Origin of the sequence: Sphingomonas baiyangensis (assembly GCF_005144715.1) — a bacterium.
Lineage (GTDB): Bacteria > Pseudomonadota > Alphaproteobacteria > Sphingomonadales > Sphingomonadaceae > Sphingomonas > Sphingomonas baiyangensis.
Window position 1 is genome coordinate 1106553 of sequence record NZ_SWKR01000002.1, and the last position, 56790, is coordinate 1163342.

The window sequence follows — 56790 nt, forward strand, 5'->3', positions numbered from 1 at the left end:
GCGGGCCGTCCGCCCTGATAGAGCGGAACCGTGAAGCCCAACCCCGCCTGCGCGGCGGTGCCCGTCTGCGGCACGCCGCCGATCGTCGCCGATTGCAACGTGCCAAGATAGTTGAAGTAGTTGCCGCCGGCGACGACATCGACCTGCGGCATCCGCGCGGCACGCGCGGCACGTGTATCGAGCCGCGCGGCATCGCGGTTCTGCTCGGCGGCATCGAGCGCGGGATTGTTGTTGAGCGCCGCCACGACCGCGGCCTGTGGATCGGCGGGCAGGTTGGGCAAGGGCGGCGGCGGCGCGAGCGGGCCGGGCGCGCTGCCCACCAGCTCGACATAGGCCTCGCGGCTGGCGACGAGCTGCGCTTCGGCGGCACGCAGCTGGCCGACCGCCACGGCGAGCCGCGCCTCGGACTGCGCCACGTCGGTCCGCGTCACGTCGCCCACTTCGAACCGATCGCTCGACGCGGCGAAATTGACCTCGAGCGCGCGGATATTCTGCTGGTTGAGCTGGACGATCGCTTCGTCGCGCAGCACGTCGTTATACGCTGCCACGACCTGCGTGAAAAGATTCGCCTCGGCAGTACGCAGGTTCGAGCGGCCCGCCAGCACGCGCGTCTTGGCGGCGGCGACGGCATTGCGGATGCGCCCGCCGGCATAGATGGGATAGGATGCGTTGAGGTTGGCAGTGAGCGCGCGGTCGGGCTGGAGGAACGCGTTGCGGCCCTGCACGATGTTCTCGATATAATTGCCTTGCACGCCGAGCTGCGGCAGCGCCTCGGCGCGCGCCAGCGGCACGCCCTCGTCAGTCGCGCGAAGATTGGCGCGCTCGGCGGCGAGCTGCGGGCTTTCGTTATAGGCGCGCACCAGCGCCTCGCGCAGTGTCTGCGCGTCGGCCGAAGGGGCGAGCAGGATCAGGCCGGCACTGGCGGCCAGCAACGAAAACCGTTTCATCGCCAACAATCCTAGAAGGTGAAGCGCCGTGGCACCGCAAAGCCCGGCAGCACCACACAATCGACATCGGCGAAATCGGCGAGCCCGAAGCCGCCGACCGTGCGCTCGCCGGCGGCCAGCCGCGTGACGCCGCGATCGACAAGGCCCGCCACGATGCGCCCGCCGGGCCGAACCTGTTCGGCAAGCGCCGCGGGCAGCGTCTCGACGGCGCCGTCGATCACCAGCACGTCATAGGGCGCATGATCGACGCAGCCCGCTTCGAGCGGACCTTCGACCAGCGTCACCGTCGATGCCTCCTCCAGCGCGGCGCGCGCCTGCGCCACCAGCGCCGCATCGCTCTCGACGGCGACGACGCGGCGCACCAGCCGCGCGAGCAGCGCCGCCGCATAGCCGCTCGCCGAACCGACGAGCAGCACGCTGTCGCCTGGCGAGAGCCGCGCCTCGGTAAGCAGACGCCCCGTCGCCAGCGGCGTGTTGAGCCTGCGGCCGTTGCCCAGATCGATCATCGTATCGCGATAGGCGATGCCGCGCATGCCGGCGGGCACGTAAAGCTCGCGCGGCTCTTCGGCCATCGCGGCGATCACGCGCGTGTCGCTCACCGCACTCGTACGCAGCTGGCTCGCCACCATCGCATGGCGCATCGCTTCGGCCGAGAGCGGCTGCAACGGGCGCGCATCCAAGGTCGCACCCATCATACGGGAATCGCTGGTCATCGCTTCGCTCATCATCATGCCGCCTTGTTCGCACAACTGTCTTACGCATGCAATACACTTGCTGCGAGCTGTGCTTCTATCGCGTGGCGCCATCGTCGCCAAGCGAAGCGTGCATGCCGCTGCGGTGGCAGCGCGCCATTGACATGCACGCGCCGCCGCCGCATCTGCCCGGCTCCACCACATCGAGGCCCGATGGCGGAGTGGTGACGCAGCGGACTGCAAATCCGTATACGCCGGTTCGATTCCGGCTCGGGCCTCCATCTTCGCCGCGCAGCGTTGCGCACGCGGCTATCGAGCGAAGGGCTGCCGTGCGGATCGCGCTCATCGTCTTGCGAGTGGTGGCCGCAGCACTCGTCCTTGCGACGCTTTCGAGCACGATCGAATCGAACCAGTGGTGGGTGCGCATCTGGGATTTCCCGCGCGTGCAGCTGCTGGTGGCGCTTGTGATCGTCGGGCTGCTCGCGGCGTGGCGCGATCGCGCGTTCGGGCGCTGGCTCGCGGCAGGCTGCCTGCTCGCCGCCGGCTGGCAGATGTGGCGCATCTACCCCTATACGCCGGTCGCGCGCGCCGAAGTGGCGATCGGCGCACATGCCGATATTCCCGCCGATCGCTGCTTCAGCCTGTTGTCGTTCAACGTCTATCAGGACAATCGCGACTTCAAGCGCACCGCCGCGCTCATCGATCGCGTCGATCCCGACATTTTGTTGCTGATGGAAACCGACCTGCCCTGGACGCAGGCGATGGCGCCGCAGCTTGCGCGCTATCCGCACCGGCTGCTGGCGCCGACCGACAATACCTATGGCATGATCCTGGCCACGCGGCTGCCGATGACCGGGGGACGTACCGAAATCATCGCCGAGCCCGACACCCCTTCGATGCACGGCACCTTGACCGCCGGCCTGCCCTTCCGCCTGATCGCCCTGCATCCACGGCCGCCGCATCCCGGTCAGGACACCGAGGAACGCGACGCCGAGATCGCGATCGCCGCGCGCCGCGCCGCGCGCGAGCGGCTGCCGGTGCTCGCGATCGGCGATTTCAACGACGTTGCCTGGTCGCACACCTCGCAATTGTTCAAGCGGATCGGCGGCTATCTCGATCCGCGCATCGGGCGCGGCCCCTTCGCCACCTTCCCCGCCGACTATCCGTTCCTGCGCTGGCCGCTCGACCATATCTTCATCACACCCGAGTTCGCGGTGCGATCGATGGCCGTCCTCGAGAATGTGGGATCGGACCATCTGCCGGTGCACGCCGAGCTGTGCATCACGCCCGGCAACACCGGCAATGCGGCGCCCGAGGCGGTCACGCGCGAGGATCGCCGCGACACGCAGGAGGTGCTCGACGACTATGCCGTCGACACGCGCGAGGAGGCGCAGGACTAATACTTTCGCGCTATGTTGCGCTTCAGTCACGACGAGCGGAGATTGACGAAGCGTCGGCAAGCGCTCGCGTTATTCCGGAACCGAAATCGACTCGCCCGTGTTATGATCGATGAACCTCATCGAAAGGGGGATATCGACATGGGCTTCGCACATTCGTTCCGACCCGCCGAGCATGGCTATCGCATCGCCTACCGGCTTCAGGAAACCAACCATTGCCCCGGCTGCGGGCGCTCGCACTGGCATGTCGGACGGATGACCGCCGAATGCGCCTATTGCGCGACGGCACTGCCGATCCGCACCAACCAGACGATGGGCGAAGGGCTGTTCCGCTCGATGCCTGTACGCACGCCCGCGACGCTCGCGGCCTGATTGACGGCGCCGCCGGTGCGGGGCACGCCGCACCGGCATGGCACGCTATGACGCGATCCTGATCGGCGCGGGGCATAACGGCCTCGTCTGTGCATTTTATCTCGCGCGCGCGGGCCTGCGCGTGAAGATGCTCGAACGGCGCCCCGTGGTCGGCGGCGCGGCAGTGACCGAGACCTTCCATCCCGGCTTCCGCAACTCGACCGCGAGCTATACCGTAAGCCTGCTGCAACCGCGCGTGATCGCCGACATGCAGCTCGCGCGGCATGGCTATCGCGTCGTCCCGCGACCGCTCGCCAACTTCCTGCCGCTGCCCGATGGCCGCCACCTGATATCGGGCGGCGGCATGGCCGCGACGCAGGCGCAGTTCGCCAAATTCTCCGCGCGCGATGCCGAGCGCCTGCCTGCCTATGCCGACGCGCTCGACCGCGTCGCCGGCGTTCTGCGCGACCTGGCACTGCGCACGCCCCCCGGCACCACCTCGCTGATCGAGGCGCTTTCTACCGCGCGGCGAATCGGCAAGCTCGATCGCGCTGCGCAGCGCGACGCCATCGCGCTGTTCACGCGTAGCGCGCGCGAGTTCCTGACGCCCTGGTTCGAAAGCGATGCCGTGCAGGCGCTGTTCGGGTTCGACGCGGTGGTCGGCAACCATGCCGGGCCGGACACACCCGGCAGCGCCTATGTGCTGCTGCACCATGTGTTCGGCGAGGTGAACGGCGTGCGCGGTGCGTGGGGTCATGCGATCGGTGGCATGGGCGCGATCACGCAGGCGATGGCCGCCGCCTGCCGCGAGGCCGGCGTCGAGATCGAGGTCGAAGCGCCCGTCGAGCGCGTGCTGGTCGATGGCAGGCGCGTCGCCGGCGTGCGGCTGGCCGACGGGCGCGAACTGGCAGCGAAACGCGTGATCGCCAATGTCGGGCCGAAGCTGCTGTTCGGCGCGATGATCGACGCGGCCGATCTTGATGCCGATTTCCGCCAGCGGATCGCAAGTTACGCCGCAGGCTCGGGTACGTTGCGCATGAACGTGGCGCTGAGCGCGTTGTCGCGCTTCGCCGCGCTGCCCGAGGCGGGGCCACATCTGGGCGCCGGCATCATCATGGCGCCGAGCCTCGACTATATGGAGCGCGCCTTCGCCGATTCGAAGGCGCTCGGCTGGTCGCGCGCGCCGATCGTCGAGATGCTCATCCCCTCGACGATCGACGACAGCCTTGCCCCGCCGGGCGCGCATGTCGCCAGCCTGTTCTGCCAGCAGTTCAACTCCGAGCTGCCCGATGGCCGAAGCTGGGACGAGTGCCGCGAGGCCGCCGCCGATACGGTGTTCGACACGGTCGAGGCCATGCGCCGGGCTTCAAGGCGAGCGTGATCGCGCGGCAGATCCACTCGCCGCTCGACCTTGAGCGCAAGTTCGGGCTGGCGGGCGGCGATATCTTCCACGGCCGCATGTCGCTCGACCAGCTTTGGGCGGCACGGCCGGTGTGGGGCGCGGGGCAGTATCGGATGCCGATCGGCGGCCTCTATCTGTGCGGCGCGGGCGCGCATCCGGGCGGCGGCGTGACGGGGGCGCCAGGCTACAATGCGGCACGCGCGGTGCTCAAGGATCGGGGCTTGTTGGCGCGGCTCGGCTCGCGTTGGGGTCAGGACCCATAACTGGCAATGGCCGTGATCGCCCGTGGAGCGCCGCCGACGAGGAGCGCGGCGCAGTCGCGTAGCTGACGCTACGCGCAAGCAAGCGACGACGCTCGGCGGCGCTCCACGCGCGACCGCTAAAGCGGCGGGCCGCTTTCGGAGCCGCGCGGCGTCGGGGCACCCCGCAGAGTACTACTTTGCGGGGACCCCGTCGCGTGTCGATCACGATGCGATGGCATCGCTCTCTCCTTGCTCCTACCCGGCGCCAAAATCGGCTCCGTCACGACCGTTGCCAGTTATGGGTCCTGACCCTAGGGCGGCGGCATGACCGGTGCCCCTCTCCGCCTCTACAATTCGCTCACCCGCAGCATCGAGCCGTTCGCGCCGATCGATCCGGCCGAAGTGCGCGTCTACACCTGCGGGCCGACGGTCTATAACTATCAGCATATCGGCAACATGCGCGCCTTCCTGTTCGCCGACACGCTGGGCCGCGTGCTGCGGTGGAAGGGCCATGGGCTGCGCCATATCATCAACATTACCGATGTCGGCCACCTGACCAGCGATGCCGATGCCGGCGACGACAAGATGGAGCGCGCCGCCGCCGAGCAGGCGAAATCGATCTGGGATATCGCCGCGCACTATACCGAGGCCTTCAAGCGCGACGTCGCGCGGCTCAACATCACGCCGCCCGCCGAATGGACGGTCGCCACGGATTACGTGCCGCAGATGATCGCCTTTGCCGAAGCGATCGCCGACCGCCACTGCTACCGGCTCGACAGTGGCCTGTATTTCGATGTGTCGACGGTACCCGATTATGGCCGGCTTGCGCGCGCCGCCACCGATACCGGCGAAAGCCGCATCGATCCGGTGAGCGGCAAGCGCAACCCGCAGGACTTCGCGATCTGGCGCACATCGCCGCCGGGCGAGCAGCGCCAGATGGAATGGGATTCGCCCTGGGGGCGCGGTGCGCCGGGCTGGCATCTCGAATGCTCGGTGATGAGTCATGCGCAGCTGGGCCACCCGTTCGACATCCACACCGGCGGCATCGACCATCGCGAAATCCACCACCCCAACGAGATCGCACAGAACCAGGCGTTCTGCGGCTGTGCAGATGCGCAGCCGGGCTTCACCGGCGCGTTGATGTGGATGCACAACAACTTCCTGGTAGACCGCGGCGGAAAGATGTCGAAATCGGCGGGTGGATTCCTGACGTTGCAGACGCTGGTCGATCGCGGCATCCACCCGCTTGCCTATCGGCTGATGTGCCTGAGCGCGCATTATCGCAGCGAACTCGAGTTCAGCTGGGAAGGCGTGATTTCCGCGCAGACGCGGCTGAAGCGGCTGGTGAAAAGCGTCGAGAAGCTGCGTGCGGCTCCCGACAAGCCCTCGCGCGGCGATGCGGGGCCCTATCGCGCGGCCTTCGATGCCGCGCTGGCCGACGATCTCAACACGCCGCGCGCCCTCCCGGTGCTCGACGCGCTGCTCGCCGACAAAGCGCTTTCGCCCGCCGACCGGCTTGCCAGGATGGAGGCCTTCGACGCGGTGCTGGGCCTGCAACTTGGCACCATCACTCGCGCCGATCTGCGCGTGACACCCGCCGATGCCGGTATCGCGCCCGACGCGATCGAAGCCCGCCTCGGCGATCGCCGTACCGCGCGTGCCGAAAAGGACTTCGCGCGTTCCGACGCGATCCGCGACGAACTCACGGCGGCAGGGGTTGACGTCATGGACGGCGATCCGCTGGGGTGGGACTGGCGGCTCTAGCCGGCGTTGCGCGGGCGCCATGGTCGGCTAGATTGCGCCGATGAAAGCCGTCCTCCCCGCGCTCGCCCGTCCGCTGCTCGAGCCGCATCTCCCCGCCGATCTCGCGGTGCACTGGTTCACCAGCCGCGAGGATGCCGAAGCGGCGATCGGCGATGCCGACATCGGCTGGGTCGACCTCCAAAGCGCCGTTGATTCGGCGGCGATCGCCGCCAGAGGCGAGCGGTTGCGCTGGCTGTTCACGCTGCGCGCGGGCATCGACGACTATGATCTCGCACAACTCGCTGCGCGCGGCACGGTGCTGACCAACGGCACCGGCATCAATGCCGTCGCGGTGGCCGAATATGCCGTGCTCGGCATCCTCGCCGCGGCCAAGCGCTATGACGAGGTGGTGCGCCTCGCCGACCGGCAGGCATGGCCCACCGCCGCGCCGGGCACGACCGAACTCGCGGGCAGCAGCGCGCTGATCGTGGGATACGGCACCATCGGCCGGCTGATCGGCGCGAGACTGGCGGCATTCGACGTCGCCGTCACCGGCGTCACGCGCAGCGGCCGCGATGGCAGCCTGCGTCCCGACGCGTGGAAATCGCGGCTTGGCGCGTTCGACTGGGTCATCTTGGCCGCGCCTTCGACCGCCGAGACCGAGGCGCTGGTCGGTGCGGCCGAGTTCATGGCGATGAAGCCGAGCGCATGGCTCGTGAACATCGCGCGAGGCGGCATGGTCGACCAGCCGGCGCTGATCGAGGCGCTGGCGAAACGCCGCATCGCCGGCGCGTTCCTCGATACCGTAGATCCCGAGCCGCTGCCGCCCGGCGATCCGTTGTGGACTGCGCCCAACACGCTGCATTCGATGCATCTTTCGGGCCGCAGCCAGTCGCGGATGTTCCAGCGCGCGGCAGCGCTATTCCTCGAGAACTTCGCGGCGTTCCAACGCGGCGAAGCCATGCGCAACGTCGTCGATCCACAACGCGGCTACTAACCCCAATGGGGATAATGGTTGACCCGTAACCCAAAGCGGGTAAACGCGGCGCATGAGTACGACACTGGCAGGCAACAAGATCCGACGCTTCCGCGAACAGCGCGGCATCAGCCGTGCGGCGTTCGGCGCATGGTATGGCGCACCCGGCAGCACGGTGCAGGGCTGGGAGGAAGACGGCAAGCGCGCCTCGGCGGCGATTGTCAACCAGATTGCCGCCAACGGCATCGCGCACCATGCCGACTGGTTCGTCAACCTGCGCCACGCGGAGAACGACATGGCCGACTGGTCGCCGGCAAGCTGGAAGTCGGCCGAAGCGCGCCAGCTGCCCAATTACCCCGATGCCGCTGCGCTCGATGCGGCGACCGAGCAACTGGGCGCGTTCCCGCCGCTGGTATTCGCGGGCGAGGCGCGCAACCTCACCGCCGAGCTGGCGCAGGTCGCCGAGGGCCGCGCCTTCCTGCTGCAGGGCGGCGACTGCGCCGAGAGCTTCGCCGAGTTCCACCCCAACAACATCCGCGACACCTTCCGCGTCATCCTCCAGATGGCGGTGGTGCTCACCTTCGCCTCGAAGCTGCCGACGGTGAAGCTGGGGCGTATGGCGGGGCAGTTCGCCAAGCCGCGCTCGGCCGATACCGAGACAATCGGCGGCGTCGAGCTGCCGAGCTATCGCGGCGACAACGTCAACGACATCGCGTTCACGCCCGAGGGTCGCGTTCCCGATCCGCAGCGCATGATCCGCGCCTATTCGCAGTCGGCCGCGACGCTCAACCTGCTGCGCGCCTTCGCGCAGGGCGGCTATGCCAACCTGCATCAGGTGCATCGCTGGACGCATGATTTCATGGGCCGCAGCCCCTGGGCGCAGCGTTATGCCGAGATGGCCGACCGCATCGGCGAGGCGCTCGACTTCATGGAAGCGTGCGGCATCAATCCCGAGACGGTGCCGCAGCTGAAAGGCACCGATTTCTACACCAGCCACGAAGCGCTGCTGCTCCCTTACGAACAGGCGCTCACACGGCAGGATTCGCTGACCGGCGACTGGTACGACACCTCGGCGCATTTCCTGTGGATCGGCGACCGCACGCGCTTCGAAGGATCGGCGCATGTCGAGTTCCTGCGCGGCATCGGCAATCCCATCGGCATGAAATGCGGGCCGAGCCTCGAGCCCGATGCGCTCATTCGCCTGCTCGACACGCTCAATCCCGGCCGCGTGCCCGGTCGCATGACGCTCATCACGCGCTACGGCCATGACAAGATCGAGGCGGGACTGCCGCGACTGGTACGTGCGGTGCAGCGCGAGGGGCATCCGGTGGTCTGGTCGTGCGACCCGATGCACGGCAACGTCGTCAAGGCCGCCAATGGCTACAAGACGCGGCCGTTCGAGCGCATCCTCGCTGAAGTACGCGGCTTCTTCGCGGTGCACCGTGCGGAGGGCAGCTATGCCGGCGGCATCCATTGCGAGATGACGGGCCAGAACGTCACCGAATGCACCGGCGGTGCAATCGACGTGACCGAACAGTCGCTCGCCGATCGCTACCACACGCATTGCGACCCGCGACTCAACGCCTCGCAGAGTCTCGAACTGGCGTTCCTGCTCGCCGAGATGCTCAACGAGGAACTCGCCGAGCGGCGCAAGGCGGCGTGACCGGCGTATCGGTCGGCCGTGCGAGTCAGACCGGAGCGGTAATGCCGTCGGTGCAGCGCACGCGCAAGCCCTTGGTCTCGATCAGCGCCTTCTCGCCGGGTTGCGCTTCGACCTGGCCTTCGCCCTTGCTGCTCGAAACGGTGAGGAACAACGGGCGATCGACGACACAGCGGAACTCGCCCTTGGCCATCTGACATGCATCGCGCAGCGCTGCCATGTCGGCAGGCGTCGACGAATCGGCGGGCTCGACCCTGACGGCGATCGAGCCCGATCCGCCGATCAGCGCGCTCTTGAGTCCAGACACCAATCGCCCCTGCCATATGGAGGGCGTGCCGGTCTGTTTGAGGCCGATCTGCGGCGCCAACCGCGCGCAGAAGCTGGCCTCGGCCTGCGTCGCGCTCGCCACGCCGCCGGTCAGCGACAGCAATAGCACCGATACGACAATTTTCATGTTCGCTCCTTACGCATCCCCGGGCCATGCGATGAGAAAGCCGGGGAGTTCCGGATATTACGACAATCGTATGGAAGCGCGGCGCGCAACAGAAAATGGGGGCCGGCTACGTGGCCGACCCCCTTCCTCTCCTACCCTGCCCGATTGCGCTCGTTACTCGGCGGCCTCGGCCAGCCGCGCGGGCGCGGCCTGGCGGACGCCTTCGTCGACATGCGCTTCGAACTGCGCGAAATTGTCGACGAACAGCTCGACGAGCTTGGTGGCGGTCGCGTCATATTCGGCCTTGTCGGCCCAGGTCGAACGTGGATCGAGGATCGCGTCGTCGACGCCCGGCACCGATACCGGCACGTCGAACCCGAAATTGGGATCGGTGCGGAACGTCGCATTCTTGAGGCTGCCGTCGAGCGCGGCGTTGAGCAGTGCGCGCGTCGCCTTGATCGGCATGCGGCTGCCGACGCCATACTTGCCGCCGGTCCAGCCGGTGTTGACCAGCCAGCAATCGACGCCGCCGCGTGCGATCCGCTCCTTGAGCAGATTGCCGTAGACGCTTGGGTGACGCGGCATGAAGGGGGCGCCGAAGCAGGTCGAGAAGGTCGCCTCGGGCTCGGTCACGCCGATCTCCGTACCCGCAACCTTGGCGGTGTAGCCCGACAGGAAGTGATACATCGCCTGTTCGGGCGTGAGCCGCGCGATCGGCGGCAGCACGCCGAACGCGTCGGCAGTGAGCATCACGATGTTAGCGGGTGGCGGCCCCAGATTCTCGTAGCTCGCGTTGGGAATGAAATCGATCGGATAGGCGCCGCGCGAATTCTCCGCGAGGCTGTTGTCGCCGAGGTCGAGCGTGCGCGTCGCCTCGTCCATCACCACATTCTCGAGCACGGTGCCGAAGCGCTTGGTGGTGGCGAAAATCTCCGGCTCGGCCTCGGCCGACAGGCGGATCATCTTGGCGTAGCAGCCGCCCTCGAAATTGAAGACGTTGCTGTCGGACCAGCCATGCTCGTCGTCACCGATGAGCGTGCGGCTGGCATCGGCGCTGAGCGTCGTCTTGCCCGTACCCGACAGGCCGAAGAACACCGCGGTGCGCCCGTCCGGCCCGACATTGGCCGAGCAGTGCATCGGCATCACGCCCTTTTCGGGCAGCAGGTAGTTGAGCAGCCCGAACACCGACTTCTTCATCTCGCCGGCGTAGCGCGTACCGCCGATCAGGATCATGCGATCGGTGATGCTGACGGCGATCACCGTCTCGCTGCGACAGTCGTGGCGCGCGGGGTCGGCGCGGAAATGCGGCAGGTCTATGATCGTGAAGTCGGGTACGAAGTCCGCCAGGTCGGCTGCTTCGGGGCGGACAAGCATCGTGCGGATGAACAGGCTGTGCCAGGCGAGCGTGTTGATGACGCGCACGTTGACGCGGTGCTCGGGCTGCGATCCGCCATAAAGATCCTGCACGAACAGCGAATCGGCCTTGGCCACTTCGGCGAGGAAATCGGCCTTCAGTGCGGCGAACGCCTCGGGCTCCATCGGCTTGTTCGACTTGCCCCACCAGATGGCGTCGGCAGTGGTCGCATCGCGCACGGTGAACTTGTCCTGCGCCGAGCGGCCGGTGTGCCGCCCCGTCTCGACCACCAGCGGCCCGTCGGCAGCGAGGCGGCCCTCGCCGCGGCGGATCGCGGCCTCGACCAGCGGCGCGGTGCCGAGGTTCCAGTGCAGGTCGGCGGTTGTCTGAATGCCTTGCATATCAAGGCCATGGCGCGGCTGGCGCTCGGTCACGTCGATTCTCCCCAGCGGCGTCTTGCGCGCCGCATACGTATGCTTTTGCTGTGGCTCGCGCATATGCCGGGACGCCCTGCCCGTCAAATCGCGCGCGCGACGGCCACGTTGAGCCGCCTTCGGCTTTGGGTTAGTGGCAGGCGATGACCTGTTGCTGCGTGCCCCCCGGCGCATGACCGCCACGATCGCGCTCGTCGACGACGACCGCAACATCCTCACCTCGGTGTCGATCGCGCTGCAGGCCGAAGGCTTTTCGACGCGCGTCTATTCGGATGGCGAGGCGGCGCTAAAGGCGTTGGTCGACAACCCGCCCGACCTTGCCGTGCTCGACATCAAGATGCCGCGCCTCGACGGGCTCGAGCTGCTGCGAAGGCTTCGCGAGCGATCGGCGATCCCGGTGATTTTCCTCACCAGCAAGGACGACGAGCTCGACGAGGCGCTGGGCCTTGCGATGGGCGCCGATGACTATATCGCCAAGCCGTTCAGCCAGCGGCTGCTGATCGCGCGCATCCGCGCCATCCTGCGCCGCGCCGAAGCCGCATCGCCGCGTGGCGAGGGCGAGGCGGACGACGCCGACGCCCCTGCCCCATTGATCGAGCGCGGGCGGCTGGTGATGGACCCCGCCCGCCACCGCGTCACCTGGGCAGGAGCGGCGGTAACGCTCACCGTCACCGAGTTCCTGATCCTCGAAACGCTCGCGCAGCGGCCGGGCATCGTCAAGACGCGCAACCAGCTCATGGATGCCGCCTATCAGGACGACATCTATGTCGATGATCGCACGATCGACAGTCATATCAAGCGCGTGCGCCGCAAGTTCCGCCAAGTCGATCCCGCGTTCGACGCGATCGAGACGCTGTACGGCGCGGGCTATCGCTTCTCCGACGAATGAGGGCTGATTGAGCCGGTTGCGCGACCCCGACGACCGCGAGCTTTCGCTGCGCTGGTCGGGCCGCATGTCGCTCACGCCGCGCATCCTGTTCGTCAACATATTCGCGCTGGCGCTGCTGGCGGGGGGCTTCTTCTACCTCGATTCCTATCGCGCGCGCGTCACCGATAATCGCATCGAGCAGGCGAGCCGCGAGGCGCGGCTGATCGCGCAGGCGCTGATGACGACGCGGATGAGCGACGAGGAAGCGCTGGTGACACGCCTCGCGCGGCAGACGGGCACGCGCATCCGCACTTTCGGCGTCGACGGCGCGCAGCGCAGCGACAGCCGCGCGCTGGGCGTCGCCAATTTTCGTCTCCGCGATCCCGACAAGGATCCGTGGGGACAGGAAGCCGCGCGCTTTCTCGACGCGGCGATCGACACCATCGTCGGCGCCCGCCGCGCGCCGCTCTATCGTGAGCGGCCCGCACGCAACGGCTATGCCTGGCCCGACGTGGCCGTCGCCTATCGCACGCACACCGCGCCGGCCACGCTGTGGCGCGCGCCCGATCGCACGCCCGTCATCACCGCCGCAGCGCCGCTGGGCGTGCGCGGCACGCTGCTCACCACGGTTAACGCGCGCGACATAACGCAGGTGGTGCGCGCCGAACGCTGGCGGCTGGGTGTGGTGCTGGCGATCGTGTCGCTGGTGTCGGTCCTGTTCTCGCTGTTCCTCGCGCGCACCATCGTGCGGCCGCTGCGCCGGCTGGCACGCGCCGCGGTGCGCGTGCGCCTGGGTCGCGCGCGCGAGGTGGTGGTGCCGCGCCTGCCTTCGCGCCGCGACGAGATAGGCCTCTTGGCGCGCGCGGTATCCGACATGACGCAGGCGCTGCGCGTGCGCATCGACGCTACCGAGGCCTTCGCCGCCGACGTGACGCATGAATTGAAAAACCCGCTCGCCTCGCTGCGATCGGCGGTCGACGGGCTGGGCACCGTGCGCGATCCGGCGTTGCAGGCACAGTTGCTGGCGATCGTGCGCGACGATGTGCGCAGGCTCGATCGGCTCATCACCGACATATCCGAAGCCTCTCGCCTCGACGCGCAACTGAGCCGAGCGCAGTTCGAGCCGGTCGATCTGGTCGCGATGCTGGCGGCGCTCGCCGATTCGGCGGCGCGACGCCCCGATGCGCGCGGCGTTCGCGTGACGCTCGCGGCTGATTCACAGGTTGCCCCCGCATTCGGGGAAGGCGCGCGACTCGAGCGCGTCTTCGCCAATCTCATCGACAATGCGCATTCCTTTTCGCCCGATAATTCGACGATCGCTGTCTCGATCGCGCAGCGCGGCGCCTGGGTGGTGGTGCGCGTCGCCGATCAGGGTCCGGGCGTGCCCGAGGAAGCCCGCGACGCGATCTTCCGGCGTTTCCATTCGCTGCGGCCCGAGGGCGAAGCGTTCGGCGAGCATTCGGGGCTGGGCCTTGCCATCGCGCGCACGATTGTCGAAGGCCATGGCGGTACGATCGAGGTCGAATCGCGCGGTGCCGGCGAAACCGGCGCGTGCTTCGTCGTGCGGCTCCCCGCCGCCGATCGCGATGCGGCGCAGGAGCAGCCATGAACGAGTTGTCGTCGGAGACGCTGCACGCATCGTGCGTGGCGATCGACGGGCGCGCGGTGCTGATCGAGGGCCGCTCGGGCGCGGGCAAGTCGGACCTGGCGCTGCGCCTCATCGATCGCGGCGCGATACTGGTGAGTGACGACTATACGCTGCTGACGCGGCGCGACGGCCGCCTGTGGGCGACGGCACCCGAGCGCCTGCGCGGGCGTATCGAGATACGCGGGATCGGCATCGTCGACATGCCCTGCGTGGCCGACGTCGCGGTGGCGGCGCTGGTGGTGATCGAAGACGCGCCCGAGCGAATGCCGCTTCCCGCTGCACGCCGCATCGCCGGCGTCGAGATACCGCAATTCGCGCTTGCCGCGCTCGAGCCATCGGCGCCGATAAAGGTCGAACTCGTTGCACGCCGCGTAAAGGTCGATCGCGCATGAGCACGCCGCCGCGCCCGCGCAACATCCTGCTCGTCACGGGCATGTCGGGCGCGGGCAAGTCGACGGTGCTGCGCACGCTCGAGGATCTTGGTTGGGAAGTCGTCGACAATCTGCCGCTGCTGCTGCTCGACCGGCTGCTCGCCACTGCGCTGCCCGAAGGCGAGAGCGAGGATCGGCCCCTGGCGCTCGGTATCGGCACGCGCACGCGCGCGTTCGATCCCGAGCGGATCGTGCGGCGCATCAGGCTGCTGCGCGCCGAGCATGGCCACGATATCGGCACGCTGTTTCTCGATTGCTCGGGCGGCGAGCTCGAACGGCGCTATTCGGAGACGCGCCGCCGGCATCCGCTGGCGGTCGATCGCCCGGCCAGCGACGGCATCGCGCGCGAACGCGACTTGCTGGCGCCGCTACGGCGCTGGGCGAACCGGCTGATCGACACCAGCACGCTGTCCGCCAACGCGCTGGCGCAGGAAGTGCGCGCCAGCTTCTCGGGTCCGGGGCTCGGCGAGCCGGTGCTCACCATCCAGTCGTTCGGCTATGCGCGCGGGCTGCCGCGCGGCGCCGACATGGTGTTCGACATGCGCTTCCTGCGCAATCCCCACTGGGTGGACGCGCTGCGCCCCGGCACCGGACGCGACGCTGCGGTGAGTGCCTATGTCATGGGCGACCCGGCCTATGCCGAGGCCTTTGCTGGCATCGCACATCTGCTCGAGCTGCTGATTCCGAGGTTTCGGGCCGAAGGAAAATCCTATGTCACGGTGGCGTTCGGCTGTACCGGCGGGAGACATCGATCGGTGCACGTAGCCGAGGCCATGGCGGCAAGGTTGCGCGAAGCGGGATTTTCGCCCACGGTAAAGCATCGCGACCTGGGCTCGGCACCGCAGGACTCGCTCGAAGGCAAGCCGGTCGCGCATTGATGATGATGGAAGACATATTCGCATGATCGGCTTGGTACTCGTGACCCACGGGCGGCTCGCCGAGGAGTTCGTCGTCGCGATGGAGCATGTCGTGGGCCGGCAGGATGCGATCGCCACGATCGCGATCGGCCCCGACGACGACATGGAGGAGCGCCGCGGCGACATTGCCCGCGCCGTAGCCGATGTCGATGCAGGGCGCGGCGTGATCGTGCTGACCGATCTGTTCGGCGGCACGCCGTCGAACCTCGCCATTTCGCTGATGGAGACCGGGCGGATCGAGGTGATCGCCGGCATCAACCTGCCGATGCTCATCCGGCTGGGCGGCGCACGCAAGGCCATGAAGGTGACCGAGGCGGTGGCCGCCGCGCGCGAGGCGGGGCGCAAATACATCACCGTCGCATCCGAAGTGCTGGGCGAGGCCGCGGCTTGAGCACGGTCAGCCGCACCGTTCAGGTGTCGAACAAGCGCGGCCTGCATGCCCGCGCCAGCGCGAAGTTCGTGACGCTCGCCAGCACCCAGCCGACCGAGGTGACGGTAGAAAAGGACGGCTCGCGCGTCACCGGCACGTCGATCATGGGATTGATGATGCTGGGTGCGGCAATGGGCGACCACATCACCATCAGCGCCGATGGCGATCATGCGGCCGCCGCCGTCGCCGCGCTGTGCGCGCTCGTCGAGGATCGCTTCGGCGAGGACTGACATGCCGCGCGCGATTACCGCTTTCTCGAACCCGCTGGTGAAGTCGGTGCGGCTGCTGCGCGACAAGCGCCATCGTCGCGATCAGCGCCGCTTCCTCGCCGAGGGCCTGCGCATCCTGACCGAAGCGCGCGAGGCGGGGCGGCTTCCGCAGGCGATGTTCTTCGCCGCCGACAGCGCCAGCCATCCGCTCGTCGCAGCGCTGATCGAGGCGACCGAAGCCGCAGGCGGCGACGCGATCGAGACGACGCCCGACATCCTTTCCAAGCTTTCGGGCAAGGACAATCCGGGCAGCGTGATCGGCGTCTATGCCGAGTTCGAAACCGCGCTCGACGCGGTCGACCGTACCGCCGCACCACTGTGGCTGGCAGCCGAGCGGCTGCGCGATCCGGGCAATCTGGGCACCATCCTGCGCACCGCCGACGCCGTGGGCGCGGGGGGGCTGTTCCTGATCGACGATTGCGTCGATCCCTTCTCGGTCGAGGCGGTACGCGCGAGCATGGGGGCGCTGTTCACCGTGCCGATCATCCGCGCCCGGTGGGACGACTTTCTTGCCTGGCTTCGAACGGGTTCGGGCGATCTGGTGGCGCTCAGCCTCGACGCATCGGTCGACTACCGCGCGCCCGCCTATCGCGCGCCAACCTTCCTGCTGACGGGCAACGAGGCGCAGGGCCTGCCGCCCGACTATGCCGCCGCCTGCGACGTGCGCGTGCGCATTCCGATGCTCGGCAAGGCCGACAGTCTCAATGCCGCGATCGCCACCGCGGTGATGGCCTATACCGTGCTCGACCGTCAGCAGCCGCTTTAAACCCCAAATTAACCAGCCTCGCCAACAGGATGCTTACGCCGGTTGCGCCAGCGTGTCGCGCACGGGCGAACGGGAGCGTTGCGTATGCGGTGGTGGGTGGCGCTGATCGGTGCGGCGATGATGGTGCCCGCGCATGCCGCCCCTGCCCGCGCCTCGGTGCTCGATTATGTCGGCGAATGCGTGCCCTTCGCGCGGATGGTATCGGGCATCCAGATCTGGGGCGACGCCTGGACGTGGTGGCAGCAAGCCAGCGGCAAATACGAACGCGGATCGCAGCCACGCGTCGGCGCGGTGCTCGTGTTCCAGAAGACCGGCCAGCTCCGCCTCGGCCATGTCGCGGTGGTCAGTCGCATCATCGAGGATCGCGTGGTGATGGTGACGCACGCCAACTGGTCGCGCATCGGCGGCAAGCGCGGCGCCGCCGAGCAGGACGTGACCCTGTTCGACGTATCCGAAGCGGGCGACTGGAGCCGCGTCAAGGTGTGGTATCGCGACAATCAGGGACTTGGCGGCAGCACCTATCCCGTCCATGGCTTCATCTACGGCAAGGGCGGCAAGGCGCCGCCCGCGCGCACGCTCGCCGAACTGTCGAGCCCGGCGCCCGATTATGTCGGATCGCTCATCGACGCCTATGCGCGCTGACCTAATCGCTTTTTAACCATGCGGGCGCATAGCCCGGATGTGCGCCTGCCCCGCCCTGCCCTGTTCGCGATCGCGGCGCTGACGCTGCTCGGGCTCGCGCTGCGCATCCTGGCTGCGCGCGGCGGGCTGTGGCTCGACGAAGCGTGGTCGGCCATCTTCGCGCGCGATGCGGGCGATGCGTTGCACGTCCTGCTCGCGGTTCGCCACGACAACAACCACATCCTCAACACGCTGTGGCTGCAACTCGTCGGATGGAACGCGCCGCCGCTCGCGCAGCGAGCATTGTCGGTCGCGAGCGGCACCGCGGCGATCCCGCTTGCGGCCTTCCTGCTCGCGCGGCGCGGCACGGCGCCGGCGATCATCGCCGCCACCGGCTTTGCGCTGTCGCCGCTGCTCGTCACCTATGGTTCCGAAGCGCGCGGCTATGCACCGATGCTGCTCGGACTGCTGGCGGCCATCGCCATCGTCGATCGGTGGCTCATAAGGCCTGCAACCCCGCCGCCCGCCGCGCCGCTTGCGCTGGCCATCGGCCTCGGTGCGCTGGCGCACCTGACCATTGCGTTCGGCTATGTGGCGATCGCCGGCTGGGTGATGTGGCACCGCAAACGCGAAGCGCTGCGCCTGATGGCGCCCGCGGGCATCGCGCTCATTGGAGTCGCTACGCTGCTGCTTGGCGGCGGCGACCTGGCAGTCGGCGCCTATCAGCCGTTCGCGCTGGCTCATTGGTACGATGGCATCGGCGAGCTGGTCCGTTTCCTGCTCGGCGCGCCCGAACGCTCGAAGGCAGCGCTGCCGCCGCTTGCCGCCGCGCTGGTGGCGGCATGGGCAATCTTCGTGCGCGATCGGCTGGCGGCGCATCATCTGCTCGCGATTCTCGCCTTTCCGATCGCGGTCGCGCTGATCCAGCTCGGCAACAGCGGCGCCCCGCGCTATTTCCTCGTCGCGGGCATGGCCATGCTGCTGCTGCTCGCCGATGCGATCGGGCGGCTCTGGGCGCGGGGCGGCGTCATGCGCGTGGCCGCCTGCGTGGCGCTCATGGCTTTCGCCGTCGGCAGCCTCGCCACCGATCTTGCACTCATCGAGAACCGGCGCGGCGACCCGGCCAAGGCGATCGACGCCATCGTGCAGCGATCGCCGAACGGCGCCCGCATCATGATCGATCACCCGCGCGATGCCGCCGTCGTCGAAATCGCCGCCGCGCAGGCGGGCGCGCGACTGGCAATCGATACCGGTCGCTGCGCCGACTATCTGTTCCTGAGTCGCGACGGCAGCGATCCGTTGCCCAGGGCGCCCGTGCGCTGCGGCGCGCGCTACCGGCCGATCGTCACCGGCCATACGACAGGGCTTTCGGGCAATCACTGGCGGCTCTACTTGCGCGACGGCTGAGCCTTGGCCAGATGGAGCAATGTTCCACGGCTTCATCGACGCGCTGCGCGCTGCCGGCATCCCCGCCAGCCTGAAGGAGCATCTGGTATTGCTCGAGGCGCTCGATCGCGACGTGATCGAGACGACGCCCGAGGCGTTCTATTTCCTCGCCCGCGCGACCTTCGTGAAGGACGAGGCGCTGCTCGACCGGTTCGACCAGGTGTTCGGCCAGGTGTTTCGCGGCATCGACACGCCGACGGCACAATCGGCTGCGATCCCCGAGGATTGGCTGCGCGCGATCGCCGAGAAATATCTGACGCCCGAGGAGATGGCGAAGATCGAATCGCTCGGCAGCTGGGACGAGATCATGGAGACGCTCAAGCAGCGGCTCGCCGAGCAGAAGGGTCGCCACGAAGGCGGCAGCAAGTGGATCGGCACCGGCGGCACCAGCCCCTATGGCAATGGCGACTATAATCCCGAGGGCGTGCGCATCGGCGGCGAATCGCGGCACAAGCGCGCGATCAAGGTCTGGGAACAGCGCGCCTTCCGCAATCTCGACGACAGTCGCGAGCTGGGCACGCGCAACATCAAGGTGGCGCTGCGCCGTCTGCGCCGCTTCGCGCGCGAGGGTGCGGCCGACGAGCTCGACCTCGACGCCACGATCGAGGGCACCGCACGCCAGGGTTGGCTCGACCTGCGGTTGCGCCCCGAGCGGCACAATGCCGTCAAGATGCTGCTGCTGCTCGACGTCGGCGGATCGATGGACCCGTTCGTCACGGCGTGCGAGGAGCTGTTCTCGGCGGCACGCAGCGAGTTCAAGAATCTTGAATTCTTCTATTTCCACAACTGCCCCTATGAAGGGCTGTGGAAGGACAATCGCCGGCGGCACGCCGAGCGCACGCCGACCTGGGACGTGCTGCACCGCTTCGGGCACGACTGGAAGCTGGTGTTCGTCGGCGACGCATCGATGAGCCCGTACGAGATCACGCATCCGGGCGGCTCGGTCGAGCATTTCAACGAGGAAGCCGGCGCCGTCTGGATGCAGCGGCTGGTCAACACCTATCCCAACGCCGCGTGGCTCAACCCGGTGCCGCGCGAGCATTGGGGGTATTCGCAATCGATCCGGATCATCGGCGAATTGATGAAGGACCGGATGTATCCGCTGACGCTCTCGGGGCTCGATCAGGCGATGCGCGAGCTGGCGCGCAAGGCATGAGCAGCGCGGCTAGAGCCGCTCGACCGCGCGTTTGATCTTGCGCAGCGTCGTCGGATCGCCGGCGGGCATGTCGGCCGCCTGCGTCGCCAGCGCCATCAGCCGGACCGCGCCGAAGCTCGCCGCCAGTCCCTTGAGCCGCCACGCGGCGGCGCGCCACTGGTCGCTGCCCTCGGCAAGCGTGAGCGCGGCGAGCGCGCGCTTCGACGAATCGAGGAACGCCTCGCGCAGTTCGGCGATCAGCGCGGGCTCGTCGCCCACCGCTGCTGCAAGAGTCGCATCGATTGCGCCGGGATCATAGGCCATGCGCGCAGCCTAGCGCCGCGAGGGTTAAGCGATGGTTTCGCTATCCAAGCGCCGGAATCATGGTAAGCAAACGTCATGAACGGGGGTTCGCGCATCATCGATCTGCGTCACGGTTCGGCCGATGACGTTCCCGAGGCCATCGCGCCGCAGGCATGGGCCGAGCCCGACTATGACGAGGATGATCCGCCGGCACCGCCCACGCCCGCCAACGGCTGGATCGCGCCGGCGCTCGCCGCGGCTGCCTTCCTCGGCTGGCTGGGCTTTGCGGTCTGGGTGCTGCTTCCCGTCGGTTTCGGCGCGGGATTGCTGCCGGTGGCGATGATCCAGCTGATCGCGGCGCTTTGCGTGCCGCCAGTGCTGATCGGCATCCTGTGGCTGGTGGCGCGCGGCGGTAGCCGTGCCGAGGCAGCGCGCTTCGCGCGGACATCGGCGGCGATGCGCAACGACGCTGCCGAGCTTGAGGTGCGCATCGCCGCCCTCGCCGACCGGATCGAGGCGAATCGCGCGCTGCTCAACGAACAGGCGCACGCGCTGATCGCCGCAGGCGAGGAGACGAGCGAACGCTTGTCGGGCGCGAGCAACGCGATGGTGAGCGACGTCGCGTCGGTCCACGCCGCCGCGCGGACGCTCGGCGATTCGTCCGATGCGGCGGGCAAGCGGCTGGCGGTGCTGCTGGCGCAGATGCCGCGCGCCAATGGCGAGATCCAGTCGATGGCTGCGACGCTCGACCAGCTCGGGCTGGCGAGCGGCGAGAAGGTATCGGCGCTCGACGCGCAGCTGGCGATGCTCGCCGAACGCGCGCGCGTTGCCGACGATGTGACGGGCGCCGCCGCGCAGCGCTTGGCCGCGCATATCGCGCGCATGGAAGCAACGAGCGAGAGCGCCGGCGCGCGGCTCGAGGCGGTGACCGAACAGACCTCGCAAGCCGTCGACGCCGTGCTCGATCGCGCGGCGCAGGCGATCGACGAAGCCCGTCGCGGCATCGCGGCCCAGGGCGACGCGCTGGCGGCGATGCTGCGTGGCAACCAGTCGGCGCTCGACGAGGCGGCGCGCGAGAACATGACGGCGCTTGCCGGTCGCCTGGCGACGATCGACGAGGCGATCACGCGTATCGCAGAGACGCTCGATCACGAGCGCGGCCAGGCCGATGCGCTGTTCGAAACGCTCGACGCCAATGTCGCCGCCGCCACCGCGCGGCTCGACCTGCTGCACGAAACGGGCACGCAGCGCGCGGGCGCGCTCGCCCAGTCGGTCGCGGCGGTCACCGCCAATCTCGACGGCATGGCCGAGGCGATGCGCCATGGCGATGCTACCGGACAGACGACGATCGCCACTGCCGAGACTCTAATGACGGCACTCGACGCGGCGGTGCGCGAGATCGACGAGACGCTGCCCGGCGCGCTCGAACGGCTCGATGCGCGCGTCGGCGAAAGCCGCGCGATCGTGGCGGCGGCCAAACCCGAACTGCTCTCGCTCGTTACCGCGGCCGAAAGCACGCACGACGCGATCGAGGCGATCAACCAGACCGTGCATGCCCAGCGCGACACGCTAACGGCGCTCTCGGCGGCGCTGGTCGAGGCGCTCGGCACGGGCTCGCAGCGCATCGCCACGATCGAAACCGACATCGACGGCGCTATCGCGCGCAGCCGCGACTTCGCCGATGAAAGCGCACCCGCGCTGCTCGCGGCGATCGCAGCTATCCGCACCGCGGCGACCGATGCTGCCGATCACGCGCGCACCGCGCTCGATGCAGTCGTTCCGGCGGCGGCCGATCGCCTGCACGCGGCTTCCGCCGACGCGCTTGCCCGCGCGATCGACGGTGCGGTCGCGCAGCAGATGGTGCGGCTGACCGAGGCGACCGAAGATGCCGTCGCTGCCGCACAGCGCGCGTCCGAACGTGTCGGCCAGCAGATGCACCTGATCGCCGAGGCAAGCGCGCGGATCGAGACGCGCATCGAACAGGCCGAAGCCGCGCGCGAACATGCCGAGCATGAGAGCTTCGGTCGCCGTGTCTCGCTGCTGATCGAAGCGCTCAATTCGGCCTCGATTGACATCGCCAAGGCACTCTCGAGCGATGTGTCCGACAGCGCCTGGGCCGCCTATCTCAAGGGCGATCGCGGCGTGTTCACGCGCCGCGCGGTACGCCTCATCGAGCCCGGCCAGCTGCGCGAGATCGCGCATCTCTACGACGCCGACGACGCGTTCCGCGAGCAGGTGAACCGCTACATCCACGATTTCGAGGCGATGCTTCGGCAGGTGCTGGCACAGCGCGACGGGTCGCCGCTCGGCGTGACGTTGCTGTCGTCGGACAATGGCAAGCTGTACGTCGCGCTTGCCCAGGCTATCGAGCGGCTGCGGGCCTGACGCGCGGATGTTCGCCGGTCGATCTACCCGCATCGTGGAAGGCCGCGCGCTTCGCCTGGCCGGGATCGCGGCGCAGTTCACGCCCGATCGCGCCGCTGCCACCGTGCCGGCGCTCTGGTCGCGCATGATGGCGATCTCGACGCTCCCCGACCAGATCAGCGAAGTCGGCTACGGGGTGCGCGAACGTCGCGGTCGTGGGTCCGATACGAGCATCGCCTATACCGCCGCGGTCGAGGTCGCCTCGCACCATCGCCACGCCGAGGGCGTACATCGTATCGACCTGCCGCCGGCGCGCTATCTGGTGATCGAAGGGTTCGAGCATATCGCGCAATTGCGCGAGCTATGGGGACGGCTCGAGCAGGCCGGCCCACCCGATGGCCTGCAACATGCCGCCACCCCCAGTTTCGAGCGGTTCGGCGAACGGTTCGATCCCGTGGGCGGTCGCGGGCCGATGGCGATCTGGCTCGCGGTGCTCACCGGCTGACGTGCCGCTCTACCGTCGCGGCGGGGCGGCCCAGTCGAGCGCGTCGGCGGTAATCCAGCCGAACACGTAATTAAGGTAGAACAGCCCGAACAGCACCGCCGAGACGATCGTCGTCCAGAGCGCCACATTGGCCAGCGGGAAGCGATGCGGCGCGCTTTCGGCCTGGCCGGGCACCAGTTCGGCGCCTGCTTCGCCGCTGGTCCGCGCATGGAACGGCAGGACGAAGAAGAGGCTGAGGAACCAGAACAGGAAATAGATCGCCAGCGCCGACTGGAACCGCATCGCCTTAGCCCTATCCCTCGATCAGCAGCACGTCGACCACGGGCTTCTTTCCCGTCCAGCGCGTCGCGACGCGGCGGGCCGCGAGGCGGATGGCCTCGCGCAGCTTCTCGGCATCGCGGCTGCCGCCCCTGATCGCCTCGGCAACGTTGCTCGCGACCTCGGCCAGAAACGGCTCACGATCTTCCTCTACCGGGATGCCCTGCAGGCGCACCTGCGGGCTGCCGATCATCCGACCGCCCTTGCCAAGCGCCACCGCGACCGACATCTGGCCATAGGCGGCAATCCGGCGGCGCTCGTTGATCGTGCCGCCGTCCGACGGGAGGATGACGTCGCCGTCGAGCACCAGGCGGCCCACCGTCGCGAAGCCGATGCGCTTGGGACCGTCGGGCGCCAGACGCAGCACCTCGCCATCCTTGTGGACGATCGACTGCGGCACGCCCTGCGTCAGCGCGAAGCGCGCATGTTCGGCGAGGTGCCGCACCTCGCCATGCACCGGCACGACGATCTCGGGGCGGATCCAGCGATACATCTCGGCCAGTTCGGGGCGACCCGGATGACCCGAGACATGCACATGTGCCTGCCGATCGGTGATCGTCTCGATCCCCTTTTCGGCGAGCTGGTTCATGATCTTGCCGATCGCCACTTCGTTGCCGGGAATCTGCTTCGAGGAGAAGATCACGCGGTCGCCCGCCTCGAGCTTGATCGGGTGGCTGCCATCGGCAATGCGGCCGAGTGCGGCGCGCGGCTCGCCCTGCCCGCCGGTGCCGACGATGAGCACCTCGCCGCGCGGAAGCCGCATCGCGGTTTCGAAATCGACCGTCTCGGGAAAGTCCTTGAGATACCCCGTCGCGCGCGCCACCTTGAGGATACGGTCGAGCGAACGACCCGCGACGCACAGCGTGCGCCCGGTATCGCGCGCGCAATCGCCGAGCGTTTTGAGCCGCGCGGCGTTCGACGCGAAGGTGGTGACGAGCACGCGGCGGCCGGCGGCTTCCTCGATCGCTTTGTCGAGCCCCGCGCGGACATCGGCCTCGGAACCCGAGCGCTCGTCGTTGAAGACGTTGGTCGAATCGCACACCAGCGCGAGCACGCCCTTGTCGCCGATCGCCGCGAGTTCCTCGCCGGTCGACGGCGTGCCGATCTGCGGCGCCTCGTCGAGCTTCCAGTCGCCGGTGTGGAACACGCGGCCATAGGGCGTGGCGATCGCCAAAGCATTGCCCTCGGGGATCGAGTGCGCCAGCGGCACGAAATCGACATCGAACGGGCCGAGCTTCACGTTGCCGCCGACTTCGACGATGCGCAGCGTCACCTGATCGGCGACGCCTTCCTCCTCGAGCTTGCCGCGAATGAGGCCGGCGGTGAACGGTGTGGCATAGATCGGCACGTCGAGATCGGCGGCCAGATAGGGCAGCGCGCCGATATGATCCTCATGCCCATGCGTGATGACGATGCCGAGCAGATCGTCGATCCGGTCCTCGATGAAGGTGAGATCAGGCAGGATCACGTCGATGCCCGGATAGGCGGGATCCGCGAAGGTGATGCCGCAATCGACCATCAGCCACTTGCCGTCGGCGCCGTAGAGATTGACGTTCATGCCGATCTCGCCCGAGCCGCCCAGCGCCACGAACAGCAGTTCTTTTCCTGGAGTCACTTGTTTCCTAACAGATCGAGCGCCGTCGCCCGCGGGCACCTGCCCGGCCGGCGCGACGGCGCTGGAGAATGGGTTTCGGCAAGCGCCGTGGCGCCACCGTCATGCGGCAATATGGTAACGCTCCCACAACAACGCCAGACCCTGAATGGTCAGGTCGGGCTCGATCGCGTCGAAGACGTCGGTATGCCGCTCGAACAGGATGGCGAGGCCGCCGGTCGCGATGACGCGTGCAGGACGACCGATCTCGGCGCGCATCCGTGCCACCAGCCCCTCGATCATCGCGACATAGCCCCAGAAGATGCCGATGTGCATCTGGTCGGCGGTAGTGCGGCCGATGACGCTTTGCGTGTCGTCGGGCGCCTCGATCGCGATGCGCGGCAGCTTGGCGGCGGCGCTCACCAAAGCATCGAGCGACAGGTTGATGCCCGGCGCGATGATGCCGCCTTTGTACGCACCGGTATAGTCGGCGACGTCGAAGGTCGTCGCCGTGCCGAAATCGATGATGATGAGATCGCCGGGATGATTGGCGTGCGCGGCGATGACGTTCAGGGCGCGGTCGGCGCCGACGCTCTCGGGCTCGTCGACATCGAGCACGATGCCGTAGGGGAGCGCGCCCCTGCCCGCCACTGCCGCCTCGGTCGCGAAATATTTGCTCGCCAGCACCTGAAGGTTGTGCAGCGCGCGCGGCACCACGGTGCCGATCACCACGCCGGTCACGACCGAGCGATCGAGCCCTTCGAGTTGTAATAGTTGTGCCAGCCATACGGCATATTCGTCGGCGGTGCGGCGCGGATCGGTGGCGATGCGCCAGCGCGCGCGGATGCTGCGATCGGCCTCGACCAGCGCGAACACGATGTTGGTATTGCCGGCGTCGATCGCGAGCAGCATTGGGCTATTCCCGTGGCGAGAGCAGGTGGATGTCGCCGGCGTGCATGACATGCGTCGTGCCGTCGGCCAAGCGAAGGATGAGCGCGCCGTCGTGCGCGAGGCCGGCGAACAGCCCTTCGAGCGGCGCACCATTGCCGTCATGCGCGCGCAGCGCCGTTCCCGGCGGATGCGCCCGCGCCAGCCACGCCTCGCGGATCGCGGGCAGGCCCTCACCCCGCCAGCGGCGAAGCCAGCGCGCCATGTCGTCGCGCAGCGTTTCGAGCAGGACGGCGGGATCGGCGGCGATGCCCTGCATGGCTAGGGAGGTCGTCGCCCGATCGGGCAGGTCGGGCTGCGACGCGACATTGACGCCGATGCCGATCACCACGGCATCCGCGACGCGCTCGAGCAGGATGCCTGCCAGCTTGGCACTGCCGACAAGCACGTCGTTGGGCCATTTGAGCGATGCGTCGTGCAGCCCGTGCGCGTGCAGCGTTCCGTGCAGCGCTACCGCCGCGACGAGCGCGAGCGTCGCGGCAGGCGGATCGCCGGGACGCAACCGCACCAGCGTGCTGGCATAGAGGTTGCCGCCGGGCGACGCCCACGCCCTGCCCTGCCGGCCGCGCCCGGCGGTCTGCCGCTCGGCGCGCAACCATGTTCCTTCCACAGCGCCCGCGCGCGCCAGCCCGATCAGATCGGCATTGGTCGAGCCCGTTTCAGCAACGACGTGGAGCGTATCGCTCAGAACAGCGCGCGTGCCGCGGCGAGCGTCCACGCCCCCAGTGCCGGGATGAGGAGATAGCCGAGTGGCGAGATCAGCACGGCCGACACCGCGATCAGCCCGCCCTCGACGCGATCGTCGACGGGCGCGAAGGCGGGTGCGGGCGCATCGAAATACATCGTCTTGACGATGCGCAGATAATAATAGGCACCGATCACCGACGCCGCGATGCCGATTACCGCCAGCGGAAACAGCCCGGCCGATACCGCCGCGTCGAACACCGCGAACTTCGCGTAGAAGCCGAACAGCGGCGGAATGCCCGCGAGGCTGAACATGAACATCGCCAGTGCCAGCGCCAGCAGCGGCCGCGTGCGCGACATGCCCGAGAGCGCGGCGATGCTCTCGACCGGCTGGCCATCGGCACCGCGCATCTGGAGCACGATCAGGAAGCTGCCGAGCGTCATCACGACATAGATCGTCATGTACACGAGCACCGCGGCCACGCCCTGCTCGGTCCCGGCAGCAAGGCCGATGAGCGCGAAGCCGATATTGTTGATCGACGAATAGGCGAGCAGCCGCTTGACGTTGGTCTGGCCGATCGCCGCGACGCCGCCGAGCACGATCGAGGCGAGGGCCGCGAAGATCACGATCTGGCGCCAGTCGAGCAGCGCCGGCCCCATCGCCTCGATCGCCACACGGATCGCGAGCGCAACTGCCGCAACCTTGGGAGCCGAGGCGAAGAACGCGGTGACGGGCGTCGGCGCGCCTTCGTACACATCGGGCGTCCACATGTGAAACGGCACCGCGGCGATCTTGAAGGCTAGGCCCGCGAACACGAAGACGAGGCCGAACAGCAGCCCGGTCGAGGTGCCGCCGGCATAGGCCGCGGCGATGCCGTCATACAGCGTGGTGCCGGTGAAGCCGTAGACGAGGCTGATGCCGTAAAGCAGAATGCCGCTGGCGAGGCCGCCGAGCACGAAATACTTCAGCCCCGCCTCGGCCGAGCGCACGTCGCGGCGCATGAAGCTCGCGAGCACATAGGCGGCAAGGCTCTGAAGCTCGAGCCCGACATAGAGGCTCAAGAGATCGCCCGCCGATACCATCATGCCCATGCCCACGGCCGACAGCAGGATAAGCACCGGATATTCGGGGCGCAGATCGTCACCCGAAGTGCGCTGGAAGAAGCGCGGCGCGATGAGGATCGCGACGGCGGCGGCGGTGTAGATCAGCACCTTGGCGAACGCCGCGAAGGCATCGGCACGGTAGAGGCCATCGAACGCCACGCCGCCCGACGAAGCCGGGCCGATCAGCGCGATCCCCGCCCCCGCCAGCACCGCGACCGAAGCGAGGCTGACGGCACGTGTCGAGCCTTGCCCGCCCCATGCGGCGACCAGCAACAGCACCAGCGCGCCGACGGTCAGCACCAGCTCGGGCAGGATGAAAAGGAGTTGGCTGGCGTACGACATCAATGCTCTCCGCCCGCGTGCGGGGCTGCATAGGCGGCGGCGCGCTCGATGCGCGCGCGATAGGCGGCTTCGGCCTCGGCAGTGCCGATCGTGGGGTTCGAATCCGAGCCGGGATTGGCGCGCTCGATCCGCGCGACCAGCGTCGCCGCATCGGCGCGCATCGGCGCGAGGAACGGCTCGGGATAGACGCCCATCCACAGCACGACCGCAGCGATCGGCGCGAGCAGCGCGATCTCGCGCTTCGACAGATCGGGCATGGCGCGCACATCGTCGGACTTGAGCTCGCCCCACACCACGCGGCGATACAGCACGAGCATGTAGCCCGCCCCAAGGATGATGCCCGTCGTGCACAGCAAGGCGATCCAGGTCGATACCTGATAGGTACCGGCAAGGCTCAGAAACTCGCCGACGAAGCCCGAGGTGCCGGGCAGGCCGATCGACGCCATGGTGAACAACAGGAACAGGATGGCGTAGCGCGGCATGTTGTTGGCCAGCCCGCCATAGCGCGCGATCTCGCGCGTGTGCAGCCGGTCGTAGATGACGCCGACGCACAGGAACAGCGCGCCCGACACGAGACCGTGGCTGAGCATCACCACCATCGCGCCTTCGATGCCCTGCTGGTTGAAGGCGAACAGGCCGATGGTGACGATCGCCATGTGCGCGACCGACGAATAGGCGATGAGCTTCTTCATGTCGGCCTGCACCAGCGCGACGAGGCTGGTGTAGATTACCGCGACTGCCGACAGGCCGAATACCAGCCAGGTGAGCTGGCCCGAAGCCTCGGGGAACATCGGCAGGCTGAAGCGCAGGAAGCCGTAGCCGCCGAGCTTGAGCAGCACGCCGGCAAGGATTACCGAGCCGGCGGTGGGTGCCTGGACGTGCGCGTCGGGCAGCCAGGTATGCACGGGCCACATCGGCATCTTCACCGCGAAGCTGGCGAAGAAGGCAAGCCACAGCCAGGTCTGCACGTCCGCGGGGAAATCATATTCCATCAGGTCGGGGATGTACGACGTGCCCGCATTGACGCTCATGTAGAGCATCGCGATAAACATCAGCACCGAGCCGAGCAGCGTGTAGAGGAAGAACTTGTAGCTGGCGTAGATGCGGTTCGCGCCACCCCAGATGCCGATGATGAGATACATCGGGATTAGGCCGGCCTCGAAGAACACGTAGAACAGGAACAGGTCCTGCGCCGCGAAGGTGCCGATCATCAGCACTTCGACCATCAGGAACAGCGCCATATATTCGGGCACGCGATCGGTGATCGCTTCCCAGCTGGCGCCGATGCAGATGGGCATCAGGAACACGCTGAGCATGATGAGCATCAGCGCGAACCCGTCGATGCCGAGCGCCCAGGCGAAGCGGCCGAACACCGGCGCATATTCCTGGAACTGCCATTGCGGCGCGGCGGGCGCGAGATCGAAATTGGCCCATAGCAGCGCGCCGAGCGCCAGATTGACCAGCGTCGCGATCAGCGCGGTCCAGCGCGCCGAATGCGCGCCCATGAACAGGCAGGCGACGCCCGCCACCAGCGGCACGGCGAGCATGAGCGAAAGGATGGGGAAGCCGGTCATTGGTATCAGCGCCCCGCGATCGCCCAGGTGACCGCAGCGGTCAGCCCGATCAGCATGATGAAGGCATAGCTATAGACATATCCCGACTGGAGCCGGCCCGCCCACCGGCTGCCGAGCGCCACCACCGCCGCCGATCCGTTGGGGCCGAAGCGGTCGATCGTGCCCTCGTCACCGCGCTTCCAGAACAGCCGGCCGAAGGCGAGCGACGGGCGCACAAAGATGAGGTCGTACAGCTCGTCGAAATACCATTTGTTGAGCACGAAACGGTAGGCGACGCGGAACGTCTCGGCGAACTGCGCGGGGAAGCCCGGCCGCAGAATATAGGCGTAGATCGCCGTCACCAGACCCAGCAGCATCACCACGCTGGCCGACAGCTTCACCCACAACGGCACCTCGTGCATGTCGTGCGCCAGCGTCGAATCGTGGAAGATCGCGCCCTTCCAGAAGGTCGTGCCAGACTCTGGCTCGATGAACGCGCCGTGGAAGACGAAGCCCGCCAGCACCGCACCGATGGTGAGCACCAGCAGCGGAATCAGCATCGCCCAGCCGCTTTCGTGCGGGTGATAGCCGGCGGTGCCGTCATCGACCTGATGCGCGCCGGCAGCATGTGCGGGCGGCGTGTGGCCGGCATGTTCCTCGGCCACGTCGCCGTGCCCGTGCGTCGGCTCGGCATGGTGGTGGTCGCCATGCACCGCGTGCTGGATATGCTCGCTCTCGCCCCAGCGCGGCTTGCCCCAGAAGGTTAGGAACATCAGGCGCCACGAATAGAAGCTGGTCAGCAGCGCCGCGATCACGCCTACCCAGAACGCGCCCTGCCCTTCGGCACCCGAGGCGAACGCCGCCTCGAGGATCGCGTCCTTCGAATGGAAGCCGGCGAACCCGAAGCCAAGCCAGTAGATGCCGACCCCGGTGATCGCGAGCGTACCCGCCATCATCGTCCAGAAGGTGATGGGAATATGCCGGCGCAGGCCACCGTAGAAGCGCATGTCCTGCTCGTGATGCATCGCATGGATGACCGAGCCAGCGCCCAGGAACAGCAGCGCCTTGAAGAAGGCGTGCGTGAACAGGTGGAACATCGCCGCGCCGTACGCCCCCACGCCGGCGGCGAAGAACATGTAGCCGAGCTGCGAGCAGGTCGAATAGGCGATCACGCGCTTGATGTCGGTCTGCGTCGTGCCGATCGTCGCGGCGAAGATGCAGGTGGCAGCGCCGATCGCCGTGACGACGGCCAGCGCATCGGGTGCGGCCTCGAACATCGGCGACAGGCGGCAGACCATGAACACGCCCGCGGTCACCATAGTCGCGGCGTGGATCAGCGCCGACACCGGCGTCGGGCCTTCCATCGCGTCGGGCAGCCAGGTGTGCAGGCCGAGCTGCGCAGACTTGCCCATCGCGCCGACGAACAGCAGCAGGCACAGCACCGTCATCGTATCGAGCCGGTAGCCCAGGAAGCCGATCGTCGAGCCCGCCATCTCGGGCGCCATCTCGAGGATCGCGGGGATCGAGATCGTGTCGAACACCAGATAGGTGCCGAAGATGCCGAGCATGAAGCCGAGATCGCCGACGCGGTTGACGACGAACGCCTTGATCGCCGCCGCGCTGGCCGAGGGCTTCTTGAACCAGAAGCCGATCAGCAGATAGCTCGCCAGCCCCACGCCTTCCCAGCCGAAGAACATCTGGACGAGATTGTCGGCGGTCACGAGCATCAGCATCGCGAAGGTGAACAGGCTCAGATAGGCGAAGAAGCGCGGCTGGTCCGGGTCCTCCTCCATATAGCCCCAGCTATAGAGGTGGACGAGCGCCGACACGCTGGTGATGACGACGAGCATCACTGCGGTGAGCGCATCGACGCGCAGCGCCCAGTCGACCGTCATGCTGCCCGACTGGATCCACAGCAGCACCGGCGCGACGCTCGCCTCGGCAGTGCCGCCAAGGAACGCGAGGAAGATCGGCCACGACAGCGCGCACGCGATGAACAGCGCGCCCGTCGTCACCGCTTTGGCCGCGGTGTTGCCGATGGCGCGGTTGCCGAGCCCGGCGATGATCGCCGCAGCGAGCGGCAGGAATACGATTAGCTGGATCACCGGAAGACTTATCCCTTCATCCGGCTGGGATCATCGACCGCGATCGAGCCGCGGCCGCGGAAATAGATGACGAGGATGGCAAGCCCGATCGCGGCTTCGCCCGCCGCGACGGTGAGCACGAACATCGCGAAGACCTGCCCCACCAGATCGCCCAGAAACGCCGAGAAGGCGACGAGGTTGATGTTGACCGCGAGCAGGATGAGCTCGAGCGACATCAGGATGACGATCAGGTTCTTGCGGTTGAGGAAGATGCCCATCACGCCGAGCGCGAACAGGATCGCGCCCACCGCCAGATAGTGGTTGAGCCCGATCACAGTTCCACTCCCTGCCCGATGGGCGCATCGATCTTGCGGATCGCGTCCTTCGACCGGCGATTGATCTGCGCCGATACGTTCTGGCGGAATGCACCCGCGCGTTCGCGATGCGTCAGCACGATCGCGCCGACCATGGCGACCAGCAGCACCAGCCCCGCCGCCTCGAATACGAACAGGTAGCGCGTGTAGAGCAGCCGCCCGACCGCCTCGATATTGGGCACCGCCGCGTCGATCGGCGCGATGCGCGTCGACAGCTCGATGCCGCCCGCACTCCACGCGCCGACCCCGATGATGAGCTCGGTCGCTAGCGCGATCGCTAGGATAAGCCCCAGCGGCAGATAGCGCACGAAGCCCGCGCGCAGCTCGGTGAAGTCGATGTCGAGCATCATCACCACGAACAGGAACAGGACCGCGACCGCGCCGACATAGACGATGACCAGCAGCATCGCGATGAACTCGGCGCCGGCCAGCACCATCAGCCCGGCAGCGTTGAAGAAGGCGAGGATCAGCCAAAGCACCGAATGCACGGGATTGCGCGCGCTGATCGTCATCGCGGCGGAGAGCACCACGATGCCGGCGAACAGATAGAAGGCGATGGCCTGGATCAACGCGAAGTCTCCAGCGAAGGCACCGTCGCCCCGGCAAAAGCAGAGGCCTCCCAGTTGAGGAGCGTGCCTTTGCGGCACGAGACCCCAGCTTGCGCTGGGGTGACGAATTGATGGTGACTCATGACCGACCCCTTATGTGCGCGCCGCTTACCGGTACGGCGCGTCGGCGGCAAGGTTGGCGGCGATCGCGCGCTCCCAGCGGTCGCCGTTCGCCAGCAGCTTGTCCTTGTGGTAGATCAGCTCCTCGCGCGTTTCGGTGGCGAACTCGAAGTTCGGCCCCTCGACAATGGCATCGACGGGGCACGCCTCGGCACACAGCCCGCAATAGATGCACTTGGTCATGTCGATGTCGTAGCGCGTCGTGCGGCGGCTGCCGTCGTCGCGCGGCTCGGCCTCGATGGTGATCGCCAGCGCAGGGCAGATCGCCTCGCACAGCTTGCACGCGATGCAGCGTTCCTCGCCATTGGGATAGCGGCGCAGCGCATGCTCGCCGCGAAAGCGGGGGGAGATCGGGTTCTTCTCGTAGGGATAGTTGATCGTCGCCTTGGGCTTGAAGAAATACTTCAAGGTCAGCGCGTGCGCCTTCACGAACTCGTAGAGCGTGTAGGAGCGAACGATCTGGGCGAAACTCATGCCGAAACTCCATAGCGCGTCAGCATCAGGAAGCCCGACACGAGGAAGACGAAGAACAGGCTCAAGGGCAGGAAAATCTTCCAGCCCAGCCGCATCAGCTGGTCGTAGCGGTAGCGCGGCACCGTCGCCTTGATCCACGAGAACACGAAGAAGAAGAACAGGATCTTGGCGAACAGCCAGACGATGCCGGGCACCAGGTAGAGCGGCGCCCAGTCGACCGGCGGAAGATAGCCGCCCCAGAACAGGATGGCGTTGAGCGCGCACATCAGGATGACGTTGGCATATTCGCCGAGCCAGAACAGCGCGAACGCCATCGACGAATATTCGGTCTGGTATCCCGCCACCAGCTCGCTCTCGGCCTCGGTGAGATCGAAGGGCGCGCGGGCGGTTTCGGCGAGTGCCGAGATCAGGAACACCACCGCCATCGGGAACAGGAGGGGATTGAAGCCGAAGCCGTTGACGATGCCGAACAGCGTACCGCGCTGCGCCTCGACGATCGTCGACAGGTTGAAGCTGCCGGCCCAAAGCACCACCGAGATCAGCACGAAGCCGATCGCAACCTCGTAGCTCACCATCTGCGCGGCCGCACGCAGCGCCGAATAGAAGGGATATTTCGAGTTCGACGCCCAGCCCGAGATGATGACGCCGTACACGCCCAGCGACGAGGCGGCGAGGATGTAGAGCAGCCCCACATTGATGTCGGCCAGCACCATGCCGGCATCGAAGGGCACGACCGCCCAAACAATGAGCGCGACGGTGAAGGTGATGATCGGCGCCAGCAGGAACAGGCCCTTGTTGGCGCCCGAGGGGATGATCGTTTCCTGAAGGAAGACCTTGAGGCCATCGGCAAACGACTGGAGCAGGCCGAACGGCCCCACCACGTTCGGACCCTTGCGCAACGCCATCGCCGCCCAGATCTTTCGATCGGCATAGATGATCATCGCGACGGCGAGCATCAGCGGGAAGGCGATGAGCAGAATGCCCGCGATCGTGGCGGTGAGCCACGCGCCTTCATACCCCATGCCGAGCGACTGGAAGAAACTGGTCATTCGGCCGCCTCCGCGAAATCTTCGCCATGGACCAGTTCAGCCGAGCAGCGCTGCATCGTCGGGCTGGCACGGCATATCGCGTTGGTCAGGTAGAAGTCGGCGACCGGATAGGCGATCTCGCCCGACGCTTGCGTACCGAGCGACGGCGGGTTCCAGCCATAGCCGGCCAGCCCCTCGCGCCCCAATGCCGGCACTTCGGCGATCATCGCACGGCGCACGCCGGCGAAATCGTCGAACGGCAGCGGGCGACCGAGCACGTCGGACAATGCGCGCAGGATCGACCAGTCATCGCGCGCGTCGCCGGGTGCGAACACCGCGCGCTCGCTGAACTGTACCCGGCCTTCGAGATTGACGTAGGTGCCGGGCTTTTCGGCATAGCTCGCCGCCGGCAGGATCACGTCGGCATGGTGCGCGCCCATGTCGCCGTGATGGCCGACATAGACCTTGAAGCTCCCGGCAAAGGCTTCGAAATCGACCTCGTCGGCGCCAAGGAAGAAGGCAAGCTTCGGTGCCGCCGCCACAATGTCGGCAATGCCGCCCGGCTGTGCGTAGCCGAGCATCAGCCCGCCCATGCGCGCGGCCGCCGTGTGCACGACGTTGAAGCCGTTCCATCCCTCGCGAACGAGGTTCAGCAAGGTTGCAAGCGCCAGCGCCGCACCCTGCCCGTGCTTGAGCGCGCCCGGCCCGACGACCACCGCGGGCCGCTCGGCCTTCTCGAACGCATTCGCCGCCACCGACGGCAGGTCGCCGAGCAGCGAGAGGTCGTTGCCCAGCCAAGTCGCCTTGTAGGTGAGATCGACCTCTGGGCCGATCGCGAAGACCTTGGCGCCCTTCTTCAGCGCCTTGCGCACGCGCGTGTTGATGAGCGGCGCTTCCCAACGCAGGTTGCTGCCCACCAGCAGGATGACGTCGGCATCCTCGATGCCCACGATCGTCGTGTTGAACGCGACCGCACCCAGATCGCGCACATCATAGGCCAGCCCCGTCTGCCGCCCTTCGAGCAGCGACGAGCCGAAGCCCTCGACCAGCTTCTTGGCGGCGAACATCGTCTCGCAATCGACCATGTCGCCCGCGATCGCCGCCACGCCCGACCCCGCCGTCGCCGCGACTTCGGCGATCGCGGCGAATGCCTCGTCCCAGCTTGCCGGCACCAGCCGGCCGTCGCGGCGGACATAGGGCTTGTCGAGCCGCCGGCGCACGAGTCCGTCGACATGGTGGCGCGTCTTGTCGTGCGCCCATTCCTCGTTGACGTCCTCGTTGACGCGCGGCAGCGCGCGCAGCACCTGCCGCCCGCGGCTGTCGAGGCGGATATTGGTGCCGACGGCATCCATCACGTCGATCGCCAGCGTCTTCTTCAACTCCCAAGGCCGCGCCTCGAACGCATAGGGCTTGCTGGTCAGCGCGCCCACGGGGCACAGATCGACGACGTTGCCCGAAAGCTCGCTCGTCACCGCCTTTTCGAGATAGCTCGTGATCTGCATGTTCTCGCCGCGATAGATCGCGCCGATCTCCTCGACGCCGGCGACTTCCTCGGCGAAGCGCACGCAGCGCGTGCACTGGATGCAGCGGGTCATCACCGTCTTGACGATGGGGCCCATATATTTCTCGGTCACCGCGCGCTTGTTCTCGGTGTACCGGCTCATGCCACGGCCATAGGCCATGGTCTGATCCTGCAGGTCGCACTCGCCACCCTGGTCGCAGATCGGGCAATCGAGCGGGTGATTGATGAGCAGGAACTCCATCACGCCTTCGCGCGCGGCCTTCACCATCGCGCTATCGGTGCGCACCTCCTGATTGTCGGCGGCGGGCAGCGCGCAGCTTGCCTGCGGCTTGGGCGGCCCCGGCTTCACCTCGACAAGGCACATGCGGCAATTGCCGGCGATCGACAGCCGCTCGTGATAGCAGAAGCGCGGAATTTCTTTGCCCGCCGCCTCGCACGCTTGGAGCACGGTAGCCCCCTGCGGCACTTCGACTTCGATTCCATCGACGGTCAGTTTAGGCATATCAGTGTTCCGTGTCCGTCAGGCCGAGCCGACGTTCGATGCGATCCACCCGCGTCTTCAGGTCGCTGATGTCCGCCTGCATTCCGTAAAGCGAGGTCATGATCCCGCGCTGGTGATCCTCGATCGCAGCCAGCCTGATCCCTTGCGAAATCTGCTCGCGCTTCACCGCACCCAGATCGTTCTGGATGGTCTTCAGGATTTCAAGCATCAGGTCGGCGCGATCGTCGTTCACTCCGCAGCCTCCTGCATTGGCGCCACACCGCCGCCCTGCTTCTCGCGGATGCGCCGCTCCATTTCGGGGCGGAAGTGGCGGATCAGGCCCTGGATCGGCCACGCGGCGGCGTCGCCAAGTGCGCAGATGGTGTGGCCTTCGACCTGCTTGGTTACCTGATGCAGCGTGTCGATCTCCGAGATGTCGGCGTCGCCGGTGCGCATCCGCTCCATCACGCGCCACATCCAGCCGGTGCCTTCGCGGCACGGCGTGCACTGGCCGCAGCTCTCATGCTTGTAAAAATAGCTGATGCGGCTGATCGCGCGGACGATGTCGGTCGACTTGTCCATGACGATAACGGCCGCGGTGCCGAGACCCGAGCCGACTTCCTTGAGGCCATCGAAATCCATCGGCGCGTCGATGATCTGGCTGGCCGGCACCAGCGGCACCGACGAACCGCCGGGGATGACGGCGAGCAGATTGTCCCAGCCGCCGCGAATGCCGCCGCAATGCTTCTCGATCAGCTCGCGGAACGGGATGCTCATCGCCTCCTCGACCACGCACGGCTTTTCAACATGGCCCGAAATCTGGAAGAGCTTGGTACCCTTGTTGTTCTCGCGCCCGAAGCTCGAGAACCATTCGGGCGAGCGCCGCAGGATGGTGGGCACGACGGCGATCGATTCGACGTTGTTCACCGTCGTCGGGCAGCCGTAGAGGCCCGCACCTGCCGGGAAAGGCGGCTTCAGACGCGGTTGGCCCTTCTTGCCCTCGAGGCTTTCGAGCATCGCCGTCTCTTCGCCACAGATATAGGCGCCGGCACCGCGATGCGCGAACACGTCGAAATCATAGCCCGATCCGCAGGCGTTCTTGCCGATCAGCCCCTTGGCATAGGCCTCGGCGATCGCGGCGAACAAAGTCTCGGCCTCGCGGATATATTCGCCGCGGATGTAGATATAGGCCGCGCGCGCCCGCATCGCGAAGCCGGCGATCAGCGCGCCTTCGATCAGCTTGTGCGGATCGTGGCGAATGATCTCGCGGTCCTTGCACGAGCCCGGCTCGGATTCATCGGCGTTGATGACCAGGAAATTGGGCCGCTCGGGCTTGGGTTCCTTGGGCATGAAGCCCCATTTGACGCCGGTGGGAAAGCCCGCCCCGCCACGCCCGCGCAGCCCCGATGCCTTGACGCGATCGATGATCGCATCCTGGCCGATTTCCATCAGCTTCTTCGTCGCGTCCCAATCACCCCGACGCATCGCCGCGTCGAGGTTCCACGGCTGATAGCCATAGACGTTGGTGAAGATGCGGTCCTTGTCCGCAAGCATCCTATCGACCCTTCCCGATCGCCTTTTCGGCGAAGAAATACACGGCAACCGCAATACCGACCGCGATCAGCACGCCCAGCAGCTTGATGGCGCCGATCAACAGTTCGAGCGCCAGCCAGAGCAGCAGCACGCCGACGACGACGGCGAGGATCAGCGATCCGATACCCTTCACGCCTGCCACTCGCCGCGATAGTCGTGATTGGCGTCGACCATCTCGCGCAGCGTCGTCGGGCCGCCTTCGGGCTCCGAGGTGTGCCGGCCGTTCTGCGGGCCCGCCTTGGGCGCCTCACCTCGCGCCAGCGCCTCGAGCAGCGCGACGGTGCGGTCGTAGTCGAGATCCTCGAAATTGTCGTCGTTGATCTGCACCATCGGCGCATTGGCACAGTTACCCATGCACTCGACCTCGGTGAGCGTGAACAGCCCGTCGGGCGTGGTGCGCCCCTTGGCCAGCCCCTGGTTCTTGCATGCCGCCAGCACATCGTCGCTACCGCGCAGCATGCACGGCGTCGTGCCGCAGACCTGCACATGATAACGCCCGACGGGTGCCAGATTGTACATGGTGTAGAAGGTCGCGACCTCGAACACGCGGATATACGGCATGTCGAGATAGGCGGCGACATATTCGATGACGGGCACAGGGAGCCACCCCTGCGTCTGCGTGTCGGCGCCGACCTGGCGCTGCGCGAGATCGAGCAGCGGCAGCGTCGCGGATTGCTGGCGACCCGCGGGATAGCGCGCGATGATCTCGCGCGCCTTGGCCTCGTTCGCCTCGGTCCAGGCGAACGCGCCCCACCGTGCGCGCGTCTCGGCTTCGTCGGGAATGGGTGCAGCGTCGGCCATCAGCGGTCACACTCCCCGAACACGATATCCATCGCGCCCAGAATGGCGGTGGTGTCGGCGAGCATGTGCCCGCGGCTCATGAAGTCCATCGCCTGCAAATGGCTGAACGCGGTAGGCCTGATCTTGCAGCGATAGGGCTTGTTGCTGCCGTCGCTCACCAGATAGATGCCGAACTCGCCCTTGGGGCTTTCGGTCGCGACATAGACTTCGCCGGCGGGCACGTGGAAGCCCTCGGTGTAGAGCTTGAAATGGTGGATCAGCGCTTCCATCGAGCGCTTCATCTCGCCGCGCTTGGGCGGCACCACCTTGCGATCGAGGCTGGCGATCGGCCCTTCGGGCATGTCGGCCAGGCACTGCTTCATGATGCGTGCCGACTGCCAGACTTCCTCGACGCGGACCATGAACCGGTCGTAGCAATCGCCCTTGGTGCCTACCGGCACGTCGAACTGGACGCGGTCATAGGCGTCGTAGGGCTGGCTCTTGCGCAGGTCCCACGGGATGCCCGCCGCGCGGATCATTGGGCCCGAAAAGCCCCAGCGGATCGCGTCCTCGCGGCTCACCACCGCGATATCGACGTTGCGCTGCTTGAAGATGCGGTTCTCGGCGACGAGGCTGATCGCGTCGCCGAACAGCTGCGGCAGCCGCGTATCGAGCCAGTCGGCGATGTCGGTCAGAAGCTTGAGCGGCACGTCCTGATGCACGCCGCCGGGACGCAGGTAGTTGTGGTGCATCCGCGCGCCCGACATGCGCTCGAAGAAGCCCAGGCAATCCTCGCGGATCTCGAACATCCACAGATTGGGCGTCATCGCGCCCACGTCCATCACATGGCTGCCGAGATTGAGCATGTGATTGCAGATGCGCGTCAGCTCGGCAAAGAAAACGCGCAGATATTGCGCGCGCAGCGGCACTTCGAGGTCAAGCAGCTTCTCGACCGCGAGCACGAAGCTGTGCTCCATGCAGAGCGGTGAGCAATAGTCGAGGCGGTCCATATAAGGGAGCGCCTGTGTGTAGGTCTTGTATTCGATCAACTTTTCGGTGCCGCGATGCAGCAGCCCGACATGCGGATCGATGCGTTCGATGATCTCGCCGTCGAGCTCCATCACCAGCCGCAGCACACCGTGCGCGGCGGGATGCTGCGGCCCGAAATTGATCGTGTAGTTCTGTATCTCGACATCGCCCTGCGCCGGATCGGCGGCATCGGTGCGGTCGGCCAGTTCGTCCAGATACTCGGCCATTACTGCTTCTTCCCTTCCCCTGCATCGGGCGAGGGCACATCGGGATCGACCGGCTTGTCGGCCGGGCGGTTGCCCGGATCGGCCTTGCCGGCGCCCGTCTGCGCGGGGGATTCGGTGGTCTTGGGTTCGTCGCCTTCGGGCTCGACATCCTCGCTCGGCGGCGTCGGCGCCTTGGCGGCGTCCGCGGCGGTGATCGGCGAGGGTGCGCCCTTGGCCTGCGGCTGCGGCGGCGGCGCGGGCGCCTTCTCGTCGCCCGGCAGCACATATTGCGCGCCTTCCCACGGGCTCATGAAATCGAAGCTGCGGAAATCCTGCGCGAGCTGCACGGGCTCATAGACCACGCGCTTGGCCTCTTCCGAATAGCGCAGCTCGACAAAGCCCGTGAGCGGGAAGTCCTTGCGCTGCGGATGGCCGCGAAAGCCGTAGTCGGTGAGGATGCGGCGGAGGTCGGCATTGCCGTCGAACAGCACGCCATACATGTCGTACACTTCGCGCTCGAGCCAGCCGGCCACCGGCCAGATCGCCGTGACCGACGGGACGGGCGTATCCTCGTCGGTGGTCACGCGCACGCGCAGCCGGTTGTTCCGCGTCAGGCTGAGCAGGTGATAGCACACGTCGAACCGCTCGGGCCGCGCCGGATAGTCAACGCCGGCGATCTCCATCAGCTGCTGATATTCGAGGCCGGGCGTGTCCTTGAGTGCCAGCATCGCATCGATCAGCCCGTCGCGCGTGACGGTGAGCGTAACCTCGCCAACCTTGTCCTGCGCATCGAGCAACGAAGCGCCGAGCGCCGCCGTCGCCGCGTCGATCACGCCGTCGTTCACGGCATAGCGGGGAGCGGGCGCCCTCACCTTTCGATCGTCCCGCTGCGGCGAATCTTCCGCTGCAACTGCATCACGCCATAGAGCAAAGCCTCGGCTGTGGGCGGGCAACCGGGCACATAGATGTCGACGGGCACGATGCGATCGCAGCCGCGCACTACCGAGTAGCTATAGTGATAATAGCCGCCGCCATTGGCGCAGCTGCCCATCGAGATGACGTATTTGGGCTCGCTCATCTGGTCGTAGACGCGGCGGAGCGCCGGGGCCATCTTGTTGCACAGCGTGCCAGCGACGATCATCACGTCGGACTGGCGCGGGGACGCGCGCGGCGCGGCGCCGAAACGCTCCATGTCGTAGCGCGGCATGTTGACGTGGATCATCTCGACCGCGCAGCAGGCGAGGCCGAACGTCATCCACCACAGGCTGCCGGTGCGTGCCCACTGGAACAGGTCCTCGGTCGAAGTGACGAGGAAGCCCTTGTCGTCGAGTTCGCCGTTCAGATCGTTGAAGAAGCCCTGATCGGGTGGCGTCACCGCGGTGCCGCCATCGGCAAGCGCCACGGCGTTGCGCGACAGGCCCGACGCCGGATTATATTCTACTCCCAATCGAGCGCTCCCTTCTTCCACGCATAGACAAGGCCGAGCGCCAGTTCGGCGATGAAGATCATCATCGAGATCCAGGCCACCCAGCCTAGATCGAACACGCTCACCGCCCAGGGATATAGGAACGCTGCTTCGAGATCGAAGATGATGAACAGGATCGCCACCAGATAGAAGCGCACGTCCACTTGCCTACGGCTGTCCTCGAACGCGGGGAAGCCGCATTCATATTCGGTGAGCTTCTCGGCCGAGGGCTTGTGCGCGCCGGTGAAGCGCGACGCGACCATCGGCAGGAACACGAACGCCGACGAAAGGATCAGCGCCACGCCCAGGAACAAGAGGATCGGCAGATATTGCGACAGGTCGACCAAGGGCCTTCTCGCGGTTGCGGTATGACGGATGCCGGGCTTCTAGGCCGATGGCCCTAGGCGGGCAAGGCCGCGAGGCGTGAGAATGAATCGCAACTACCGGCAGGGCGCAAGGCGGGTCACGCGTTCCTTAGCGCGCCCGCCACCAGCTTGTGCAGCTTTGTATGCAACGCGTCGTTGGTGGCCAGCACCTGCTTGCGCTCGATCGCGTTGTCGGCGCCGCGATAATCAGTCACGAAGCCGCCGGCTTCCTTGACGATCAACCACCCCGCCGCGACGTCCCACGCGTTGAGGCCGCTTTCCCAGAAGCCGTCATAGCGCCCCGCCGCGACCCAGGCGAGGTCGAGTGCGGCCGATCCCATCCGGCGGATGCCCGCTACTTCGGGCGCAACCGCGCCGAAGATGCGCGTCCATTCGGCGAAATTGCCGTGGCCGAGGAACGGGATGCCGGTGGCAATCAGCGCCTCGTTGAGATCGCGCCGCGCCGATACGCGCAGCCGTTCGCTCGTCAGCCACGCGCCGCGGCCCTTCTCGGCCCAGAAGCTCTCGTCGGTGAGCGGCTGGTAGATGAGGCCGTGAGTGATGCCGCCGCGCGGATCGTCGACCGCGATCGAGATAGCGAAATGCGGGATGCCGTGCAGGAAGTTCGAGGTGCCGTCCAGGGGATCGACGATCCAGCGCGGCTTGTCGGGATCACCTTCGATGACCCCGGCTTCCTCCATCACGAAACCCCAGTCGGGGCGCGCCTTCTTTAGCTCGTCGAACAGCGTGCGCTCGGCGCGCTGATCGGCCATCGAGACGAAATCGGCCGGCCCCTTGCGGCTGACCTGAAGGTGCTGGACCTCGTTGAAGTCACGCCGCAGCCGCGGCGCCGCCTTGCGCGCGGCGCGCTCCATGACGGTGATGAGGCCCGAATGCGAAACCATGTCATTCTCCCTCCCCCCGGCCATGCCGGGGAGAGCCGTTTCAGTCCGCGCGCTTCACGTAAGTGCGCTCGTACACATCGACGACGATGCGCGTGCCCGCGCCGATATGCGGCGGCACCATCACGCGCACGCCGTTCTCGAGGATCGCGGGCTTGTAGCTCGACGAGGCGGTCTGCCCCTTCACCACGGCGTCGGCCTCGACGATCTCGGCCTCGATCGTGTCGGGCAGCTGCACCGAGATGGGCTTCTCGTCGTGCAGTTCCATCACCACGTCCATGCCGTCCTGCAGGAAGTCGGCCGCATCGCCCAGCACACCCTTGTCGAGCGTGATCTGTTCGTAATTGTCCTTGTCCATGAAGGTCAGCGTGTCGCCCTCGGCGAACAGATACTGGAAATCCTTGGTATCGAGCCGCACGCGCTCGACCGTCTCGGCCGAGCGGAAGCGGACATTGGTCTTGCGCCCGTCGATCAGGTTCTTCATCTCGACCTGCATATAGGCGCCGCCCTTGCCGGGCTGGGTGTGCTGGATTTTCACCGCACGCCAGATGCCGCCTTCATATTCGATGATGTTGCCGGGACGAATGTCCACGCCGCTGATCTTCATGCGCCATACCTGTAAGAAAGAGCCGAGCGCGGGCCTTTAGCGTCCGGCGCCCGGCCCCGCAAGCAGCGGGGTGGGATCGACGGCACGGCCCTGCCACCAGCGCTCGCCGGCTTGCATGACGTGCATGCCGAAATGCAGGTGCGGTGCATCGGGCGAGGCATTGCCCGTCGCGCCGACGAAGCCGATCGGCTGGCCCGCGCGGACACGCACACCCTCGGCAATGCCGGGCGCGTAGTCCGAGAGGTGCGCGTAGTAATAGCTCCAGCGCATGTCGGGCGAGCGGATGTAGAGCGCGATGCCGCCGCCGCCCTCGCTGAAATAGCGCTTCTCGACCACGCCCTCGGCTGCCGCCAGCACCGACGTACCCGCCGGCGCCATGATGTCGGCACCGCGATGCACCCGCCCCTCGCCGCGCGGATCGCCCCATGACGACGCAATGTCCGCTCGCGAGACGCCCGCCACGGGCACCGCGAGCAGACCGCGACCCCAGGCGACGCGGCCGGGCGGCGGTGGCGCTATTCTATCGGGTATCGACGGCTCGGGCACGGTGTCGTGCGCAGCGCGGATTGGTGGGGTGATGGTGCTTCCTTCCCCGCCGAAGCGCAGCATCGAGGCGAACAGCAGCCCCGCCACCACGATCAGCAGCAGGATGCCCCACCCCAGCCGCGTCATGCGATCATCGCTGGAAGATCGCCCGCGTGCCGGGCTTGACCATCAGCGCGAGCCGCGCGGCATCCCAGTTGGTCAGGCGAATGCAGCCGTTGCTCTCGGTCTTGCCGATATTCTGCGGCTCGGGCGTGCCGTGGATACCGTAATGCTCCTTCGACAGATCGAGCCAGACGACGCCGACAGGATTGTTCGGCCCCGGCGGCACCACGGCCTCCTCGGCGTCGGGCGCCGAACCGGCGATAAGATCGGGATCGTACGACCAGTCGGGATTGAACGCGGTACCCTTGATCGTCCATTCGCCGATCGGCAGCGGAAACTGGCTCGACCCCATCGTCGCGCCGAACTGCGCGACCAGCCGGTCTTCGGCGTCGTAGACCTTGAGCGCACCTTCCGACTCGTCGACGACGACACGATCGGCGACGGGCTGGTTCGACCCGACGTTGAGATAAGCCACGGTGCTACGCCATGTCGCATCGTCGATCGCATAGTTGCGCTCGGTGGGCAGTGCGTTGGGGAACACGACCTCCTGCCCCACGCGCAGCGGCGTCTCGCGGCTGTTGAGCGTCACGAGCACCTGCGGGCTGGTGTGGAACATCTCGGCCAGCTTCTCGAGCGGCGAGCGATAGGGCACGCCCGGCAGCTTCGCCTGATCGGCATAGTCCTCGGGCGTGGGATTGAGGAACGGACCGCGCAACATGCCCTCGGTCAACGCGATCATCTTGATCGGCCGCCACGCGCGATAGGGATAGAGCGCGCGCAGCGTCGGCGCGTCGAGATCGCCCGTCACGCCAAGGCCGCGGCTGGTCTGGAAACCACGCAGCGCGCGAGCGAAGCTTGGGCTATCGCGGCCGTCGAGCAGGCCGGGGCCGAAGCCGAGCTTGTCGAGAATGACCTGCGCGTGCAGCACCGCGGGGTCCATGCCGCCGGGCAGCGTCAGCATCTTCGACGATGCGGGCGCCGGCGCGGGCGAGGCGGCAGGTGTCTGCGCCGTGGCAGATGGCGCTTCGGCGAACATCGCCCCCGCCGCCGCGACGGTGGCGAGCCCCGCCAGCCCCAAAATCGTTCGATAGCGCATCAAAGCTTCCCCGGTTACGCGAACTACCGAAAAACAACGCCGGACCAGCCGGTTGTTTCCGTTGCGTGACGGGAACGATGACGGCTCAGGCAAGCGCATCGGCGAAGGCGGTGACGGCGGCGGCCTCGTCGCCGCCCCAGACGGCGTGCGACACCGCGACGAAATCGGCACCCGCATCGGCAAGCGCCCGCGCATTGGCGGGCGTGATGCCGCCGATCGCCACGCAGGGAATCTCGAACATCGTCGACCACCAGGAGAGGATCACCGGCTCGGGATGATGGCTGACCTTCTTCGTCGTGGTGGGAAAGAAGCTGCCGAACGCGACATAATCGGCGCCAGCCTCCCCCGCCTCCATCGCCAGATGGCGACTGTCGTGACAGGTCACGCCGATCTGCGCCTGCGGGCCGAGCACGGCGCGTGCCTCGCGCGGGTCGCCGTCTTCCTGCCCCAGATGCACGCCGTCGGCCCCAAGCCGCTTGGCGAGGCTGATCGAATCATTGACGAGGAACGCGACGTCGTGATCGGCGCAGATACGGCGCAGCGGCTCGCCCAGCGCGGCGGCGCGATGCTGGTCGATGTCCTTCACGCGCAGCTGGAACGCCGCGACCGGCCCCGCGCCCAGCGCGCGGCGCAGGCGATCGGGAAAATCGCCGCCCACGTCGAGCGGCGATACCAGATAGAGCTGGCAGGGCGGCCGGCCCTCGTCGCGGCGGAAGCGCTCGGCGAAATCGGGATCGAGCGGGCCGAGCGGATCGTCATCGATATGCATCGCAGCGCCCTATGCGAACGACACCCCTTGTGGAAAGCCTGCTCGTCGGCAGAGTGCTGGTGTGTATTATATCAACGATACACTTGAACGCTCGCGCGTTCCCGGCCATCTTCATCGATGCCGGTTCTGGAGGGATGAATGGCGACCGATACGACGACTGCGACTGCCGAACCCGGCCTGGTGCTCACGCCGCCCGATCCGGTGCCTGTCGTCGCGCCGACCAAGGCTGCGGGGCTGGTACCGGTGGACGATGCCAAGAAATCGGAGCTGGAAGCGCGCGTCGACGGCTTCATCGACGATCTGCTGGCGCAGGACGTGAACTCGCCCGAGTTCGGCAAGCGCGTCGATGCAATTTCGGCGATGGGCAATCGCGAGATCCGCGATGCCGCCGGCCAGTCGAACCGCTTTCTCGACCGGCCGGTGCGCGCGATGGACCAGGAGGCCGGCGTCGGCACCGATCTGGCCGAGCTGCGCCGCACGATCGAGGATCTCGATCCGGGCAAGCAGGGCAATCTGCTCGAACCCAAGAAGCTGTTCGGCATCCTGCCTTTCGGCAACAAGATGCGCAATTATTTCGACGGCTACAAATCGGCGCAAAGCCACATCGCGGCGATCCTCAAGCGGCTCCAGTCGGGCAAGGACGAGCTGCTGATGGACAACGCCGCCATCGACACCGAGCGCGCCAATCTTTGGACCGCGATGGGCCGGCTCGAGCAGATGATCCACCTCTCGCGGCTGATGGACGAGAAGCTGGAAGCGCGCGCCGCCGATCTCGATCACAGCGATCCCGCCAAGGCCAAGGCACTGCGCGAGACGGCCTTGTTCTACACGCGCCAGCGCACGCAGGACCTGCTCACGCAGATGGCGGTGACGGTGCAGGGCTATCTGGCGCTCGATCTGGTCAAGAAGAACAATGTCGAGCTGGTGAAAGGCGTCGATCGCGCATCGACCACCACCGTCTCGGCACTGCGCACCGCCGTCACCGTGGCGCAGGCGCTCACCAACCAGCGCCTCGTGCTCGACCAGATCACCGCGCTCAACACGACGACTGCCAACATCATCGATTCGACGGGCAAATTGCTCAAGAGCCAGACCGCGACGATCCACGAACAGGCCGCCGCCTCGACCATTCCCGTCGAGACGCTGCAACGCGCCTTTCAGAACATCTACGATACGATGGACACGATCGACGCGTTCAAGCTGAAGGCGCTCGACAGCATGAAGCAGACCGTCGGCGTGCTGACCAATGAAGTGGAGAAATCGCGCGGCTATATCGCGCGTGCCGAGGGTGCGTCGCAGAACCAGTCGGGCGGCAGCGACGCCTACAAGCTGGAGGCGGTGTGACCGACGTCGATCGCCAGATCGAACGCGCCGCCGACGCGCTCGAGCGCGCGCGCAGCCGCACTGCCGCGCCCGCCGGGCGCAGCCGTCGCAAGCGCGAGGCCGAGGTCGCGCGGCGTGTCGGGCGTATCGCCGTCGTCGATGCCGCGATCGTCGTCGGCGCGCTGGTGGTGAGCGCGTTCGTGCCGCTCGGCGTGGGCGGCGCGTTCCTCGTCATGGCGCTGCTGATCGCCGCCACGCTGTTCCTCGCAATGGCACCCGCCTCGCGCACCGTCGTTGCCGAGCAGCTTGCCGAAACGCCGCTGCGCGCGCTGCCATCGCAGACCGAGGCGTGGCTCGAGAGCCAGCGCCGCGCGCTGCCCGCGCCGGCGCAGACGCTCGTCGACTCGATCGGCGTGCGGCTCGATACGCTGGCCCCACAGCTCGCCACGCTCGACGAGCGCGAGCCGGCCGCCGCCGAAGTGCGCAAGCTGGTGGGCGAGCAGCTTCCCGAACTGGTGAAAGGCTATACGCGCGTGCCCGAGCCGCTGCGCCGCACCGAGCGCAACGGCGCTACGCCCGACCAGCAGCTGGTCGACGGGCTCAGGCTGATCGACGAGGAAATCGCCGGCATGACCGCGCAGCTCGCGCAGGGCGACCTCGACCTGCTGGCAACGCGCGGACGCTATCTGCAAATCCGCTATCAGGGCGACGACCGGGTCTAGCCACCGCGAAATCGGTGGACAAATGCCGCCGATCGCCGCCACGCGCCGCGCATGTCGCATCGCTCCGCAAGCCCGCTGATCGCGTTCGCCGTCGCGCTTGTCGGCATCGCCGTTTTCTCGGCGATGGACGCATTGATGAAGGCGCTGGTCATCGCGATCGGCGTGTACAACACGCTGTTCTGGCGCAACCTTGCCGGCGTCGCGATCGGCGCCGCGGCGTGGGTCACGGGGACGATGTGCTGGCCCGGCAGGGCGGCGCTGCGCCTGCATCTAGTGCGCGGCTGCGTGGGTGCGGTGATGGCGCTGCTGTTTTTCTGGGGCCTCGCGCGCGTGCCGATGGCGCAGGCGATCGCGCTTGCCTTCATCGCGCCGATCCTGTCGCTGTTTCTGGCCGCATGGCTGCTCGGCGAGCGTGTTGCGCGCCGGACGATCCATGCCTCGCTGCTCGCGCTCGCGGGCGTGGGGGTGATCCTGGCGGGCCAGTGGCAAGCCGAGCTCGGCCCCGATGCGTTTCGCGGCGCGCTGGCGATCCTTGCCTCGGCGCTGTGCTATGCGTGGAACATCGTGCTGATGCGCCAGCAATCGCTGCTTGCCGATGCGCGCGAGGTGGCGTTCTTCCAGTCGCTCGTCGTGGCCGCACTGTTCGCGTGCGCCGCGCCGTGGCTGGCGCTTTGGCCGCAAGGCCAGTGGCCGGCGCTGATCGCCGCCGCGATCCTTGGCGTCGCCTCGCTTTTCCTGCTTGCCTGGGCCTATGCGCGCGGCGAGGCGAGCTATCTCGCGCCTACCGAATACAGCTCGTTCGTCTGGGCGGCGCTGCTGGGCTGGCTCGTGTTCGGCGAGCGCGTATCGGGCTGGACGCTCGCCGGCGCCGCGCTGATCGTCGTCGCGAGCGCATGGGCGGCACGGCCGAAGCCCGCCGCCGCCGCACCGCTTGCCTGACGTGCGACCCTAGGCTGCGTTGCCGAAGGGCTTGCCCGCCGCCTGACAGACGAAACGACCCATCTCTTCGCGCAGCGGCAGGCCCGTGGTTGGGCGCAACGGACCGTCATAGGCGATGTCAGCCTCGGCCTCACCGCGCGTCGACCCTACGCCGAGCACGTGGAACAGCCGGTCCTCGCAATCGAGCTCGGCACGCGCATAGGCGATGCGATCGCCGCGCTCCTGCCGGATGATCGCAACCACGGTGCCGAGCGGCGTGGTGCGGTTGCGCAACAGATAATAGCGCGACTGCGTGTCCGACGGCGTCGGCATCAGATCGCCCTGCAGCCGATAGCCCGCACGCGCTTCGGCGGCCTTGTCGGTCTCGACGAGGTTACGCAGCGATACGTTGCCGGGTTCGTCGGGCGGTGGCGCGGCCGAACATGCCGCCATCGAAAGTGCCGCCACCAGACCGCCGACCAACCGCATCGCCATCGTTAACCTCGATCAATACCAAGCCCGGCTGCCTGAACGCGCATGACGGGCTTGCGATCCTCGACCGCGCGCCAAGGCGCCGATCAGTCGTCGCGCCCGGGTACGTCGTGGTTCATCGGCTCGCCGCCCTTGGCCTTTTCTGCCTCGTAACGCTCGATCGCTTCCATCGTGATGCGGCGCGCTTCTTCGCGATCGCCCCAAGTGCCGATTCGCACCCACTTCTTCTTCTCGAGATCCTTGTAGTGCGTGAAGAAATGCTCGATCTGCTCGAACACGATCTCGGGCAGGTCGTCGCGCCCGCCGACCTTGGAATAATAAGGGAAGGTGGCGTCTACGGGGACGCAGACCAGCTTCTCGTCGCCGCCGGCCTCGTCTTCCAGATTGAGCACCGCGATCGGCCGCGCGCGCACGACGCAGCCGGGAATGAACGGGCTGCGCGCCACGACCAGCGCGTCGAGCGGATCGCCATCGGGGCTGAGCGTATGCGGGACGAAGCCGTAATTTGCGGGATAGCGCATCGGCGTGTGCAGGATGCGATCGACGAACAGCGCGCCCGATGCCTTGTCGAACTCGTACTTCACCGGCTCGCCGCCGGTCGGCACTTCGATGATGACGTTCAGATCGTCGGGCGGCGACTTGCCGACCGGCACCATGTCGATGCGCATTGGTTCGAGACTCCCTGTAGGCAGGCGGCCGCGCCGCGCTGCGGATATGGCGCCGCCGGCCCGCGCTTCAGCGCGGTGCCAGCAGACGATCGAGGCCACCCTCTCCGGTGCCGATCTTTTCGAGGCGCGGATAGCGCAGCCCTTCGCGATAGTCGATGGCGACTTCGCGATAGGTCTCGCCTTCCTGCACCATCAGCCGCACCGGCGCCCTGCCCCCCTTGGCGGCGGTGATCGCGGCCTTCATCCGCGTATGCGAATATTCGGCGCCGTTGACCGAGACAATGCGCGTGGCGACGTCGATGCGCTCGGCGAAGGCCGGACCGTTCCAGCGCACGCCGGCCACTTCGCCGTCGCTCGTGACCACCAGTCCGAGCGAATAGGTGAGGTCGAGCGCGCCCGACGCCTCGTTCGCCTTGACGTGCGGCGCCGGTTCCTCGGTATAGACAAGGCGATAGCCGTTGGCGGTGAAGCCCGCGAGCGGCGCACGCTCGTTCACTTCCCATACGCGGCTGCGCAGATGCGCGGCCCAGTCGAAAGGCTGGATGCGGTTGAGCGTTTCGACAACATCGTCGAAATCATAGGTCAGCACGCCCCAGTCGCCGTCGTAGACGCCGAAGAACGCGCGCGCGAAATCGTCCATCGAGCGGCGACCGCCCGAAAGCTCGCGCAGCTTGGCGTCGACTTCAAGCCAGACGAGCAGGCCTTCGTTGTAATAGTCCTCGCTGCGCTGCCAGCTCACCCAGCCCTTGGGGCGGCGCGCCGAGATGATCGGGTCGTTGGTCGTGTCGATCAGCGGGCGCCATTCGCGGCCGGTGCGCGCATCGAGCGAGGCGGCAATGCCAGCGAGTTGGTCGAGCGTCGTCGCCTTGTCGACGATGCCCGAACGCGCCTGGAGCACATAGCCCCAGAACTGCGTCTGCCCCTCATAGACCCACAGCATCGAGTTGCGCATCGGCGTGGCGAAATCGGCGGTGTAGAGATCGGCGCCGCGGCGGTACTTGCCGTTCCAGCTGTGCACCAGCTCGTGCGGCAGCAGGTTGCGACTGCCCGGCCCCTTGGCCCACTCGGTGAAATAGCCCGGCCGTACGCCGTTCTCCGAACTGCGATGATGTTCGAGGCCGATGCCGCCCATTGTGTCGGTGATCGCAAGCAGGAACTCGTAGCGGTCGTAATGCTGCGCGCCGAACAGCTTGACCGCCTGGTCGACGAGCCGCTGGTGCGCTGCGATCTGCTCGGGCGTAGCGGCCAATTCTTCGGGCGTGTCGGCGAAGACGTTGAGGTCGACGCGGTCGGACAGCTTGAACTCGCGATAATGACGACCCGCGAACACCGGCGAGTCCTGCAGCGTCTCATAGTCGGTGCGCTGGTAGCGGTACGTCGCACCCTGCTTCGTGGCGGGCAGGCCCGACACCGCGGTCCAGCCGGCGGGATAGGTGACGCTCGCCTCGATCGGGATCTGCCGCGTGAAATATCCAGCCGGATAGAGGCTCACCATCTCGAACTGGAGATTCATCATGTCGGGCGTGACGACGATACGACCCTGATCGGGCGCGGTCGCCGACAGGAACTGGAAGCCGACGTCGAGCTGGCGCACGCCCTGCGGCACGTCGACATGGAAGGCGTAGACATTGGCGGGATCGCGCAGCCAGCGCAGCTCGCGACCGCCGGCCTTGATGCTGAGGCCGGCCAGCTTCTCGATCTCCCCGCGCGGGCCGTGCTTGCCCGGCAGCCATTCGGGCATCAGCAGCGTCATGCGGCCCGCCTCGGCGACGGGGATGGTCTGCTTGACGCGGAAGATGCCGCGCGCGGTATCGGTCGCGTCGACCTCGAGCCGGATGACGCCGCCGGGATAAGGCACGTCGCGCGGTGCGGGGATGTTTTGCTCGACGGGGATGGGCTGCGCCTGCGTGTTGCGCACCTGTGCCGAGGCACTGGTGGCGGCGAGCAGCATGGCGATCAACGCGGTACGACGGTACATGCAAGGTGACTTTCGCGACGGGAGGAGCGGATTGCGCGGTATAAAGCGTGAGCGACCCGACAGGTAAAGCGTTGAGCCGGATGTTTTTGCCAACCACCACTCGCGCGAAACACCGAACGGCCTTATTGCACATTGTTCGCAAGTGCAAAGATAGTCACAAGCAGTGGCTTTTGCCGGTTGCCCCCGAGGCGCAATCGGGCTAGGCGCTCCCGCAATCGCGGCCATGGCTGCGCCGCGGCTTCATTCCCTATCCCGGTTCAGGAGGTTCCATGGCCCGCAAGAAGATCGCGCTGATCGGCGCCGGCATGATCGGCGGCACGCTCGCCCATCTCGCCGCCGCGAAGGAACTCGGCGACATCGTGCTGTTCGACGTGGCCGAGGGGATGCCCGCCGGCAAGGCGCTCGACCTCGCGCAGTCGGGCCCCGTCGAGGGCTTCGATGCCAGCCTTAAGGGCACCAACGACTATGCCGACATCGCCGGCGCCGACGTTTGCATCGTCACCGCCGGCATTCCGCGCAAGCCAGGCATGAGCCGCGACGATCTGCTCAAGACCAATCTGGGCGTGATGAAGGCCGTGGGCGAAGGTATCGCGCAGCACGCGCCCGATGCGTTCGTCATCTGCATCACCAATCCGCTCGATGCGATGGTGTGGGCACTGCGCGAGTTTTCGGGTCTGCCGCATCAGAAGGTCGTCGGCATGGCCGGCGTGCTCGACAGCGCGCGCTTCCGCCACTTCCTCGCCGAGGAGTTCGGCGTCTCGGTCGAGGACGTCACCGCCTTCGTGCTCGGCGGTCATGGCGACACGATGGTGCCGGTCATCGAATATTCGACCGTCGCGGGCATCCCCGTTCCCGACCTCATCAAGATGGGCTGGTCGACGCAGGAGCGCATCGACGCGATCGTCCAGCGCACGCGCTCGGGCGGCGGCGAGATCGTGGGGCTGCTCAAGACTGGCAGCGCCTATTACGCGCCCGCCACCTCGGCGATCGCGATGGCCGAGAGCTATCTCAAGGACAAGAAGCGCCTGCTGCCCTGCGCGGCGCATCTGACCGGGCAATATGGCGTCGACGACCTGTATGTCGGCGTGCCGATCGTCATCGGCGCCAACGGCGTCGAGAAGGTGGTCGAGATCGCGCTCAACGACGATGCGAAGGCCAATTTCGACGTGTCGGTCGATGCGGTTAAGGAGCTGGTTGCGGCATGCAAGGGCATCGAGCCTTCGCTGGCCTGACGCTGGCGCTGGCGCTTACCGGCGCCGCGACCGCGCAGACGCCGCCCGCGCCCTACCCGGCGCGCGCGGTGCTCGACGCATTCCGCGCAGCATGCGGCGAGCTCGGCTCGGTCGAAAGCGCGGCGAAGCGCGCCGCAGCGGCGGGCTGGGCGCCGGTTTCGGATCGCGACGCCACGCCGCTCGGCCGCGTGATCGCACTGGGCGAGGCGAGCGCCACGCAACTGCTCGCCAAGGAAGGCGGCCGCATGGCGCCGACGCGCCTGCTGACACGCACGATCGACGGCGAAGCGCTGCACCTGCTGCTCACCGGCGTGTCGCTTCAGGGAACGCGTGTCGTCGGCTGCCGGTTGTACGATGTCGGCGAGACGCGGGCGCTGCCGCCTGGCGAGATGAGCGCGTGGCTCGGCCGCGAACCGATCGATACCGTCATGCGGGGCGGCATGGTGCAGACGGTGTGGGAGCCGGGCCTTTCGCCCGCGCAGGAGACGGTCGAACTTTTCTTCGTGCGCGGCACCGATGCCGTCACGGCAAATACGCAGGTCGCGGGCATCGCGCTCAAGGCCGACCAGATGGGCAAGGAACAGGATTAGGCATGAGCATTCTCGTCGACAGCAACACGCGCGTCATCGTGCAGGGGATGACGGGCGCCACCGGCACCTTCCACACCGAGCAGGCGCTTGCCTATGGCACGCAGATGGTCGGCGGCGTCACGCCGGGCAAGGGCGGATCGACGCATATCGGCCTGCCGGTGTTCGATACCGTGGCCGAAGCCGTCGAGCGGACGCAGGCGACCGCCAGCGTCATCTATGTGCCGCCGCCCTTCGCCGCCGATTCGATCCTCGAGGCGATCGATGCCGAAGTGCCGCTGATCGTCGCGATCACCGAGGGCATTCCGGTGCTCGACATGGTCAAGGTCAAGCGCGCGCTGTCGGGCTCGAAGTCGCGGCTGATCGGCCCCAACTGCCCCGGCGTGCTGACGCCGGGCGAATGCAAGATCGGCATCATGCCGGGCAGCATCTTCTCCAAAGGGTCGGTCGGCGTCGTCAGCCGCTCGGGCACGCTCACCTATGAAGCGGTGTTCCAGACGACCAATGCCGGGCTCGGCCAGACCACCGCGGTCGGCATCGGCGGCGATCCGGTGAACGGCACCAACTTCATCGACGTGCTCGAGCTGTTCCTGGCCGACGATGCGACCGAAAGCATCATCATGATCGGCGAGATCGGTGGCGATGCCGAGGAGCAGGCCGCGCAGTTCCTGATCGACGAGGCCAAGCGCGGCCGCAAGAAGCCGATGGCGGGCTTCATCGCGGGCCGCACCGCGCCTCCGGGCCGGCGCATGGGCCATGCCGGCGCGATCGTCTCGGGTGGCAAGGGCGATGCCGAGAGCAAGATCGCGGCGATGGAGGAAGCGGGCATCAAGGTTTCGGCCAGCCCCAGCCTGCTCGGCGAGACGCTGGTGGAAGTGCTGAAGGGCTGATCGGATCGGCTGCCCGCGCCATGCGCGGGCGGCCATGCCGCGAAGCGCGGCGCGTTGCTTGTCCGGACGACCGGGATCGAGGTGTGGCATGGGTTACGAAGGTCAGGATTTCTCGGACATCGCGGGCGGCGTGAGCCCCGCCTTCGTCGATGCGATGTATGCGCGCTTCAAGGCCGATGCCGCGAGCATCGAGCCCGGCTGGCGCGCCTTCTTCGAAGGCCTCGAGAACACCGCCACCGGCCCGAGCTGGGCGCGCGACAACTGGCCGCTCAAGGACACCGACGCGCTGACCGCCGCGCTCGACCCTACGCAGATGGAGCCCGCGCCGCGGGCGCCCAAGGGCGGCACGCCGGCGCCGAAGCCGGCTGCCCCTGCCCCGTCGACCGCCGACATCCAGCGCGCGGCCAATGATTCGATCCGCGCGATGATGCTCATCCGCACCTATCGCGTGCGCGGGCACCTCGCCGCCAATCTCGATCCGCTCGGCCTTTCGCAGCGCGAGATGCCCGAGGATCTCAAGACCGAGTATCACGGCTTCGACGACAGCGAGATCGACCGGCCGGTGTTCCTGGGCGGCGCGCTCGGCCTCGAGCAAGCGACGATCCGCGAGCTCGTCGACATCCTGCGCCGAAACTACTGCGGCAATGTCGGCCTCGAATATATGCACATCGCCGATGTCGAGGAGCGCCGCTTCCTGCAGGAGCGCATGGAAGGCCGCGACAAGGCGATCGAATTCACGCCCGAGGGCAAGAAGGCCATCCTCTCGAAGGTCATCGAGGCCGAGCAGTGGGAGAAGTTCCTGGGCCGCAAATATGTCGGCACCAAGCGGTTCGGGCTCGACGGCGGCGAAGCGATGATTCCGGCGCTCGAAGCCGTCATCAAATATGGCGGCGCGATGGGCGTGCGCGAGATCGTCTACGGCATGGCGCATCGCGGGCGGTTGAATGTGCTCGCCAACGTGATGGCGAAGCCGACGCGCGTCATCTTCCACGAATTCGCCGGCGGATCGGCCAATCCCGACGCGATCGGCGGATCGGGCGACGTGAAATATCACCTCGGCACCTCGACCGATCGCGCGTTCGACGGGATCAGCGTGCATATGTCGCTGGTCGCCAACCCCAGCCATCTTGAGGCGGTGAACCCCGTGGTGCTCGGCAAGGTGCGCGCGCAGCAGACCTTCCATTCGGATCTCGAGCGGCATGAGAAGGTGCTGCCGGTGCTGATCCACGGCGACGCGGCGTTTGCGGGCCAGGGCATCGTGTGGGAATGCCTCGGCTTCTCGGGCATACGCGGCTACAATACCGGCGGCTGCATCCACTTCGTCATCAACAACCAGATCGGCTTCACCACCAGCCCGCAATTCGCGCGCTCGTCGCCCTATCCCAGCGATGTCGCCAAGGGTGTGCAGGCGCCGATCTTCCACGTTAACGGCGACGATCCCGAAGCCGTCACCTATGCGTGCAAGATGGCGATCGAGTTCCGCCAGAAGTTCGGCCGCGATATCGTGATCGACATGTGGTGCTATCGCCGCTTTGGCCACAACGAAGGCGACGAGCCGAGCTTCACGCAGCCGCTGATGTACAAGGCGATCCGCCAGCATCCGCCGGTGAGCGAAGTCTATGCGACGCGCCTGCGCGACCAGAAGGTGATCGACGGCGAATTCGTTACCGGTCATGTGAAGAAGGTCACCGACGAGCTCGAGGAATCGTTCGAGGCGGCCAAAAGCTACAAGCCCAACAAGGTCGACTGGTTCGCCGGCCGCTGGTCGGGTCTGCATGTTCCCGCCGACGAGGAGACCGCGCGCCGCGGCGTCGAGACAGGGATCGAGCCCAAGCTGTTCGATTCGCTCGGCCGCACGCTCACCGACGTTCCCGAGGGGCTCGCGATCCACAAGACACTGGGCCGTGTGCTCGACGCCAAGGGCCAGATGTTCAAGTCGGGTGAGGGTTTCGACT

The 56790-nt window shown here is 67.1% G+C and carries 57 protein-coding genes, 1 tRNA gene and 1 pseudogene (2 of these 59 running past the window's edge); 26 read left to right on the forward strand and 33 right to left on the reverse strand.

The features are described 5' to 3' along the window. Together FBR43_RS08550 and FBR43_RS08555 are read right to left on the reverse strand one after the other, a co-directional pair. Positions 1-947 carry the 5' portion of a TolC family outer membrane protein gene (locus tag FBR43_RS08550; RefSeq protein WP_136942759.1) on the reverse strand. It extends 565 nt beyond the left edge of the window, so only the first 947 of its 1512 coding nucleotides appear in the window; it begins with the start codon at positions 945-947; its stop codon lies off the left edge, out of view. 11 nt (positions 948-958) lie between these two features. After that, positions 959-1639 carry a protein-L-isoaspartate O-methyltransferase family protein gene (locus FBR43_RS08555; RefSeq protein WP_394344045.1) on the reverse strand — a complete coding sequence of 227 codons (681 nt, stop codon included), beginning with the start codon at positions 1637-1639 and terminating at the stop codon, positions 959-961. Between the two features lie 207 nt (positions 1640-1846). On the opposite strand from FBR43_RS08555, the gene FBR43_RS08560 reads away from it, so the two are divergent. The 7 genes and pseudogenes from FBR43_RS08560 (at position 1847) to FBR43_RS08590 (ending at position 9413) form a co-directional block, all read left to right on the forward strand. Continuing rightward, positions 1847-1920: transfer RNA gene (locus FBR43_RS08560), tRNA-Cys, on the forward strand. A 78-nt stretch (positions 1921-1998) separates the two neighbouring features. After that, a complete protein-coding gene (locus FBR43_RS08565; RefSeq protein ID WP_136942760.1) occupies positions 1999-3039 on the forward strand; it encodes an endonuclease/exonuclease/phosphatase family protein in 1041 nt (346 codons plus the stop codon). A gap of 138 nt (positions 3040-3177) precedes the next feature. Then, positions 3178-3408 (forward strand): hypothetical protein, encoded by a 231-nt coding sequence (locus FBR43_RS08570; protein WP_136942761.1) that lies wholly within the window; start codon positions 3178-3180, stop codon positions 3406-3408. 37 nt (positions 3409-3445) lie between these two features. Next, positions 3446-5052 (forward strand): annotated as a pseudogene (locus FBR43_RS08575) (phytoene desaturase family protein). Positions 5053-5355: 303 nt separating this feature from the next. Next, the gene (gene cysS / locus FBR43_RS08580) at positions 5356-6795 is read left to right on the forward strand and encodes a cysteine--tRNA ligase (RefSeq protein WP_136942762.1); all 1440 of its coding nucleotides are present in this window, start codon (positions 5356-5358) and stop codon (positions 6793-6795) included. A gap of 40 nt (positions 6796-6835) precedes the next feature. Further along, the gene (locus tag FBR43_RS08585; protein ID WP_136942763.1) at positions 6836-7771 is read left to right on the forward strand and encodes a D-2-hydroxyacid dehydrogenase; all 936 of its coding nucleotides are present in this window, start codon (positions 6836-6838) and stop codon (positions 7769-7771) included. A gap of 274 nt (positions 7772-8045) precedes the next feature. Beyond that, entirely contained in the window at positions 8046-9413 is a 1368-nt protein-coding gene (locus FBR43_RS08590; RefSeq protein ID WP_136944105.1) for a class II 3-deoxy-7-phosphoheptulonate synthase, read from the forward strand. A gap of 25 nt (positions 9414-9438) precedes the next feature. On the opposite strand, the gene FBR43_RS08595 is transcribed toward FBR43_RS08590, so the two are convergent. Both FBR43_RS08595 and FBR43_RS08600 read right to left on the reverse strand, forming a co-directional pair. Beyond that, positions 9439-9864 carry a hypothetical protein gene (locus FBR43_RS08595; protein ID WP_136942764.1) on the reverse strand — a complete coding sequence of 142 codons (426 nt, stop codon included), beginning with the start codon at positions 9862-9864 and terminating at the stop codon, positions 9439-9441. Positions 9865-10017: 153 nt separating this feature from the next. Beyond that, complete coding sequence (locus FBR43_RS08600; protein WP_394344046.1) at positions 10018-11637, reverse strand: phosphoenolpyruvate carboxykinase; 1620 nt, start codon at positions 11635-11637, stop codon at positions 10018-10020. A 166-nt stretch (positions 11638-11803) separates the two neighbouring features. On the opposite strand from FBR43_RS08600, the gene FBR43_RS08605 reads away from it, so the two are divergent. The 10 genes from FBR43_RS08605 (at position 11804) to FBR43_RS08650 (ending at position 20183) form a co-directional block, all read left to right on the forward strand. Next, positions 11804-12520: a response regulator transcription factor gene (locus tag FBR43_RS08605; RefSeq protein WP_136942766.1), complete on the forward strand. Its 717-nt coding sequence runs from the start codon at positions 11804-11806 to the stop codon at positions 12518-12520. A gap of 64 nt (positions 12521-12584) precedes the next feature. After that, positions 12585-14108: a sensor histidine kinase gene (locus FBR43_RS08610; protein ID WP_136944106.1), complete on the forward strand. Its 1524-nt coding sequence runs from the start codon at positions 12585-12587 to the stop codon at positions 14106-14108. Next, a complete protein-coding gene (locus FBR43_RS08615) occupies positions 14105-14539 on the forward strand; it encodes an HPr kinase/phosphorylase (RefSeq protein WP_136942767.1) in 435 nt (144 codons plus the stop codon). Before FBR43_RS08610 ends, FBR43_RS08615 begins: the two co-directional genes overlap by 4 nt. Continuing rightward, positions 14536-15456: an RNase adapter RapZ gene (rapZ, locus tag FBR43_RS08620; RefSeq protein ID WP_136942768.1), complete on the forward strand. Its 921-nt coding sequence runs from the start codon at positions 14536-14538 to the stop codon at positions 15454-15456. The genes FBR43_RS08615 and rapZ overlap by 4 nt, the downstream gene beginning before the upstream one ends. A 22-nt stretch (positions 15457-15478) precedes the next feature. Next, positions 15479-15886, forward strand: coding sequence for a PTS sugar transporter subunit IIA (locus FBR43_RS08625; protein WP_136942769.1), 408 nt, complete (start codon positions 15479-15481; stop codon positions 15884-15886). Further along, on the forward strand, positions 15883-16155 hold the full coding sequence (locus FBR43_RS08630; RefSeq protein WP_136942770.1) for an HPr family phosphocarrier protein: 273 nt from the start codon (positions 15883-15885) through the stop codon (positions 16153-16155). The genes FBR43_RS08625 and FBR43_RS08630 overlap by 4 nt, the downstream gene beginning before the upstream one ends. A 1-nt stretch (position 16156) precedes the next feature. Further along, complete coding sequence (locus FBR43_RS08635; RefSeq protein ID WP_136942771.1) at positions 16157-16960, forward strand: TrmH family RNA methyltransferase; 804 nt, start codon at positions 16157-16159, stop codon at positions 16958-16960. 84 nt (positions 16961-17044) lie between these two features. Then, positions 17045-17602, forward strand: coding sequence for a CHAP domain-containing protein (locus FBR43_RS08640; protein ID WP_136944107.1), 558 nt, complete (start codon positions 17045-17047; stop codon positions 17600-17602). A 39-nt stretch (positions 17603-17641) separates the two neighbouring features. Next, positions 17642-18988 carry a hypothetical protein gene (locus FBR43_RS08645; protein WP_136942772.1) on the forward strand — a complete coding sequence of 449 codons (1347 nt, stop codon included), beginning with the start codon at positions 17642-17644 and terminating at the stop codon, positions 18986-18988. A 19-nt stretch (positions 18989-19007) separates the two neighbouring features. Further along, positions 19008-20183, forward strand: coding sequence for a vWA domain-containing protein (locus tag FBR43_RS08650; RefSeq protein WP_136942773.1), 1176 nt, complete (start codon positions 19008-19010; stop codon positions 20181-20183). A 9-nt stretch (positions 20184-20192) separates the two neighbouring features. Here FBR43_RS08650 and FBR43_RS08655 read toward each other — a convergent pair whose 3' ends face one another. Further along, positions 20193-20486: an Hpt domain-containing protein gene (locus FBR43_RS08655; protein ID WP_136942774.1), complete on the reverse strand. Its 294-nt coding sequence runs from the start codon at positions 20484-20486 to the stop codon at positions 20193-20195. A 75-nt stretch (positions 20487-20561) separates the two neighbouring features. Between FBR43_RS08655 and FBR43_RS08660 the strand changes: the two genes are divergently transcribed. Together FBR43_RS08660 and FBR43_RS08665 are read left to right on the forward strand one after the other, a co-directional pair. Next, on the forward strand, positions 20562-22850 hold the full coding sequence (locus FBR43_RS08660; RefSeq protein WP_136942775.1) for a coiled-coil domain-containing protein: 2289 nt from the start codon (positions 20562-20564) through the stop codon (positions 22848-22850). 34 nt (positions 22851-22884) lie between these two features. Beyond that, positions 22885-23334: a GyrI-like domain-containing protein gene (locus FBR43_RS08665; protein ID WP_169542555.1), complete on the forward strand. Its 450-nt coding sequence runs from the start codon at positions 22885-22887 to the stop codon at positions 23332-23334. A gap of 9 nt (positions 23335-23343) precedes the next feature. Here the strand turns inward: FBR43_RS08665 and FBR43_RS08670 are convergent, their stop codons facing one another. From FBR43_RS08670 to thiE, 25 genes are all read right to left on the reverse strand, one after another. Beyond that, positions 23344-23616: a DUF1467 family protein gene (locus FBR43_RS08670; RefSeq protein WP_136942777.1), complete on the reverse strand. Its 273-nt coding sequence runs from the start codon at positions 23614-23616 to the stop codon at positions 23344-23346. Positions 23617-23626: 10 nt separating this feature from the next. Next, on the reverse strand, positions 23627-25267 hold the full coding sequence (locus FBR43_RS08675; protein WP_249276513.1) for a ribonuclease J: 1641 nt from the start codon (positions 25265-25267) through the stop codon (positions 23627-23629). A 99-nt stretch (positions 25268-25366) separates the two neighbouring features. Further along, entirely contained in the window at positions 25367-26155 is a 789-nt protein-coding gene (locus FBR43_RS08680; protein WP_136942778.1) for a type III pantothenate kinase, read from the reverse strand. Positions 26156-26159: 4 nt separating this feature from the next. Then, positions 26160-26909 carry a biotin--[acetyl-CoA-carboxylase] ligase gene (locus FBR43_RS08685; protein WP_249276514.1) on the reverse strand — a complete coding sequence of 250 codons (750 nt, stop codon included), beginning with the start codon at positions 26907-26909 and terminating at the stop codon, positions 26160-26162. Beyond that, entirely contained in the window at positions 26876-28321 is a 1446-nt protein-coding gene (gene nuoN / locus FBR43_RS08690) for an NADH-quinone oxidoreductase subunit NuoN (protein ID WP_136942779.1), read from the reverse strand. Before nuoN ends, FBR43_RS08685 begins: the two co-directional genes overlap by 34 nt. Beyond that, a complete protein-coding gene (locus FBR43_RS08695) occupies positions 28321-29895 on the reverse strand; it encodes an NADH-quinone oxidoreductase subunit M (protein ID WP_136942780.1) in 1575 nt (524 codons plus the stop codon). Before FBR43_RS08695 ends, nuoN begins: the two co-directional genes overlap by 1 nt. Before the next feature lie 5 nt (positions 29896-29900). Further along, a complete protein-coding gene (nuoL, locus tag FBR43_RS08700) occupies positions 29901-31979 on the reverse strand; it encodes an NADH-quinone oxidoreductase subunit L (protein WP_136942781.1) in 2079 nt (692 codons plus the stop codon). Between the two features lie 8 nt (positions 31980-31987). Beyond that, a complete protein-coding gene (nuoK, locus tag FBR43_RS08705) occupies positions 31988-32293 on the reverse strand; it encodes an NADH-quinone oxidoreductase subunit NuoK (protein ID WP_136942782.1) in 306 nt (101 codons plus the stop codon). Continuing rightward, on the reverse strand, positions 32290-32901 hold the full coding sequence (locus FBR43_RS08710; RefSeq protein ID WP_136942783.1) for an NADH-quinone oxidoreductase subunit J: 612 nt from the start codon (positions 32899-32901) through the stop codon (positions 32290-32292). Before FBR43_RS08710 ends, nuoK begins: the two co-directional genes overlap by 4 nt. A gap of 147 nt (positions 32902-33048) precedes the next feature. Further along, positions 33049-33534 (reverse strand): NADH-quinone oxidoreductase subunit NuoI, encoded by a 486-nt coding sequence (gene nuoI, locus FBR43_RS08715; RefSeq protein WP_136942784.1) that lies wholly within the window; start codon positions 33532-33534, stop codon positions 33049-33051. Beyond that, positions 33531-34583, reverse strand: coding sequence for an NADH-quinone oxidoreductase subunit NuoH (gene nuoH, locus FBR43_RS08720; protein ID WP_136942785.1), 1053 nt, complete (start codon positions 34581-34583; stop codon positions 33531-33533). Before nuoH ends, nuoI begins: the two co-directional genes overlap by 4 nt. Further along, a complete protein-coding gene (gene nuoG / locus FBR43_RS08725; protein WP_136942786.1) occupies positions 34580-36586 on the reverse strand; it encodes an NADH-quinone oxidoreductase subunit NuoG in 2007 nt (668 codons plus the stop codon). The genes nuoH and nuoG overlap by 4 nt, the downstream gene beginning before the upstream one ends. A 1-nt stretch (position 36587) precedes the next feature. Next, entirely contained in the window at positions 36588-36818 is a 231-nt protein-coding gene (locus tag FBR43_RS08730; protein WP_136942787.1) for a hypothetical protein, read from the reverse strand. Next, a complete protein-coding gene (gene nuoF / locus FBR43_RS08735) occupies positions 36815-38119 on the reverse strand; it encodes an NADH-quinone oxidoreductase subunit NuoF (RefSeq protein ID WP_136942788.1) in 1305 nt (434 codons plus the stop codon). The genes FBR43_RS08730 and nuoF overlap by 4 nt, the downstream gene beginning before the upstream one ends. A gap of 1 nt (position 38120) precedes the next feature. After that, positions 38121-38291, reverse strand: a complete 171-nt coding sequence (locus FBR43_RS16160; protein WP_169542463.1) for a hypothetical protein — start codon at positions 38289-38291, stop codon at positions 38121-38123. Beyond that, positions 38288-38959: a complex I 24 kDa subunit family protein gene (locus FBR43_RS08740; RefSeq protein ID WP_136942789.1), complete on the reverse strand. Its 672-nt coding sequence runs from the start codon at positions 38957-38959 to the stop codon at positions 38288-38290. Before FBR43_RS08740 ends, FBR43_RS16160 begins: the two co-directional genes overlap by 4 nt. Beyond that, positions 38959-40194 carry an NADH-quinone oxidoreductase subunit D gene (locus tag FBR43_RS08745; protein ID WP_136942790.1) on the reverse strand — a complete coding sequence of 412 codons (1236 nt, stop codon included), beginning with the start codon at positions 40192-40194 and terminating at the stop codon, positions 38959-38961. The genes FBR43_RS08740 and FBR43_RS08745 overlap by 1 nt, the downstream gene beginning before the upstream one ends. Next, on the reverse strand, positions 40194-41045 hold the full coding sequence (locus FBR43_RS08750) for an NADH-quinone oxidoreductase subunit C (RefSeq protein ID WP_136942791.1): 852 nt from the start codon (positions 41043-41045) through the stop codon (positions 40194-40196). The genes FBR43_RS08745 and FBR43_RS08750 overlap by 1 nt, the downstream gene beginning before the upstream one ends. Next, positions 41042-41620: a NuoB/complex I 20 kDa subunit family protein gene (locus tag FBR43_RS08755; RefSeq protein WP_394344020.1), complete on the reverse strand. Its 579-nt coding sequence runs from the start codon at positions 41618-41620 to the stop codon at positions 41042-41044. The genes FBR43_RS08750 and FBR43_RS08755 overlap by 4 nt, the downstream gene beginning before the upstream one ends. Next, positions 41611-41985: an NADH-quinone oxidoreductase subunit A gene (gene ndhC / locus FBR43_RS08760; RefSeq protein WP_136942792.1), complete on the reverse strand. Its 375-nt coding sequence runs from the start codon at positions 41983-41985 to the stop codon at positions 41611-41613. The genes FBR43_RS08755 and ndhC overlap by 10 nt, the downstream gene beginning before the upstream one ends. Positions 41986-42101: 116 nt before the next feature. Beyond that, positions 42102-42908 carry an inositol monophosphatase family protein gene (locus FBR43_RS08765; RefSeq protein ID WP_136942793.1) on the reverse strand — a complete coding sequence of 269 codons (807 nt, stop codon included), beginning with the start codon at positions 42906-42908 and terminating at the stop codon, positions 42102-42104. Positions 42909-42948: 40 nt separating this feature from the next. Continuing rightward, entirely contained in the window at positions 42949-43512 is a 564-nt protein-coding gene (efp, locus tag FBR43_RS08770) for an elongation factor P (RefSeq protein WP_136942794.1), read from the reverse strand. 36 nt (positions 43513-43548) lie between these two features. After that, entirely contained in the window at positions 43549-44184 is a 636-nt protein-coding gene (locus tag FBR43_RS08775; RefSeq protein ID WP_136942795.1) for a M23 family metallopeptidase, read from the reverse strand. Positions 44185-44188: 4 nt separating this feature from the next. Further along, positions 44189-45256: a L,D-transpeptidase family protein gene (locus FBR43_RS08780; RefSeq protein WP_136942796.1), complete on the reverse strand. Its 1068-nt coding sequence runs from the start codon at positions 45254-45256 to the stop codon at positions 44189-44191. Between the two features lie 85 nt (positions 45257-45341). Further along, entirely contained in the window at positions 45342-46025 is a 684-nt protein-coding gene (gene thiE, locus FBR43_RS08785) for a thiamine phosphate synthase (RefSeq protein WP_136942797.1), read from the reverse strand. A gap of 138 nt (positions 46026-46163) precedes the next feature. Between thiE and FBR43_RS08790 the strand changes: the two genes are divergently transcribed. From FBR43_RS08790 to FBR43_RS08800, 3 genes are read left to right on the forward strand one after another with little or no spacing between them, the layout of a single operon-like run. Next, a complete protein-coding gene (locus FBR43_RS08790; RefSeq protein ID WP_136942798.1) occupies positions 46164-47369 on the forward strand; it encodes a toxic anion resistance protein in 1206 nt (401 codons plus the stop codon). Then, positions 47366-48070 (forward strand): HAD family hydrolase, encoded by a 705-nt coding sequence (locus FBR43_RS08795; RefSeq protein WP_136942799.1) that lies wholly within the window; start codon positions 47366-47368, stop codon positions 48068-48070. Before FBR43_RS08790 ends, FBR43_RS08795 begins: the two co-directional genes overlap by 4 nt. A 51-nt stretch (positions 48071-48121) precedes the next feature. Continuing rightward, on the forward strand, positions 48122-49009 hold the full coding sequence (locus FBR43_RS08800; RefSeq protein ID WP_136942800.1) for a DMT family transporter: 888 nt from the start codon (positions 48122-48124) through the stop codon (positions 49007-49009). 9 nt (positions 49010-49018) lie between these two features. On the opposite strand, the gene FBR43_RS08805 is transcribed toward FBR43_RS08800, so the two are convergent. The 3 genes from FBR43_RS08805 to FBR43_RS08815 form a co-directional block, all read right to left on the reverse strand. After that, entirely contained in the window at positions 49019-49483 is a 465-nt protein-coding gene (locus tag FBR43_RS08805; protein WP_136942801.1) for a hypothetical protein, read from the reverse strand. Positions 49484-49566: 83 nt separating this feature from the next. Continuing rightward, positions 49567-50148, reverse strand: coding sequence for an inorganic diphosphatase (gene ppa, locus FBR43_RS08810; protein ID WP_136942802.1), 582 nt, complete (start codon positions 50146-50148; stop codon positions 49567-49569). A 67-nt stretch (positions 50149-50215) separates the two neighbouring features. Continuing rightward, complete coding sequence (locus FBR43_RS08815) at positions 50216-52126, reverse strand: M61 family metallopeptidase (RefSeq protein WP_136942803.1); 1911 nt, start codon at positions 52124-52126, stop codon at positions 50216-50218. Between the two features lie 269 nt (positions 52127-52395). On the opposite strand from FBR43_RS08815, the gene mdh reads away from it, so the two are divergent. The 4 genes from mdh to FBR43_RS08835 form a co-directional block, all read left to right on the forward strand. Then, the gene (gene mdh / locus FBR43_RS08820; protein WP_136942804.1) at positions 52396-53358 is read left to right on the forward strand and encodes a malate dehydrogenase; all 963 of its coding nucleotides are present in this window, start codon (positions 52396-52398) and stop codon (positions 53356-53358) included. After that, the gene (locus FBR43_RS08825; RefSeq protein ID WP_136942805.1) at positions 53328-53948 is read left to right on the forward strand and encodes a hypothetical protein; all 621 of its coding nucleotides are present in this window, start codon (positions 53328-53330) and stop codon (positions 53946-53948) included. Before mdh ends, FBR43_RS08825 begins: the two co-directional genes overlap by 31 nt. Positions 53949-53950: 2 nt before the next feature. Beyond that, positions 53951-54835, forward strand: a complete 885-nt coding sequence (gene sucD, locus FBR43_RS08830) for a succinate--CoA ligase subunit alpha (RefSeq protein WP_136942806.1) — start codon at positions 53951-53953, stop codon at positions 54833-54835. An 88-nt stretch (positions 54836-54923) separates the two neighbouring features. After that, positions 54924-56790: the 5' portion of a 2-oxoglutarate dehydrogenase E1 component gene (locus FBR43_RS08835; RefSeq protein WP_136942807.1), read on the forward strand. 1100 nt of this gene lie beyond the right edge of the window; the window shows 1867 of its 2967 coding nt (coding positions 1-1867); it begins with the start codon at positions 54924-54926; the stop codon falls past the right edge of the window.

What these genes read in the sequence shown, in the direction of transcription:
- FBR43_RS08585 (WP_136942763.1), top strand. Translation starts at nt 6,836, where the DNA reads ATGAAAGCCGTCCTCCCCGCGCTCGCCCGTCCGCTGCTCGAGCCGCAT.
- FBR43_RS08695 (WP_136942780.1), bottom strand. Translation starts at nt 29,895, where the DNA reads ATGACCGGCTTCCCCATCCTTTCGCTCATGCTCGCCGTGCCGCTGGTG.
- FBR43_RS08780 (WP_136942796.1), bottom strand. Translation starts at nt 45,256, where the DNA reads ATGCGCTATCGAACGATTTTGGGGCTGGCGGGGCTCGCCACCGTCGCG.
- FBR43_RS08775 (WP_136942795.1), bottom strand. Translation starts at nt 44,184, where the DNA reads ATGACGCGGCTGGGGTGGGGCATCCTGCTGCTGATCGTGGTGGCGGGG.
- FBR43_RS08805 (WP_136942801.1), bottom strand. Translation starts at nt 49,483, where the DNA reads ATGGCGATGCGGTTGGTCGGCGGTCTGGTGGCGGCACTTTCGATGGCG.
- FBR43_RS08555 (WP_394344045.1), bottom strand. Translation starts at nt 1,639, where the DNA reads ATGGGTGCGACCTTGGATGCGCGCCCGTTGCAGCCGCTCTCGGCCGAA.
- FBR43_RS08635 (WP_136942771.1), top strand. Translation starts at nt 16,157, where the DNA reads ATGCCGCGCGCGATTACCGCTTTCTCGAACCCGCTGGTGAAGTCGGTG.
- FBR43_RS08640 (WP_136944107.1), top strand. Translation starts at nt 17,045, where the DNA reads ATGCGGTGGTGGGTGGCGCTGATCGGTGCGGCGATGATGGTGCCCGCG.
- FBR43_RS08815 (WP_136942803.1), bottom strand. Translation starts at nt 52,126, where the DNA reads ATGTACCGTCGTACCGCGTTGATCGCCATGCTGCTCGCCGCCACCAGT.
- nuoI (WP_136942784.1), bottom strand. Translation starts at nt 33,534, where the DNA reads ATGAGTTTCGCCCAGATCGTTCGCTCCTACACGCTCTACGAGTTCGTG.
- FBR43_RS08800 (WP_136942800.1), top strand. Translation starts at nt 48,122, where the DNA reads ATGTCGCATCGCTCCGCAAGCCCGCTGATCGCGTTCGCCGTCGCGCTT.
- FBR43_RS08765 (WP_136942793.1), bottom strand. Translation starts at nt 42,908, where the DNA reads ATGGTTTCGCATTCGGGCCTCATCACCGTCATGGAGCGCGCCGCGCGC.
- sucD (WP_136942806.1), top strand. Translation starts at nt 53,951, where the DNA reads ATGAGCATTCTCGTCGACAGCAACACGCGCGTCATCGTGCAGGGGATG.
- FBR43_RS08745 (WP_136942790.1), bottom strand. Translation starts at nt 40,194, where the DNA reads ATGGCCGAGTATCTGGACGAACTGGCCGACCGCACCGATGCCGCCGAT.
- FBR43_RS08680 (WP_136942778.1), bottom strand. Translation starts at nt 26,155, where the DNA reads ATGCTGCTCGCGATCGACGCCGGCAATACCAACATCGTGTTCGCGCTG.
- FBR43_RS08590 (WP_136944105.1), top strand. Translation starts at nt 8,046, where the DNA reads ATGGCCGACTGGTCGCCGGCAAGCTGGAAGTCGGCCGAAGCGCGCCAG.
- thiE (WP_136942797.1), bottom strand. Translation starts at nt 46,025, where the DNA reads ATGCATATCGATGACGATCCGCTCGGCCCGCTCGATCCCGATTTCGCC.
- mdh (WP_136942804.1), top strand. Translation starts at nt 52,396, where the DNA reads ATGGCCCGCAAGAAGATCGCGCTGATCGGCGCCGGCATGATCGGCGGC.
- nuoF (WP_136942788.1), bottom strand. Translation starts at nt 38,119, where the DNA reads ATGCTTGCGGACAAGGACCGCATCTTCACCAACGTCTATGGCTATCAG.
- FBR43_RS08570 (WP_136942761.1), top strand. Translation starts at nt 3,178, where the DNA reads ATGGGCTTCGCACATTCGTTCCGACCCGCCGAGCATGGCTATCGCATC.
- FBR43_RS08605 (WP_136942766.1), top strand. Translation starts at nt 11,804, where the DNA reads ATGACCGCCACGATCGCGCTCGTCGACGACGACCGCAACATCCTCACC.
- FBR43_RS08790 (WP_136942798.1), top strand. Translation starts at nt 46,164, where the DNA reads ATGGCGACCGATACGACGACTGCGACTGCCGAACCCGGCCTGGTGCTC.
- FBR43_RS08615 (WP_136942767.1), top strand. Translation starts at nt 14,105, where the DNA reads ATGAACGAGTTGTCGTCGGAGACGCTGCACGCATCGTGCGTGGCGATC.
- FBR43_RS08655 (WP_136942774.1), bottom strand. Translation starts at nt 20,486, where the DNA reads ATGGCCTATGATCCCGGCGCAATCGATGCGACTCTTGCAGCAGCGGTG.
- rapZ (WP_136942768.1), top strand. Translation starts at nt 14,536, where the DNA reads ATGAGCACGCCGCCGCGCCCGCGCAACATCCTGCTCGTCACGGGCATG.
- FBR43_RS08625 (WP_136942769.1), top strand. Translation starts at nt 15,479, where the DNA reads ATGATCGGCTTGGTACTCGTGACCCACGGGCGGCTCGCCGAGGAGTTC.
- FBR43_RS08595 (WP_136942764.1), bottom strand. Translation starts at nt 9,864, where the DNA reads ATGAAAATTGTCGTATCGGTGCTATTGCTGTCGCTGACCGGCGGCGTG.
- cysS (WP_136942762.1), top strand. Translation starts at nt 5,356, where the DNA reads ATGACCGGTGCCCCTCTCCGCCTCTACAATTCGCTCACCCGCAGCATC.
- ppa (WP_136942802.1), bottom strand. Translation starts at nt 50,148, where the DNA reads ATGCGCATCGACATGGTGCCGGTCGGCAAGTCGCCGCCCGACGATCTG.
- FBR43_RS08650 (WP_136942773.1), top strand. Translation starts at nt 19,008, where the DNA reads ATGTTCCACGGCTTCATCGACGCGCTGCGCGCTGCCGGCATCCCCGCC.
- FBR43_RS08610 (WP_136944106.1), top strand. Translation starts at nt 12,585, where the DNA reads ATGTCGCTCACGCCGCGCATCCTGTTCGTCAACATATTCGCGCTGGCG.
- nuoG (WP_136942786.1), bottom strand. Translation starts at nt 36,586, where the DNA reads ATGCCTAAACTGACCGTCGATGGAATCGAAGTCGAAGTGCCGCAGGGG.
- FBR43_RS08660 (WP_136942775.1), top strand. Translation starts at nt 20,562, where the DNA reads ATGAACGGGGGTTCGCGCATCATCGATCTGCGTCACGGTTCGGCCGAT.
- nuoN (WP_136942779.1), bottom strand. Translation starts at nt 28,321, where the DNA reads ATGTCGTACGCCAGCCAACTCCTTTTCATCCTGCCCGAGCTGGTGCTG.
- FBR43_RS08670 (WP_136942777.1), bottom strand. Translation starts at nt 23,616, where the DNA reads ATGCGGTTCCAGTCGGCGCTGGCGATCTATTTCCTGTTCTGGTTCCTC.
- FBR43_RS08825 (WP_136942805.1), top strand. Translation starts at nt 53,328, where the DNA reads ATGCAAGGGCATCGAGCCTTCGCTGGCCTGACGCTGGCGCTGGCGCTT.
- efp (WP_136942794.1), bottom strand. Translation starts at nt 43,512, where the DNA reads ATGAAGATCAGCGGCGTGGACATTCGTCCCGGCAACATCATCGAATAT.
- nuoH (WP_136942785.1), bottom strand. Translation starts at nt 34,583, where the DNA reads ATGACCAGTTTCTTCCAGTCGCTCGGCATGGGGTATGAAGGCGCGTGG.
- FBR43_RS08740 (WP_136942789.1), bottom strand. Translation starts at nt 38,959, where the DNA reads ATGGCCGACGCTGCACCCATTCCCGACGAAGCCGAGACGCGCGCACGG.